The following is a 56,503-nucleotide window of genomic DNA, read 5'->3' on the forward strand; positions in this document are numbered from 1 at the left end:
CGCCACGGGCGCTTTACCTGATGGAAAAAAATCCACGCTATGCAGTACGGTCATGGTTGCTTCCTCCTGAATTCAACATGTCCGAATAGTAATTAAGGGCTATCGGCCTCACCTTAAATTTTTGACGCTAAAGCGCGCAAACATGGTCTTTTTTTCAAGAAAAGGCGGGAAAAAGCGGGAAATGCGGACGACATCACACCGGCCTATTAGTAGAAACTGTGAACGCTATCACGTTCATCTTTGCCTTGTTGCCAGCGGCTCATTTTCCTGTCAGTAACGAGAAGGTAGGTCTTTGAGGGCTTTTTTAGACTGTGCGCAATGACTCTAAGAAGGACCTGATTATGACTTTTCGCCATTGTGTCGCGGTTGATCTCGGCGCATCCAGCGGGCGCGTGATGCTGGCGCGTTACGACAGCAAACACCGTACCCTGACGCTACGTGAAATTCACCGTTTTGTGAACTGCCTACAAAAAACAGACGGGTTTGACACCTGGGACATCGACAGTCTGGAAAAGGATATCCGTCTTGGTCTGAAGAAAGTCTGCAATGAAGGCATTCTTATCGACAGCATCGGCATCGACACCTGGGGCGTCGATTATGTCCTGCTGGATAAACAAGGTCAGCGTGTCGGCCTGCCGGTCTCCTACCGCGATAACCGTACCACGGGCATCATGTCGCAAGCGCTGGTCCAGATCGGCAAAAGCGAAATCTATCGCCGCAGCGGGATTCAGTTTCTGCCGTTTAACACCATCTATCAGCTACGCGCGCTGACGAAACAACAGCCTGAGTTAACAGCGCAGGTCGCTCATGCGCTGCTGATGCCCGATTATTTCAGCTACCGCCTGACCGGTGAAATGAACTGGGAATACACCAACGCCACGACCACCCAGTTGGTCAATATCAATACCGATGACTGGGACGAGACCCTGCTGACATGGACTGGCGCGAAAAAGAGCTGGTTCGGTCGCCCCTCGCACCCTGGCAATGTTATCGGCGACTGGATTTGCCCGCAGAGCAACCGTATTCCGGTGGTAGCCGTCGCCAGCCACGATACCGCCAGCGCCGTTATTGCCTCTCCGCTGGCAAATAAACATAGCGCTTACCTGTCTTCAGGCACCTGGTCGTTGATGGGTTTTGAAAGCAAAATGCCCTACACCACTGACGAGGCGCTGGCTGCCAATATCACCAACGAAGGCGGCGCGGAAGGGCGTTATCGGGTACTGAAAAACATTATGGGTTTGTGGCTGCTCCAGCGTGTGCTGAAAGAACGGCGCATTACCGATCTGCCTGCGCTTATCGCCCAAACAGAAGCGCTGCCGGCCTGCCGTTTCCTGATTAACCCGAATGACGATCGCTTTATCAATCCTGACGATATGAGCGCCGAAATCCAGGCCGCCTGTCGCGAGACCGACCAGCCCGTTCCCGTCAGCGATGCCGAACTGGCGCGCTGCATTTTCGACAGTCTGGCGCTGTTGTATGCCGACATTTTGCACGAACTGGCAAATCTGCGCGGCGAAAAATTTACCCAACTGCATATTGTCGGCGGCGGCTGCCAAAACGCGCTACTCAACCAGTTGTGCGCCGATGCATGTGGTATTCGCGTGATGGCCGAGCCGGTTGAAGCCTCCACCCTTGGCAATATTGGTATTCAGCTTATGACCCTCGACGAATTAAACAACGTCGATGACTTCCGTCAGGTCATCAGCGCTAACTACGACCTGACAACCTATATCCCTAATCCTGATAGTGAAATTGCCCGCCACGTTGCGCAGTTTCAACCCAAACGACAGACAAAGGAGCTTTGCGCATGACCACTCAACTGGAACAAGCCTGGGAACTGGCAAAACAACGTTTCGCCGCAGTAGGTATTGATGTCGAGGAGGCGCTGCGCCAGCTCGATCGCCTGCCGGTTTCCATGCACTGCTGGCAGGGCGACGATGTTGCCGGATTCGAGAACCCGGAAGGTTCGTTGACGGGCGGAATTCAGTCAACCGGCAACTATCCGGGCAAAGCGCGTAACGCCACCGAACTGCGCGCCGATCTGGAACAGGCGCTGCGTCTGATCCCAGGACCAAAACGGCTGAACCTGCACGCCATTTATCTTGAGTCGGATACGCCGGTTGCTCGCGACCAGATCAAACCGGAGCATTTTAAAAACTGGGTGGAGTGGGCGAAAACGAACCGGCTGGGGCTGGATTTCAACCCCACCTGTTTTTCTCATCCACTGAGCGCTGACGGTTTTACCCTCTCTCATCCAGACGCGAAAATTCGCCAGTTCTGGATCGATCACTGCAAAGCCAGCCGCCGCGTCTCGGCATACTTTGGTGAGCAGCTCGGTACGCCGTCGGTGATGAACATCTGGATTCCGGACGGCATGAAAGACATTACCGTCGACCGTTTAGCCCCGCGCCAGCGCCTGCTGGAAGCGCTGGATGAGGTCATTAGCGAGAAATTCGACCCGGCGCACCACATCGACGCCGTCGAAAGCAAACTGTTTGGCATCGGCGCGGAAAGCTACACCGTCGGCTCCAATGAGTTCTACATGGGCTACGCCACCAGCCGTCAGACCGCGCTGTGTCTGGATGCGGGCCACTTCCATCCCACTGAAGTAATTTCCGACAAAATTTCCGCCGCCATGCTCTACGTGCCACGGCTGCTGCTACACGTCAGCCGCCCGGTACGCTGGGATAGCGACCACGTGGTGCTCCTGGACGATGAAACCCAGGCAATTGCCAACGAGATCGTCCGTCATAACCTGTTCGACCGTGTGCATATCGGCCTGGATTTCTTCGACGCCTCTATCAACCGTGTCGCCGCGTGGGTTATCGGTACCCGCAACATGAAAAAAGCGCTGCTGCGCGCTCTGCTGGAACCCACAGATCAACTGCGTCAGCTTGAGGCCAGCGGCGATTACACCGCGCGTCTGGCGCTGCTGGAAGAGCAAAAATCCCTGCCGTGGCAGGCCGTCTGGGAAATGTATTGCCAGCGTCACGACACGCCGGCTGGCAGCCAGTGGCTGGACAGCGTTCGCACCTACGAAAAAGAGATCCTGAGCAAACGTAGCTGACAGCGACACCTGATCTGTAGGCCGGATAAGACGCCCGCGTCGCTACCCGGCAATAAATGAAACACGATTGCCGGATGGCGCTGCGCTTATCCGGCCTACGTAAGACCCGAATAACCTTCGGGCAATAAATGGGAACACGAACATGCAAAATATTACCGATTCCTGGTTTGTCCAGGGCATGATTAAAGCCACGTCTGATGCGTGGCTGAAAGGGTGGGACGAACGTAATGGCGGTAACCTGACGCTGCGTCTGGATGAAGCAGACATCGCGCCTTTTGCGGCTAATTTCCACGAAAAACCACGCTATATCGCGCTAAGTCAACCCATGCCGCTGCTGGCGAATACGCCGTTTATCGTTACCGGTTCCGGCAAATTCTTCCGCAACGTGCAGCTCGATCCGGCAGCTAATTTAGGCGTGGTCAAAATCGACAGCGACGGCGCAGGCTACCACATTCTGTGGGGCTTAACCCACGACGCGGTCCCCACCTCTGAACTCCCGGCGCATTTCCTCTCCCACTGCGAACGCATCAAAGCCACCCACGGCAAAGACCGCGTCATTATGCATTGCCATGCGACTAACCTGATCGCCCTCACCTACGTACTGGAAAACAACACTGCGCTGATCACCCGCAAACTGTGGGAAGGCAGCACCGAATGCCTGGTGGTATTCCCGGACGGTGTCGGCATTCTGCCGTGGATGGTGCCAGGCACCGATGAAATCGGCCAGGCCACCGCGCAAGAAATGCAGAAACATTCGCTGGTGCTGTGGCCGTTCCACGGCGTGTTCGGAAGCGGACCTACGCTGGATGAAACCTTCGGTTTGATAGATACCGCAGAGAAATCCGCTGAGGTATTAGTCAAAATCTATTCGATGGGCGGTATGAAGCAGACCATCACGCGCGAAGAACTGGTCGCCCTCGGCAAACGTTTTGGCGTGACACCGCTGGCCAGCGCCGTAGCGCTGTACTAATACCTCCCAACTCAACGCCGGATGCGGCTTTGCCTTATCCGGCCTACAGGTCGGTGCGCATTTTACCGTAGGCCCGATAAGCGTAGCGCCATCGGGCAACAGGGAATTTTTTTAAGGAGAATAGTGATGAGCTTTATGTTGGCACTGCCAAAAATTAGCCTGCATGGCGCTGGAGCGATTGCCGATATGGTGAACCTCGTGGCGAATAAGCAATGGGGCAAAGCGCTGATCGTTACCGATGGTCAACTGGTAAAGCTGGGCCTGCTGGATAGCCTGTTTAGCGCACTGGATGAACATCAAATGTCTTACCACCTGTTTGATGAGGTGTTCCCAAACCCGACAGAAGAGCTGGTGCAGAAAGGTTTTGCGGCGTATCAGAGCGCAGAATGTGACTACATTATCGCCTTCGGCGGCGGCAGCCCGATCGATACCGCTAAAGCGGTGAAAATTCTGACCGCCAACCCAGGTCCATCTACCGCCTACTCCGGCGTCGGCAAAGTGAAAAACGCCGGCGTACCGCTGGTAGCGATTAATACTACGGCAGGTACCGCGGCCGAGATGACCAGCAACGCGGTGATTATCGACTCTGCCCGTAAGGTCAAAGAGGTGATCATCGACCCGAATATCATCCCGGATATTGCCGTGGATGACGCCAGCGTCATGCTGGAAATCCCGGCGTCTGTGACCGCCGCAACCGGCATGGATGCCCTGACCCATGCGGTGGAAGCCTATGTCTCCGTTGGCGCGCATCCGCTCACCGACGCTAACGCGCTGGAAGCGATTCGCTTAATCAATTTGTGGCTACCGAAAGCGGTTGACGATGGCCATAACCTCGAAGCCCGTGAGCAAATGGCATTCGGCCAGTACCTGGCGGGTATGGCGTTCAACAGCGCTGGTTTGGGGCTGGTTCACGCGCTGGCGCACCAGCCGGGCGCAACCCACAATCTGCCGCACGGCGTCTGCAACGCTATCCTGCTGCCAATTGTCGAGAACTTTAACCGTCCGCACGCCGTCGCGCGTTTTGCCCGCATCGCACAGGCGATGGGCGTGGAGACGCGCGGTATGTCTGACGAAGCCGCAAGTCAGGAAGCGATTAACGCTATCCGTACGCTGAGCAAACGCGTCGGCATTCCAGACGGTTTCAGCACGTTGGGCGTCACAAAAGAAGATATCGAAGGCTGGCTGGATAAAGCCCTCGCCGACCCGTGCGCGCCGTGTAACCCGCGCACCGCCAGCCGCGATGAAGTTCGCGAGCTGTACCTGGAGGCGTTATGATCCGCAAAGCCTTTGTGATGCAGGTAAATGCCGACGCGCACGAGGAGTATCAGCGTCGTCATAACCCAATCTGGCCGGAGCTGGAAGCCGTATTAAAATCTCACGGCGCGCATCACTACGCGATTTATCTCGATCAGGAGCGCAATCTGCTGTTCGCCACCGTTGAGATTGAATCCGAGGAACGCTGGAACGCCGTTGCCAGCACCGACGTTTGCCAGCGTTGGTGGAAACATATGCGTGACGTTATGCCCGCGAATCCGGATAACAGCCCGGTCAGCGCAGAGCTAAAAGAGGTGTTCTATCTGCAGTAAGTCGTGTGCCCGGTGGCGCAAGCTTACCGGGCCTACAGTTTTATTTTTTGTCGGCCGGATAAGGCGGTTACGCCGCCATCCGGCAATTTCAATTCTGCTCCGCTACCAGGATAGCCTGTGTATCCGGTTCCAGCGCTTTAAAGATATGCGCCTGGTCGCCGGGATAACAAATGTAATCGCCCTCCGCCAGCTCTTCCGGCGCCTCGGTTAAGCCGACGAGGGCTTTTCCCTGCGTAACAATAATATGTTCCACCGACCCCGGCGGATGCGGGTGAGAGATCCGGTCGGCCCCCGGCTGCGTCAACAGCAGATAGATATCACGCCGCGCGCCGGGCGGACACGCCGCCAGTAATATCGCCTGATAATGCGCCTGCTCCGCCACCACTTTGGTGCCTTCTCCGCGGCGAATCACCTGCGTTTTTTGTACCTGCGGCTCCAGCAGCCTGGCAAAGGGAATGTCGAGCGCGACGCATAGCGACCATAACGTCTCCAGGCTGGGGTTGCCGTTCCCTGCTTCCAGTTGTGAAAGCGTAGATTTAGCGATGCCTGCGCGCCGCGCAATCTCCGCCAGCGACAGTCCGGTTCGCTGGCGTTCGCGTACCAGACTTCTGGCAATGACGCTAATAGGTTGTGTCATAAAGCATCCAACGTTCACTATAACGAACGAAATGTTCGTCTTGTAAAGCAAATCTGTTCCGTTCATTATAATGAAAATTCGTTCGATATGACTAAAGAAGATGAAACACTATTTTTCCTGTCTCAAAGGAGACACGATAAAAGCGATATTTTTAGTGTGCCTGGCCGTGGGCGTCGTCGGCATGTCCTATGGCTCACTGGCGATGGCCTACGGTTTCCCACTGTGGGTGCCGTTTGTCCTCTCTATTTTTGTACTGGCGGGCGCGTCCGAATTTATGTTTATCGGCATTGTTGCCAGCGGCGGCAATCCGTTAGCGGCGGCGGCGGCAGGACTGCTGGTGAATGCGCGCCACGTGCCGTTTGGCGTAACGGTGCGCGATTTGGTTGGCACCCGCGCCGCCAGCTTTTTCGGCTGCCATATTATGAATGATGAGAGCGTGGTGTTCGGCCTGTCGCAAAAAACCCCCGAACAACGTAAAGCCGCCTACTGGCTATGCGGTCTGGGCGTCGCCCTATTCTGGCCGATTGGCACACTGATTGGCGCGGGTGTCGGCAAACTGCTCCCTGCCCCAGAAACCATCGGTCTGGATGCCGTATTCCCGGCAATCTTACTGGCGCTGGTGATCCCGGCGTTTAAAAACCGCACCACATTGATTCGTGGTTGCAGCGGCGCCGCGCTGTCGCTTGCCGCCGTTCCCTTTGTGGCGGCCGGATTGCCGGTGTTGCTTTCGCTGCTTGGCCTACTGGCGAGGAAAAAATAATGGGCAATATGACGCTATTTATTATCGGTATTGCTCTTTTGTCTGCGGGAACCTATTTGATGCGCCTCGGCGGCGCGAAACTTGGCAGCCGTCTGGCGCTGTCTGAGCGTTCACAGGCGCTGCTCTCGGATGCGGCAACGGTGCTGCTATTCTCCGTCGCGCTGGCGACCACCTTTTACGAAGGCGAACATTTTGCAGGAATGGCGCGCGTTCTTGGGGTTGGCTTCGCCGTATTTTTAGCCTGGCGTAAAATGCCGCTTATTGTGGTGATTATCGCCGCCGCGGTAGTGACCGCGTTATTACGAATGGCGGGTATTAATTAACGTCTTACAGAACAGTTGGACGTGACACCCTATAAGTGATGAAGGCTGGGCCGCCCTATGCTGAAGTGGCTCAGAATTTTCGCATCAGGCGGGATAAATGCTTTCCATATAAATGCCGATCCTCAATGACACTACCAGTACCTTCCAGCGTAACGTCAACATCTTGTGATAGCTTCAGATTACTGGTTTTCCTAATAACTCTCCTTAGTTAATGTTACGTCAGCTATTTTTACGGATATTGCCTGACGAAGAACACATGAACGAAAAAAGCGCCTGATCGGCGCTTTTTATTGGCGTTATAGCGTAATTTTATAGGCGCTTGCGCCAGCCTGCACGCAGTTAATGTGCCGTCACTCAACGCAGGCGATTATAATCATCCACCATCTCGTTATAACTTCTCAACGACGCCGGATAAGAATCCGCAACCATCCATCCTGTTGCAGGGTCCTGCACCCGTTTCTTTTCAAAATCAGAATACTCAACATTGTCCCTGATGCGACGAATATATTTTTTAGCTTTTAGCTGATAATCCGCCGCAGAATTAACGAAAGGAAAATTCCGTCCATCAGTATCCGACTGTTTCAATTGCGCAATCATTGTTTCCAGTTCCGCGACTTTTTTCATCATCGCTTCGGCATCAAAGGTATCGGCAGAAATAACCTTGTTGATCTGCTTTGCCGAAATCATGACAGCCAGAGAATAATAGTTAAATGTTTTACCTTCCGATTCTTCTATTTTCTTCAACTGTGTCAATTGCCGTTTGTCATTTATTTCCTGAATAGCCTCATGATATTTTTCCGAGACGGGTTTAAAATCCTCGATATTCTTCAGTAATGTCTGATGCAGCGCCTTACCTTTAGCAAAGGCATCATCTTTATAGTTTTCCTGGGTATAATATTTTTCCATTTCATTAATGGTATTACCCAGCGCGGCGGCGCTATCAATATAGCTAACGGCAACGCCATCAATAGGCTCAAGTAATGGCGTTAAGGCGGCCACCTGTTTCATCTCTTTCTGGCAATTCGTTATGTAAGACTCCGTAATACCATAAATGCCATAAACCAGACTCTCTTTCCCTGTCGGACCTTTTTTAAAGTCTTTCACCCAATCCGCGTAACGCGCCAGACTGTGCTGAACGGGCAATTGAAGTTTATTAAAACAATCGATATAGACATCCATTTTTTCACTATAAACTTCTTCAGCGTCAACCTCCGGCTGAACTGGCGTTTCTGGCTTCGCCGCCGGGGGCTGAGCTGGACTTTCGCCAGATTGCGTTTCCGGCGTCTGAGAAGGCGCTGGCGTCGCAGGCTGACTGCTGGTGGCCGACGTCGCCTCGGTTTTAACATTATTGTCATCACATCCTGTTGCGCCCAGGGTCATTAGCGCAATGATTATCGCTGAGGATAATAAATTCCTTTTCATTTAATTGCCTTTTGTATATTTACGTTGGGGTTCTCTTATTTTAACGAAAATATGGCCTCGCCACTACACGTCATTCCGTTATTAAGAGAGGCTGTAAAATCCAGAAAATATATATTTCATATACCATCATTCTACATAAAATATATATTAAATTAATAATATATATTTTACGCAAATGTAGAGGGTACTATTTTAGTCTGCGATTAACCGCTGCGGATGGGTATAAATCGTCGCCCGACCCGGCTTACAGAACCCCACCAGCGTAAGATTACACCGTTCAGCGACGTCAACCGCGAGCGTGGTGGCAGCAGAAACCGCAAACAAAATTTCCACACCGCACATCGCAGACTTCTGCACCATTTCGTAACTCGCACGACTGGAAACCAGCGCCGCGCCTTGCCGCCATTCCTCACCCTCCGTGGCGCGGCGACCGAGCAGTTTATCCAGCGCAACGTGGCGTCCGACATCTTCATGGCCCCCCGCCAGTTCACCCGACGGCATGACCCACGCCGCAGCGTGCGTACACCCCGTCAGCTTACCCGTCGGTTGAAAATCATTCAGATGTTTTAACGCGCGATCAAGGTTACCGAGATTAAACGTTTGGCTAAACGGCAGCGGTTGCACCGGCTTACCGATGTCATTGAGCTGTTCCACGCCACATACGCCGCAACCGGTGCGTCCGGCCAGCGCGCGACGACGCGCTTTCAGCCCCATAAATCGACGGCTGGAAAGATCAATCTGCACTTCAAGTCCGTTACAGGACGGTACAACGTCCATGCCATAGATTTCACGCGGGCTGTCAATGATCCCTTCCGACAGAGAAAACCCCATTGCGAAATGCGTCAGATCTTTCGGAGAGGCCATCATAACGACATGCGAAATGCCGTTATACACCAGTGCCACTGGCACTTCCTCGGCAACATCATCAAGTTGGGGGGACTGCAAATCCTCGCGTTTCCAGAGAGTCAACTGGCGTGAGGTTGTGAAATCAGTCACATTTAGGACTTCTTCAGACAGTATATTGTTCACTTTCTTTTAACCATATAAGAACACACACACCAACATTATGGTATTCTGTTACAACTCCTCCCGGATGGAGGAAAATTTATCCAATTCTGAACCTTTGCGGGCCCGTCCGCAAAGAAAAATAACAACCACTCCCTGAGCGTTTCGGATAGAGAAATGTGAAAGAGAAGTGACAATGTCGAAACAAGGAGCAAACCATGCAGGTCAGCAGAAGGCAGTTCTTTAAGATCTGCGCTGGCGGTATGGCAGGCACCACGGCGGCGGCACTGGGCTTCGCGCCCGGCGTAGCGCTAGCGGAAACACGGCAATATAAACTGCTGCGCACCCGCGAAACCCGTAACACCTGCACCTACTGTTCCGTTGGCTGCGGGCTGTTGATGTACAGCCTCGGCGACGGTGCGAAAAACGCCAAAGCATCTATTTTCCATATCGAAGGGGACCCGGATCATCCGGTAAGCCGTGGCGCGCTGTGCCCGAAAGGGGCCGGTCTGGTGGACTTTATCCACTCTGAAAGCCGCCTGAAATTCCCGCAATACCGCGCGCCGGGTTCAGATAAGTGGCAACAAATCAGTTGGGAAGAAGCGTTTGACCGCATCGCTAAACTGATGAAGGAAGATCGCGACGCCAACTATCAGGCGCAGAACGCCGAAGGCGTTACCGTTAACCGCTGGCTCACCACCGGGATGCTGTGCGCTTCCGCATCCAGTAACGAGACGGGTTATTTAACGCAAAAATTCTCCCGCGCGCTGGGTATGCTCGCGGTCGACAACCAGGCGCGTGTCTGACACGGACCAACGGTAGCAAGTCTTGCTCCAACATTTGGTCGCGGTGCGATGACCAACCACTGGGTCGACATCAAGAACGCCAACCTCGTCGTGGTGATGGGCGGTAACGCCGCAGAAGCTCACCCGGTCGGGTTCCGCTGGGCGATGGAAGCCAAAATTCACAACGGCGCGAAGCTGATTGTGATCGATCCGCGCTTTACGCGTACCGCGTCGGTGGCCGATTTCTATGCGCCAATACGCTCTGGTACTGACATTGCCTTCTTGTCAGGCGTGATGCTGTATCTGCTGACCAACGAAAAATACAACCGTGAATACACCGAGGCCTATACCAATGCCAGCCTGATCGTGCGTGAAGATTTTGGCTTCGATGATGGTCTGTTCACCGGCTACGACGCAGACAAGCGGCAGTACGATAAAACCAGTTGGCACTATGAGCTGGACGAAAACGGTTTTGCCAAACGCGATACGACACTGCAACACCCGCGCTGTGTCTGGAATCTGTTGAAACAGCATGTCTCACGCTACACGCCGGACGTGGTAGAAAATATCTGCGGTACGCCGAAAGCGGACTTCCTGAAAGTGTGCGAGTACATTGCAGAAACCAGCGCAAAAGATAAAACCGCGTCGTTCCTGTACGCGCTGGGCTGGACGCAGCATTCCATCGGCGCGCAGAACATCCGTACTATGGCGATGATCCAGCTTCTGCTCGGTAACATGGGGATGGCGGGCGGCGGCGTTAACGCCCTGCGCGGTCACTCCAATATTCAGGGACTGACCGACTTAGGACTGCTGTCGCAAAGTCTGCCGGGCTACCTGACGCTGCCGAGCGAAAAACAGACCGACCTGCAAACCTATCTGGCTGCCAATACGCCGAAGCCATTGTTGAAGGATCAGGTCAACTACTGGGGCAACTATCCGAAATTCTTCGTCTCAATGATGAAGGCCTTCTTTGGTGATAAAGCGACAGCGGAAAATAGCTGGGGCTTCGACTGGCTACCGAAGTGGGATAAAGGCTACGACGTGTTGCAGTACTTCGAGATGATGAAACAGGGTAAGGTCAACGGCTATATCTGCCAGGGCTTTAACCCGGTGGCCTCATTCCCGAACAAAAACAAAGTGGTCGCGTCGCTTTCCAAACTGAAGTACCTGGTGACTATCGATCCGCTCAACACCGAAACGTCCACCTTCTGGCAAAACCACGGTGAGTCGAACGACGTTGATCCCGCAAAAATCCAGACCGAAGTGTTCCGTCTGCCTTCCACCTGTTTTGCCGAGGAAAATGGTTCCATCGTTAACTCCGGTCGCTGGTTACAGTGGCACTGGAAGGGCGCGGACGCCCCGGGAATTGCCATGACCGACGGCGAAATCCTCGCCGGTATCTTCTTACGCCTGCGTAAGATGTACTCTGAACAGGGCGGCGCCAACCCGGAACAGGTTTTGAATATGACCTGGAACTACACCAAACCATACGAACCCGCCTCTGAAGAAGTGGCGATGGAAAGTAATGGTAAAGCGCTGGCCGATCTTATCGACCCGGCAACCGGCGCGGTGGTGGTGAAAAAAGGTCAACAGCTCAGTTCGTTCGCGCAACTGCGCGATGACGGTACGACGTCCAGCGGCTGCTGGATTTTCGCCGGTAGCTGGACGCCGGAAGGCAACATGATGGCGCGTCGTGATAACGCCGACCCGTCTGGTCTCGGCAACACGCTGGGCTGGGCATGGGCATGGCCACTTAACCGCCGCATCCTCTATAACCGCGCCTCCGCCGATCCGCAGGGTAATCCCTGGGACCCGAAACGTCAGCTACTGAAATGGGAAGGCGGAAAATGGGCCGGATGGGATATTCCGGACTACAGCGCCGCCGCGCCCGGCAGCGACGTCGGACCGTTTATCATGCAGCCGGAAGGGATGGGTCGCCTGTTTGCTATCGATAAGATGGCGGAAGGGCCGTTCCCGGAACACTACGAGCCGTTTGAAACGCCGCTGGGCACTAACCCGCTGCACCCGAACGTTATCTCTAACCCTGCCGCCCGTATCTTTAAAGACGATGCCGACGCGCTGGGTAAAGCGGATAAGTTCCCGTATGTCGGAACCACTTACCGTCTGACCGAGCACTTCCACTACTGGACCAAGCACGCGTTGCTTAACGCTATCGCCCAGCCGGAACAGTTTGTGGAAATTGGCGAGAAGCTGGCGAATAAGCTCGGCATCGCGCATGGCGATACCGTGAAGGTCTCCTCGAACCGCGGCTATATCAAAGCCAAAGCGGTGGTGACCAAGCGTATTCGCACGCTGAAAGCGGACGGCAAGGATATCGATACCATCGGTATTCCTATTCACTGGGGCTATGAAGGCGTGGCGAAAAAAGGCTTTATCGCCAATACGTTAACGCCTTTCGTCGGTGATGCGAACACGCAAACGCCGGAGTTTAAATCCTTCCTTGTGAACGTGGAAAAGGTGTAACGGAGACGACCTATGGCTTATCAATCGCAAGACATCATTCGTCGTTCCGCCACTAACGGTTTCACCCCCGCGCCCCAGGCGCGGGACCACCAGGAAGAGGTGGCGAAACTCATCGACGTCACCACCTGTATCGGCTGTAAAGCGTGTCAGGTGGCGTGCTCCGAGTGGAACGACATCCGTGATGAAGTGGGCAATAACGTCGGGGTGTATGACAACCCGGCGGACTTAACCGCGAAATCCTGGACGGTGATGCGCTTCTCGGAAGTGGAACAGAACGACAAACTGGAGTGGCTGATCCGTAAGGATGGCTGTATGCACTGCGCCGATCCCGGCTGCCTGAAGGCCTGTCCGGCGGAAGGGGCGATCATTCAGTATGCTAACGGTATTGTCGACTTCCAGTCCGAGCAGTGTATCGGCTGCGGCTACTGTATCGCTGGCTGCCCGTTCAACGTGCCGCGCCTTAACCCGGAAGACAACCGCGTCTATAAATGTACGCTGTGCGTCGACCGCGTGACCGTGGGGCAAGAACCGGCCTGCGTGAAGACCTGTCCAACCGGCGCCATTCATTTTGGCTCGAAAGAGGATATGAAAACGCTGGCGGGCGAGCGGGTGGCGGAACTAAAAACCCGTGGTTATGACAACGCGGGTCTGTACGATCCGGCGGGCGTAGGCGGTACGCATGTCATGTACGTGCTGCATCATGCCGACAAGCCGAATCTGTATCACGGTCTGCCGGAGAACCCGGAAATCAGCGAAACCGTTAAGTTCTGGAAAGGCGTCTGGAAACCGCTCGCCGCGTTCGGTTTTGCCGCGACCTTTGCCGCCAGCGTCTTCCACTATGTCGGCGTCGGCCCGAACCGTGCGGAAGAGGAAGATGACAACCTGCATGAAGAGAAAGACGAGGTGCGCAAATGAAACGACGTGACACCATCGTGCGCTATACGGCGCCGGAACGCATCAACCACTGGATCGTCGCCTTCTGCTTCGTGCTGGCGGCGGTGAGCGGGCTGGGCTTTTTATTCCCATCCTTCAACTGGTTGATGCATATCCTGGGCACCCCACAACTGGCGCGAATTCTGCACCCGTTTGTGGGCGTGGTTATGTTTGCCTCGTTCATCATCATGTTTTTCCGTTATTGGCACCACAATCTAATCAATCGGGATGATATCTTTTGGGCGAAGAATATTCGTAAGATCGTCGTCAACGAGGAAGTGGGTGACACCGGGCGTTATAACTTCGGTCAGAAATGCGTATTCTGGGCGGCGATTATCTTCCTGGTGCTGCTGCTGGTAAGCGGGGTAATTATCTGGCGTCCGTACTTTGCGCCTGCTTTCTCAATCCCGGTGATCCGATTCGCGTTAATGTTGCATTCTTTTGCCGCAGTAGCGTTAATTGTGGTTATCATGGTGCATATCTACGCCGCCCTTTGGGTGAAAGGCACCATTACCGCGATGGTGGAAGGCTGGGTAACCCGGTCGTGGGCGAAGAAACATCACCCGCGCTGGTACCGAGAAGTCCGCAAGACAACGGAAAAAGAAACTGAATGAGTATTCGCATAATCCCGCAAGATGAGCTGGGGTCGAGCGAGAAACGTACGGCGGATATGATTCCGCCGTTATTGTTCCCCCGACTCAAAAACGTCTACAACCGCCGCGCCGAACGTCTGCGCGAGCTGGCTGAAAATAACCCGCTGGGCGATTACCTGCGCTTTGCCGCGCTTATCGCGCACGCGCAGGAAGTGGTGCTGTACGACCATCCGCTGGAGATGGATCTGACCGCACGTATTAAAGAAGCGAACGACCAGGGCAAGCCGCCGCTGGATATCCACGTGCTGCCGCGTGATAAGCACTGGCAAAAACTGCTGCATTCGTTAATTGCCGAGCTAAAACCCGAGATGAGCGGCCCCGCGCTGGCGGTGATCGAGAACCTGGAGAAAGCCTCAGAGCAGGAGCTGGAGCAGATGGCCAGCGCGCTGTTTGCCTCGGATTTTGCCTCCGTCAGCAGCGATAAAGCCCCGTTTATCTGGGCCGCGCTCTCCCTTTACTGGGCGCAAATGGCCAGCTTGATTCCAGGCAAAGCCCGCGCGGAATACGGTGAAGCGCGCCAGTATTGCCCGGTGTGCGGTTCGATGCCGGTCTCCAGCATGGTGCAGATCGGCACCACGCAGGGGCTGCGTTATCTGCACTGTAACCTGTGCGAAACCGAATGGCATGTCGTGCGCGTAAAATGCAGTAACTGCGAACAGAGCCGTGACTTACACTACTGGTCGCTGGAAAATGAGCAGGCTGCGGTGAAAGCCGAAAGCTGCGGCGATTGCGGGACTTACCTGAAGATTCTCTATCAGGAAAAAGACCCGAAAGTGGAAGCCGTGGCCGACGACCTCGCCTCGCTGGTGCTGGACGCGCGCATGGAACAGGAGGGCTTCGCCCGCAGTTCCATCAACCCGTTCCTGTTCCCGGGGGAAGGGGAATAAGTTCTCTGGTATACCGGCTAGCAATCTACGTTAGCCGGATCATTGCTCAATAACGCAATGCTTGTATAACGTTTCTCGGGTCGTTGGCAATGGCGCGAAGTAACGCTTTGGCTGGCCCTGTCGGTGAACGTCTTCCTTGCTCCCAGTTGCGCAGCGTATCCACGTTGACCGAAATCAGTTCTGCAAACTTAGATTGCGACAACCCAGATGCCTGCCGTATTTCTTTAATCTTCATTGCATCAATATGAAAGGTACGAGAAGGCTCACGGGTCCCTTCAATGATTTCATTCATTTGAGACATACTTTGAGTTAATCGCTCAAATAACACTTTATCCATCTACCACCTCTCATTCAGCATACGAAGCACCGCTTTTTCCTGCGGCGTGAGATCATCTTTAATGCCTTTTTGATAAATCAGAAGCAAGCGAATCTCATACCGTTGACTACGGTGAAAATAGATAATTCGCACGCCACTACGCTTTCCTTTGCCTCGCGCTCCCCAGCGCATTTTTCTCAGGCCGCCCGTTTCCTGAATGACATCACCACAATCTGGATGCTGAGCCATAAAAACCTGAAGCTTATGGTATTCATCATCATCGAGCAGTTTTTTAACATCTTCAGTAAAGAGTTCCGTTTCTATAAATTGCATATTCCATACGCCATTGGCTTATAGTAGTGAAAATAATCTATACGTCAATGGCGTATAGCATCATCATTTCACAGTACAAAAATTAAAAACCCAGCGCCAACCGCATTCCATTTTTTGCGAACCTCTATCCAGAATCATCATCCCCTCGTTTCACCACTTTCCATCCCCAACGAACCAGGTTATAAACTGTACATATATACAGTCAAAGGAGCGTTATATGCCACTGGAAAAAGGAATTGCCGAACTGGTCGCTGGGTTTATCGCCGCGGGCCGCCCCTCTTCACGAGAGCAGAATATTGATGACCGGAGAGCGGGCTATATTGCCAGCACGACGCTGGCGGGTGAGAAAGAAATTCGGGTGAGTTCGGAAGATATCGTGCTGGAAGGGATGACATTTCGCGTCGTTTCGCCGCCAAACGCATCCGGTTCTCTACCCTGTATCCTCTACTATCACGGCGGCTGTTTTGTTAGCGGCGGCTTTCTGACTCATGACCCCCAGCTACGGCAACTGGCCTGGAAAAGCGGCTGTAAGGTGATTGCCATTCAGTATCGCCTTGCGCCAGAGCACACCTTCCCTGCGGCTCATGACGACGCTGAACGCGGGGCCAATATCGTCCATCAATACGCGGAGCAGTTAGGCATCGATCGTGAACGTATCACGCTTGCTGGCGACAGCGCAGGCGGGCACCTGGCATTGGTCAGCGCGCTACGCCTGAAATCCACCGCCCACTGGTCTCCGGCGAAGCTGCTGTTGATCTACCCGATGCTTGACGCTACTGCCAGTTTCCCCAGCTATGCCAGCAACGGGCAAGACTACATCATCACCCGCGATACGCTGTTATCGGGTTTCGAAATGTATCTCCAGGATACCGACCTCCGCCACCCGGAAGCCAGTCCGATATGGCGTGAAGATTTTGCCGGTTTACCGCCGGTGCATATCCTCACCGCAGAGTTCGACCCACTGCGTGATGAAGGCGAAGCGCTATATCACCGTCTGAACGACCAGGGCGTGGCGTGTACTTGCCAGCGCTATCTCGGTGTCATCCATGGCTTTTTCCAGCTCGGAGGCGTGAGCCAGGCGGCACGAAGCGCCATGCGAGATGTGGCCTGGCGTGTTGTAAGTCCATCAACAGGCAAAATGACCTAAAATTCAATTTTGTTTTCAACTTGAAAACTGGATAACGTTGCGCTAAATTGTTTTCAGGTTGAAAACTTTGTAATGGAACTACATTGTGCATGTTATCAGCCGAAAACCGTTCAATGAAGCGATGCTCATGTATCCAAACCATGAGCTTGCTCTCACTGAGTTGCTGAATGTTCTGGAGAAAAAAACATTCACTCAGCCTGAAGAGATGAAGCGGTATATTCCTTCACTGGATAATTTTAAGTACAGAGATAAATGGTGGGTGATTGATGTTTCTGGTAACAGCCTGAGACTCATTTCCTACATAGATTTCAGGTTACATAAGATATTTGTGAAACATATCGTTTCCCATGCCGAATATGACAAACTGACCGCATATTATCGGGGTAATAAAGAATGAGAACTCATCGTCAGATGGATGCAACCAGCGCAAAAAAGATCGTTGATACCTTCAGCGATGCGGTAAAAACCGTCCCACTGATGGGGGAAGACCGAAATGACAATGAGTATCGCAGGGCACTAGCGCTAGTGGAGTTTCTGGTCGACCACGACGATCTTGAAAATCCACTATTTGAATTACTCTGTGCCCGAATCAGTGAATACGAAAAACATGCGCCGGAATTCAAAGCACTCAACCAACACCTGGAGAAAACGCCCCCTGGCGTTTCAGTATTGCGAACGCTCATGGATCAATACGGTCTCAAAGCAGCAGATCTTGCCAACGAACTTGGTTCTAAATCGAACGTCAGCAACATCTTAAATGGCCGCAGAGCACTAACGGTTAATCATATTAAAGCGCTTACACAACGCTTTAAACTACCAGCGGATGCCTTCATCGAGTAGTTGGATATGTCCAGCTACTCCTCCTCATTCCCGCCCTCTTCATACGGGCCGAACGGTTTCGCAGGTAGTACGATATAAATGCCTTCGAAAATTGCCCCAGCGGTCTCGCCGCCCAACAGTTCAACCTGCAACTGGACACGCGCTTTTTTACCCCGCGCCAGCCTGTCCAAATCACCGCTTAGCGACCCCAAATCAGCCACGGCGTTTGGCTTTCCGCTAATCGGTTTACTGTAGCGAATATGGGCGTCAGCAAGAATAATCGTCCCGCCCAGGTGGCGTTCACGGAGCATCAGCCAGATAAGTCCCCATCCGGTCAGCGTCGCCAGGGAGAACAGGCTGCCGGCAAACACCGTGTGATGCGGATTTTGATTACCGGTTTCCGGCATCGTGGTGATAAATTTTTGCCCGGTGTACTGCTGAATGCGCACCCCCATCTTTTCGCTCAATGGAATGTGCTCATACCAGGCCTGCTGAAGCTGCCCGCACCAGTCACCGCGATGCAGGATATCATCCAGCGATGCTACCGGTTTAATCATCAAAAAATGGCGGATTGGCGTGGTTGTGGGCGTAGTAATCTCCCCCTGATTGACAAATCCGAGTTTGGCAAAGAACTCAACCGCATCTTCGCGCGCGCTGCAGGTGACGCGCTTAACGCCTTCCTGGCGGGCGACAGACTCCAGAGTCATCGCCATTAATGTCCCCAGTCCTTTATCCTGTACCGAGGGATGTACAGCCATAAAACGGATAGACGCCTCGTTATCTGCATTGATATACAGGCGGCCCACTGCAACTAAATTTCCTTCTTCGTCCACCACCATTTGATGGTGCGCCAACGCATCCCAGCCATCCCGTTCCGACCCTTTCGGCTGGTGCAGCGGTTTACGCAGCATCTCCCAGCGAAACTGGTAGTAACGTTCTAATTCTTCTTCTGTTTGCGGAACTCGAAGGTGATACATAGCCGTACTCTCTCTTGTTATCCGCGGCCACGCCGGAAGCTGACTCATACCTGGAGCCAGAATGTCACGGGACCGTCATTAACCAGCTCAACCTGCATATCGGCAGCGAAGCGTCCGGTTTGCGTGTTTATCGCCTGCTGGCGGCAGCGTTCGACAAAATATTCATAAAGCGCCTGCGCGCGATCCGGCGCAGCCCCGCCGGAAAAACTTGGTCGCATACCGCGCTCGGTATCTGCCGCCAGCGTAAACTGCGACACCACCAGCACGCTGCCGCCAGCCTGTTGTACATTCAGATTCATCTTGCCGTCAGCATCGCTGAAGATACGGTATCCCAGCACGCGCTCGCACAGACGATTCGCTTTTTGTTCGTCATCTTCTTTTTCGACACCCAATAACACCAAAAGTCCTGGGCCGATTTCACCCGTCACCTCGTCCTCCACGGTGACGCTGGCACGGGTTACGCGTTGAATTAATGCAATCATGGTTGGTCAGCTTCTTCTTGTTCTGCGGCTTGTTTGAGTTTTCGGTATTCCCCGAGAGTGACAGTTATTTCTGCGCCAAGCAAGACTATACACCAGGTCCAGTATACCCAGACAAACAGGATAGGGATCACTGCCAGCACGCCATAAATGAGCTGATATGACGGGAACATGGTGATATAAAGCGCGAAACCTTTCTTTCCGGCCTCGAACAGCAACGCTGCGACAAACGCGCCGACAAGGGCGTCACGGTTCGGTACGCGAGTTGTTGGGACAATACTGTAAAGTAACCAGAATGAGATCCACGAGAGCAGCAGCGGAAGGATGCGCAATACATTGTCGATGACCGTATTCAGATCGCTGGCCCAGCGTAAAGAAAGCAGGTAGGAGCTGATTGCCAGGCTGGCGCCAGCGAGAAGCGGGCCGAGCGTGAGGATCATCCAGTACACCGCAAAAGAGTACACTTTTGGCCGTGTGCGTTTGCTGCGCCAGATAGTGTTTAAGGCGCTATCAATGGCGTACATCAACAGCAATGCCGTCACAATCAGTCCACAGGCGCCCACCGCCGTCATTTTGTTGGAGTTAGCGACAAACTGCTCAATATAGCGCTGAATCACGTCTCCGGTGGCTGGCATAAAGTTAGCAAAAATAAAATGGCGTAACTGAATGCTGACATCAGAAAACATCGGAAAAGCAGCGAAAAGGGCAAAAACGACGGCAATAAGCGGTACTAAGGAGAGTAATGAGACATAGGCGAGATTTCCCGCCAGAGTCGTCATATTATCCTCATCGATACGCTGCCATAATAGCTTGAGCCAGGCCCGAACAGGGCGCGTATGGCGTCCAGCTTTTTGGTGAACGGTTTTTAGCATAACAGCTTCGCGAAGTAGTCAGGGATGGTGGCTTTATCCTTCACCAGAATGCTGGTGATCCCCAACTGGTTGGCCCCTTCTATATTATCGGCATTGTCGTCGAAAAAGACCGCATCGGCAGCGGAAAAACCTTCTTTCTGCAGGACGTGCTGATAAATACGCGCTTCCGGCTTACGCATTCCCAAATCCTGCGATAAATAGATATGGTCGGCGGCAGCGCGCACCTCCGGGTATTCCTCCGGCCAGAAGTGGGTATGCAGTCGGTTAGTATTGGATAACACCACCACGCGATGCCCCTGCTCGCGCAGTTTATGCATGATAGCAATCACTTCGGGCCGTAATCCGACAAATACCGCCTGCCAGCCGTGCGAGAATTGTTCATAACTGAGCGATAACGCCATTTCATGACAGAAAGCTTCAGCAAACGCTTCGTCCGTTATCTCACCGCGTTCATGTTGTTGAAAAGTCTCGCCCATCGTAAATTTTTGCTTCAGCGAAGCCAGCGGTACTCGACTCAGGTCGCTCCACACACCTAATACGCGGTTAAAGTCGATGTCGACAATCACATTACCTAAATCAAAGACGTAGAGCATGTCATTCTCCTTGCTAACCGGGGATGAATAACTGTAGCGGGAAAGGAGAAGTTTGACTATGTATCCCTTTATAAATCAATTAACAGAAAGACAATAGAAACGCAGACGATGTTCAATATCGCCTGCATCACAGCGCCGTTTTATTGGCCGGATAAAGCGCTGACGCGACCATCCGGCGCAAGGGCGCTTGTCACGCTGAAACGGCGTCGTCCAGCGAAGGACTCACCTGAACCACTTCGATTTGCTGGGATTGGAGTAAATTCTGTAATGCCGGACCGGGATACTCGTCCGTAAACAGAGCGGTAATCTGTGACACATTGCCGATCTCAACCGCCGCAGAAGCATGGTATTTCGTATGATCGGCGGCCAGCAGAATATGTCGCGAGTGGGCCATCATGGTTTTCACTACGCTGGCTTCGTTGACATCAAACTCCAGTAACGCGCCATCGCTCTCTATCGCGCCTACGCTGGTGACGAGATAGTCCGCCCGGAACCCCGCCACAAACGCCGCCGCGGATGGCCCGATAATGCCGCTATTATGCGGGCGCAGCGTGCCACCAGGCACCATCACTTCAAAACGAGGGTTATTATAAAGAATGTGCGCGACGCGCAGGCTATTGGTGATAATGCGCAGATGATTATGGTTGAGCAGCGCGCGCGCCACCTGCTCAACCGTCGTTCCAATCGTGATAAATATCGTGGAGCCATCCGGAATATAGTCAGCCACGGCTTCCGCAATGGCTTTTTTCTCTTGCGTCCAGGAGACCTCTCGCTGCTCAAAGGCGGTATTGACCACACTGGACGCTCTGCCGGCGCCGCCGTGATGACGCGTAATCAGCCCCTGCTCGCTTAATTTACGAATATCGCGGCGAACCGTCTGGGTAGAGACCTCCAACAAACTGGCTAACTCATCGATATTCATATAGCCGCGCTCATCAATAAGCATTAACAGCCGATCGTGTCGCGGATTACCGGTCAGTTCGGTAAGACTCATGAGCATTCCTCTAAAAGCTTCCTACTGCTCATATTATACAAAAAGTGACAAGAAAGATCGGGTTTGCTCACAATCAGGGATACCCGCCCGGCCACCCGGGCGCGTACACTTCAGCGCGGCAACGCCGCTGGCGAATCTGACAGCCTCTTCGATGGCGTATCCGCTTGCCAGGCCAAATGCCAGTGCGCCATGAAAAACATCGCCCGCGCCGGTAGTATCCACCACCTCCACGGTAAAACCCGGTTGGTGGCGTACCGCCGCTTTTTCCAACCAGTTGCAGCCTTCACTGCCTCGCGTGACATAGACATGTCCATTTGTGAGCATTTGTGCTTTTTTTAGCGCATCAATGGCTTCGCTCATCCCCGTCAGGCGTGCCAGCCCCGGCTCGGAGAAGGCGGCGTGGTCGCTTAACGCCACCAGCTCGCTAATATCCTGCGGCGTAATATCGCCATCAAGAACAGTCATGACGCCAGCCTGACGCGCCAGCGTAAACGCCTGTTTTGCGCCGTCATGCCAGCGCACATCCGCCAACACCACATCCCACTGCGAAAAATCGATGTCGTTAAGCCAGTCGGCGTCAGGCAATAAATCCGGGCTGGGATAATTAACGATAATCCGCTCTCCTTTGGCATCCACCATAATCGCTGACTGCGACGACATGGCCTGCGTGTAGCGGCGGGTATAGCGGGTATTTACCCCCAGGGATTCCAGTTCCGCCAGCAGGCTGTTTCCGGTGTCGTCATCGCCCACACGGCCAATAAAGTCCACCTGCGCGCCCAATTTCGCCGCAGCCACGGCAGCGGTCGCCGCAGGCCCGCCGCCCACTTCCGTATAACGCTTCGCCACATATTTACCCCCTTCTGTCGGTAATCCTTCCACGTAATAGATGCGATCCATCACGGTAATACCTACACAAGCAATACGAACCATGGTCATTCCTCAAGCATTTTCGATGTGCTCATTTTAATTTCACGAAATGTTTAAAAAGTGACGGCTGTCAATTTTTTGACTATAAATTACAAATACGATCACAAACAGACAGAAAAAGGCTCATTAATGACAAAAAATGACACCACCGTGTTCAGGAGAACGATATGGCAGTTATAGCATTTATCGGGTTGGGACAGATGGGCTCCCCTATGGCGAGCAATCTGCTAAAGCAGGGCCATCAACTCAGCGTCTTCGATGTTAATCCCGACGCCGTACAGCGTCTGGTAGACAAAGGCGCGCAACCTGCAAGCAGCCCGGCTCAGGCAACCATCGGCGCTGAATTTGTTATCACCATGCTCCCGAACGACGATCTGGTTCGTTCCGTTTTGTTTGGCGAGCAAGGCGTTTGTGAAACTCTTTCCCGTGAAGCGCTGGTCATTGATATGTCCACTATTCATCCGTTGCAAACCGATAAGCTGATTGCCGACATGCAGAGCAAAGGGTTCAGCATGATGGATGTGCCGGTAGGCCGGACATCCGACAACGCGATTACCGGCACATTGTTGCTGCTGGCAGGCGGTACGACGGAGCAAGTAGAGCGCGCTACCCCTGTTCTGATGGCGATGGGTAATGAGCTGGTCAACACCGGCGGCCCGGGAATGGGTATTCGCGTAAAACTGATCAACAACTACATGAGTATTGCGCTAAATGCGCTCTCCGCCGAAGCCGCCGTGCTGTGTGAAGCGCTGGGGCTTTCCTTCGACGTGGCTTTAAAAGTGATGAGCGGCACTGCCGCAGGCAAAGGGCATTTCACCACCACCTGGCCGAATAAAGTGATGAAAGGGGATCTGTCTCCCGCCTTCATGATCGATCTGGCGCACAAAGATCTTGGCATCGCGTTGGATGTCGCCAATCAACTGCACGTACCGATGCCGCTCGGCGCCGCCTCCCGTGAAGTTTATAACCTGGCGCGGGCCGCAGGCCGCGGTCGGGAAGACTGGAGCGCCATCCTGGAACAGGTGCGCATCAGCGCCGGGCTGACCGCCAACGTAAAAAAGTAACGACTGTATAAAGGAAAATTGAATGAACAACTACACCATCAAAGACATTACGCGAGCGTCCGGCGGGTTTGCCATGCTGGCTGTCGATCAGCGCGAGGCGATGCGTTTAATGTTTGCTGCTGCTGGTGCGAAAACACCCGTTGCCGATAGCGTGCTGACGGATTTCAAAGTGAATGCGGCGAAAATTCTTTCCCCGTATGCCTCTGCCGTTCTGCTGGATCAGCAGTTCTGTTATCGCCAGGCCGTAGAACAAAACGCGGTCGCTAAAAGCTGCGCCATGATCGTCGCGGCGGATGATTTCATCCCGGGCAACGGTATTCCCGTTGATAACGTGGTCATTGATAAAAAAATTAATGCGCAGGCGGTAAAACGGGATGGCGCGAAAGCCTTAAAACTGTTGGTGCTGTGGCGCAGCGACGAAGACGCGCAGCAGCGTCTGGATATGGTCAAAGAATTCAATGAATTATGTCACTCCAATGGTTTGCTGAGCATTATCGAACCGGTTGTACGTCCGCCGCGCTGCGGCGACAAGTTCGATCGCGAGCAGGCGATTATCGATGCGGCCAAAGAGCTGGGCGACAGCGGCGCCGATCTTTACAAAGTTGAAATGCCGCTCTACGGCAAAGGCGCGCGTTCCGATCTTCTTACCGCCTCACAACGCCTGAATGGGCATATCAATATGCCGTGGGTCATCCTCTCTTCCGGTGTGGACGAAAAACTGTTCCCTCGCGCGGTCAGGGTCGCCATGGAAGCTGGCGCATCCGGGTTCCTGGCGGGACGCGCGGTCTGGTCATCAGTGATTGGTCTACCGGATACCGAGCTGATGCTACGTGATGTTTCCGCGCCTAAGTTGCAACGTCTGGGCGAGATCGTCGATGAAATGATGGCGAAACGTCGTTAATACGAGGATGAAAGAATGAAATGGTTTAACACGTTGAGCCACAACCGCTGGCTGGAGCAGGAAACCGACCGCATCTTTAATTTCGGTAAAAACGCCGTGGTGCCGACAGGCTTCGGCTGGCTGGGAAATAAAGGGCAAATTAAAGAAGAGATGGGCACCCATCTTTGGATCACGGCGCGTATGTTGCACGTTTATTCCGTGGCGGCGTCGATGGGCCGACCGGGCGCTTATGATCTGGTCGATCATGGCATCAAAGCCATGAACGGCGCGCTGCGCGACAAAAAATACGGCGGCTGGTATGCCTGCGTTAACGATCAGGGCGTGGTAGATGCCTCTAAACAGGGTTATCAACACTTCTTCGCCTTGCTGGGCGCGGCCAGCGCCGTCACGACCGGGCACCCTGAAGCCAGAAAATTGCTGGATTACACCATAGAAGTGATTGAGAAATACTTCTGGAGTGAAGAAGAGCAGATGTGCCTGGAGTCCTGGGATGAAGCCTTCAGCAAAACCGAAGACTACCGTGGCGGCAACGCCAATATGCACGCCGTCGAAGCGTTCCTGATTGTTTATGACGTTACCCATGACAAAAAATGGCTGGATCGCGCGCTGCGTATCGCGTCGGTAATTATTCATGATGTGGCGCGCAACGGTGATTACCGCGTCAATGAACACTTCGATTCACAGTGGAACCCTATCCGCGACTACAACAAAGATAATCCTGCCCACCGTTTCCGCGCCTACGGCGGTACGCCAGGTCACTGGATTGAGTGGGGCCGTCTGATGCTCCATCTCCATGCTGCGCTGGAGGCCCGCTTCGAAACGCCGCCCGCCTGGCTGTTGGAGGATGCGAAAGGTCTGTTCCATGCCACTATCCGCGACGCCTGGGCGCCAGATGGCGCAGACGGCTTTGTCTACTCAGTCGACTGGGACGGTAAACCTATCGTACGTGAACGCGTGCGCTGGCCGATTGTGGAAGCGATGGGGACAGCCTACGCCCTCTACACCCTGACGGGCGATAGCCAGTATGAAGAGTGGTATCAGAAATGGTGGGACTACTGCATTAAGTATCTGATGGACTATGAAAATGGTTCCTGGTGGCAAGAGCTGGACGCCGATAACAAAGTGACCACCAAAGTGTGGGACGGCAAGCAAGATATTTACCATCTGCTGCACTGTCTGGTCATTCCTCGTCTGCCACTGGCGCCGGGCCTGGCTCCAGCGGTCGCGGCGGGTCTCCTGGATATCAACGCGAAATAGGTCATGAGGATGACAGCCATGCACAGCGGTGGAAAAACTATTCAGCTTAATGCGGGCCATTACCAGGCGAAAATCGTCACGGTTGGCGCAGGTCTGGCGGAACTGACCCATCATGGACGCCATGTGGTCATCCCGCATAAACCGGAAGAAATACCCATGGCGCATCTGGGGAAAGTATTGATTCCCTGGCCCAATCGCGTGACAAATGGCTGCTACTCCTATAACGGCAAGGTTTTCCAGCTTGCCGTTAACGACCCGGTTTCGCAGACCGCCATTCACGGTCTGTTAGCCTGGCGAGACTGGCAGATTAATTATCAGTCGGCGACGGAAGCGTCGCTAACGATTTTTCTGCCGCCCTCTTACGGCTATCCCTTTGCGTTGATATCGGAAGTGATTTATCGGTTAGATGCCGCCAGTGGGCTGCACGTATTGATTCGTACGCAAAACATTGGCGATAAATCAGCCCCTTATGGCGCGGGCGCACATCCTTATTTGACTTGTAATCTGCAAAGCATCGATAGCTGTGTATTAACACTGCCTGCAAGCGAAGAATTGCCCGCAGGCAGGGATTTTTCCGCATCATGCCTGCTCGGCGAAACGCGCCTTGATCATGCGGTTAAGACCGCGACTACCCCGGCTGAGTGGGAGGTCAGACTTACCAGCCCAACGCAGAACATGTCTACATTTTTACGCAGCAATCAACCCTGGCTACAGATCTATACCGGCGAAAAACTCAGCCGAAAAGGTCTCGCGGTAGAGCCTATGAGCTGCCCGCCCGATGCATTTAATTCCGGGATCGCGCTGATTCATCTTGCCCCAAAAGCGATCCATCAACTGCATTTTTCCATCGGCTGTGACTAGCCCAAATGGATTATCGAATTACCCTACATTCACGGAGATTACAATGAATTCTCTACCACAACGGTCAACCGATTTTGAACTGACAACATCACAGGATGGTTTTGCGCTTAACTGGCAGCAGCGCCTGATTTTACGCCACAGCACCGAAAATCCCTGTCTGTGGATTGGCACGGGCGTTGCCGACATTGACATGTTTCGCGGCAACTTCAGCATCAAAGACAAACTTAACGAAAAGATTGCATTAACGGAGGCTACGGTCAGCGAGCTACCCGACGGCTGGCTGGTACAATTCAGCCGTGGCGCAACAATTAGCGCCACCCTTCGCATCTCCGCCGATGAGGCGGGACGCCTGACGTTGGATCTGCAAAACGACGACCTGCACCATAACCGTATCTGGTTACGCCTCGCAGCTAATCCAGACGACCATATCTACGGCTGCGGCGAACAGTTCTCTTATTTCGATTTGCGCGGCAAGCCGTTCCCGCTGTGGACCAGCGAACAGGGCGTTGGCCGTAATAAAACCAGCTATGTCACCTGGCAGGCAGACTGTAAAGAGAATGCCGGCGGCGACTATTACTGGACCTTCTTCCCGCAACCGACCTTTGTCAGCACGCAGAAGTATTACTGCCACGTCGATAATAGCTGCTATATGAATTTCGACTTCAGCGCGCCGGAGTATCACGAACTGGCGCTGTGGGAAGATAAAACTACGCTGCGTTTTGAGTGTGCCGACACCTACATCGCCCTGCTGGAAAAACTGACTGCGCTGTTAGGCCGCCAGCCGGAGCTGCCGGACTGGGTTTACGACGGCGTCACGCTAGGCATTCAGGGCGGTACGGAAGTTTGCCAGCAAAAACTGGATACCATGCGCAACGCAGGCGTAAAAGTGAACGGTATTTGGGCGCAGGACTGGTCCGGTATCCGCATGACCTCCTTTGGCAAGCGCGTGATGTGGAACTGGAAGTGGAATAGCGACAACTATCCGCAACTGGATAGCCGGATCAAACAGTGGAAAGAAGAAGGCGTCCAGTTCCTCTCTTATATCAACCCATACGTCGCCAGTGATAAAGACCTCTGCGCTGAGGCGGCGAAACACGGCTATCTGGCGAAAGACGCCACGGGCGGCGACTATCTGGTCGAGTTTGGCGAATTCTATGGCGGCGTGGTCGATCTGACCAATCCTGAAGCTTACGACTGGTTCAAAGACGTCATCAAAAAGAACATGATCGCGCTCGGCTGCAGCGGCTGGATGGCGGATTTCGGCGAATATCTGCCGACCGACACGTATCTGCACAACGGCGTCAGCGCCGAGATCATGCATAACGCCTGGCCTGCGCTGTGGGCGAAATGTAACTACGAAGCGCTACAGGAGACCGGCAAACTCGGCGAGATCCTGTTCTTTATGCGTGCGGGTTACACCGGCAGTCAGAAATATTCCACCATGATGTGGGCAGGTGACCAGAACGTTGACTGGAGCCTTGATGATGGTCTGGCCTCTGTAGTGCCTGCGGCATTGTCGCTGGCGATGACCGGCCATGGTCTGCATCACAGCGATATCGGCGGCTACACCACCCTGTTTGACATGAAACGCAGCAAAGAGTTGCTGCTGCGCTGGTGCGATTTCAGCGCCTTTACGCCGATGATGCGCCCCCATGAAGGCAACCGCCCCGGCGATAACTGGCAGTTCGACGGCGACGCGGAAACTATTGCCCACTTTGCCCGCATGACCACCGTCTTTACCACGCTGAAACCGTATCTCAAGCAGGCGGTGGCGCAAAACGCGGCTACCGGTCTGCCGGTCATGCGTCCGCTATTCCTGCACTACGAGAACGATGCCGCAACCTACACCCTGAAATACCAATATCTGCTCGGTCAGGATCTGCTGGTCGCGCCGGTTCACGAGCAGGGGTGTTGCGACTGGACGCTGTACCTGCCGGAAGATCACTGGGTGAATATCTGGACCGGCGAAGTTCACCACGGCGGTGAAATTACCGTGGATGCGCCCATTGGCAAACCGCCGGTCTTCTATCGCGCGAAGAGCGAGTGGGCTTCACTTTTTGCTTCTTTACGGAATATCTAATACGGCTCGCCCGCAGGGAAACCTGCGGGCAGATGGAGAAGAATAATGAGTCAAACATCATCGAATCCGGCAACCCTACGCTTGCCGTTTAAAGAAAAACTTGCCTATGGACTGGGGGATTTAGGTTCCAATATCCTGTTAGATATCGGGACCCTCTATTTACTCAAATTTTATACCGATGTGCTGGGTTTACCAGGGACTTACGGCGGGATCATTTTCCTGATCGCCAAATTTTTTACCGCATTTACCGATATGGGTACCGGCATTATGCTCGACTCGCGGCGTAAAATTGGTCCGAAGGGCAAATTCCGCCCGTTCGTGCTTTACGCGGCATTTCCGGTAACGCTACTGGCGATTGCTAACTTTGTCGGCACACCGTTTGAGGTGACGGGAAAAACCGTCGTCGCAACGATACTGTTTATGCTGTACGGACTGGTTTTCAGCATGATGAACTGCTCGTATGGCGCGATGGTGCCAGCGATTACCAAGAACCCGGATGAACGCGCCTCGCTTGCTGCCTGGCGCCAGGGCGGCGCCACTCTCGGCCTGCTGCTGTGTACCGTTGGCTTTGTGCCGGTCATGAACCTGATCGAAGGCAATGCCCAACTCAGCTATATTTTCGCCGCCACGCTATTTTCATTGTTTGGCCTGCTATTTATGTGGCTGTGCTACGCCGGCGTTAAAGAGCGCTACGTCGAAGTGAAACCTGTCGATAACGCGCAAAAGCCCGGATTATTGCAGTCGTTCCGCGCCATCGCCGGTAACCGTCCGCTGTTTATTCTGTGTATCGCCAACCTTTGTACTCTTGGCGCCTTCAACGTCAAACTGGCGATTCAGGTTTATTACACCCAGTACGTTCTTAACGACCCGATCCTCCTCTCCTGGATGGGCTTCTTTAGCATGGGCTGTATTTTTATCGGCGTCTTTTTGATGCCCGGCGCAGTAAGGCGTTTTGGCAAGAAGAAAGTCTATATCGGCGGGCTGTTAATATGGGTGGCGGGCGATCTGCTCAACTACTTCTTTGGCGGCGGCTCGGTCAGTTTTGTCGCCTTCTCCTGCCTGGCGTTCTTCGGTTCCGCCTTCGTCAACAGCCTGAACTGGGCGCTGGTTTCCGACACGGTGGAGTACGGTGAATGGCGCACCGGCGTCCGCTCGGAAGGGACGGTTTACACCGGCTTCACGTTCTTCCGTAAGGTCTCCCAGGCGCTGGCAGGGTTCTTCCCCGGCTGGATGCTGACGCAAATCGGTTATATCCCGAATGTGGTGCAATCGGCAGGCACCGTCGAAGGCCTACGCCAGTTGATCTTTATATATCCTTGCGTGCTGGCGGTCATCACCATTATTGCGATGGGCTGTTTCTACAACCTCAACGAGAAGATGTACGTGCGAATTGTGGAAGAGATTGAGGCCCGGAAACATACGGTTTAACAACAATAAAATATAACGCCCTGCGGGGCGTTTTGAGAGGCGATTATGTCTAATCATGATCCGCTAACGCTAAAGTTGAGCCTGCGGGAAAAATGCGCCTATGGCGTGGGCGATTTCGGCTCAAATCTGATGCTGTGTATCGGTACGCTGTATCTACTGAAGTTTTATACCGATGAACTCGGGATGCCTGCATATTACGGTGGAATTATCTTTCTGGTGGCGAAATTCTTCACTGCTTTTACCGATATGCTCACCGGCGTATTGCTGGATTCACGCCGTAATATTGGCGCAAAAGGAAAGTTTCGGCCTTTTATTCTGTATGCGTCATTTCCGGTGGCTCTGGTTGCTACTGCGCAATTCTTTGCCACTCACTTTACTTTACCCGTTAAAACAGCCTTCGCGACGGTGCTGTTTATGTTGTTCGGTCTGTTCTACAGCCTGATGAACTGCTCATACGGCGCGATGGTACCCGCTATTACCAAAAATCCGCATGAGCGGGCCCAGCTCGCCGCATGGCGACAAGGCGGCGCTACCATTGGCCTTCTTCTTTGTACCGTAGGTTTTATGCCCATTCAGGCGCTGTTTACCCGTTCCCCTTCGCTGGGTTATCTGATTGCAGCAGTCATTTTTTCGGTCTGCGGGCTGTTCAGCATGTGGTGGTGCTTTAGCGGGGTGAAAGAACGGTATATCGAAACCGTACCTGACACGCATAAACCCAGCATATTGAAGTCCTTCTGCGCGATTTTTCGTAATCCGCCGCTGCTGGTGCTCTGCGTTGCCAATTTGTGCACGCTGGCCGCCTTTAATATCAAGCTGGCCATTCAGGTTTATTACACTCAGTACGTGCTGAACGATATTCATTTGTTGTCATGGATGGGTTTTTTCAGCATGGGCTGTATCCTGATTGGTGTTTTATTAGTACCTGCTGTGGTAAAACGCTTCGGGAAAAAACAGGTTTATCTTGGTGGTCTGATATTGTGGGCCGTTGGCGATATCCTGAATTTTATCTGGGGCGGAACGTCATTCCTGTTTGTTATTTTCTCTTGTATCGCCTTCTTCGGTACCGCTTTCGTCAACAGCCTGAACTGGGCACTGGTTCCGGATACGGTTGACTACGGTGAATGGAAAACGGGTATTCGCGCTGAAGGCTCGGTGTATACGGGTTATACCTTTTCCCGCAAAATTTCCGCTGCGCTTGCTGGCTTTTTGCCAGGTATTATGCTGACGCAAATCGGTTATATCCCCAACATAGCTCAAAGTGACACCACGTTGCTTGGTTTGCGTCAGCTCATTTTTTTATGGCCTTGCGGTCTTGCCATTATCGCAGCACTAACGATGGGCTTTTTTTATAAGCTCAATGAACAACGTTTCGCTTTTATTATCGAGGAAATTGCCCAACGAAAGAAAACAGGTAATCAAATTGTCGCGACTAATAATAAACAAAGTATTTCTACTGTAAATAATTAAACGACGCTTGCCGCTTTATCCATCCCGATGGATGGCGGCTTCCCTATATTTGAAAAATGGATTTATTATGAAATCTCTGAATACTCTAGTGATATTAACTTCAGTAATATCCACCTCTGTTTTTGCTGGCGCTTATGTAGAAAACCGTGAGGCCTATAACCTAGCGTCTGACCAAATGGAGTTTATGCTGCGCGTCGGCTATAACTCCGATATGGGGGCCGGAATTATGTTGACCAATACCTATACGCTACAGCGTGATGATGAATTAAAGCACGGTTATAATGAGATTGAGGACTGGTATCCATTATTTAAACCTACAGATAAATTAACCATCCAGCCTGGCGGGTTAATAAACGACAAAAGCATTGGTTCCGGCGGCGCCGTCTATCTGGATGTTAACTATAAATTTACCCCGTGGTTTAATCTTACGGTACGTAACCGATATAATCACAATAATTATAGTTCAACCGATTTGAATGGCGAACTGGATAATAATGACAGCTATGAAATCGGTAACTATTGGAATTTTATCATTACCGATAAATTTTCTTATACCTTTGAACCACACTATTTTTATAACGTTAATGATTTTAATAGTAGTAATGGTACGAAGCATCATTGGGAAATCACCAATACCTTCCGTTATCGTATCAATGAACACTGGTTGCCCTATTTTGAATTACGCTGGTTAGATCGTAACGTGGGCCCCTACCATAGAGAGCAAAACCAGATTCGTATCGGGGCGAAGTATTTCTTCTGATATTATCGCCTCTATTTTCCGAATCTGCATCACAGCGGGTAGTTGTTCTGCCCGCTCATTCATCCTGAATCAGACTCCCGATATCCCTCCTCTAAGCGCCATGATAATATTCGCAAAGCGTTTTACCATATTCATGCTTATAGAGAAGGGAAACAAATGAATAAGCGATTTAATATTGATTGGGACAATGAATTAACCCAGGAACAGCTCATTAATTTGATTTTAACCGATGAAGATCTGCCAAAGCTTCGCTCACTGACCATTGGTAACTGGGGTGATTGTTGGGAAGACGAAACCTGCCAGCCTATTATTGATATGATTGTGGAGAACGCCTCCCGCTTTACTCACCTGGAATCACTGTTTATCGGTGATATGGAGAGCGAAGACTGCGAGATCTCCTGGATTAAACAAGGTGACTATTCCAGGCTCTATGCGGCGTTACCCAATCTGAAAGAACTGATTATTAAAGGCGCGTCGGATCTGCGACTGGGCGCTATACATCATGAGAAACTGGAGCACCTGGAAATCATTTCCGGCGGCATCCCTTCTAACGTACTTGCCGAACTACAAAATGCGCAGCTCCCTGCATTAAAAACGCTGAAACTCTTCCTGGGCGTAGAGGGATACGGTTTTGACGGTTCGCTGGATGACGTGATGGCGCTGGCATCGAAAGATCTTTTCCCTCAGCTCACCCATCTGGGGTTGATGAACAGCGAAGAGCAGGATGATATCGCCCGCCGGGTGCTGGAAAGTAATATCCTGCCGCAGCTTAACGTGCTGGAACTCTCATGCGGTACCTTAACGGACAACGGCGCAGAGGCGCTGCTGGAGCATAAAGACCGAATTGCGCATCTGGAAACACTCGATCTCCACCACCACTATTTGACGCCGGAGATGCAGGAAAAGCTAAAAGCCGCACTGCCGATAAACCTGAATCTTTCAGAAGCTCTGGAGCCTGATGATTACGATGGCGATATTTATATGAATGCGATGTACACCGAGTGATTGTGTAGGGGAATGTGCACATTCCCCTACACAACGATAAAGGGATTTATTGTGATTACGCTCATTGGCCCCCGTCAGAACAAGCGCACGCATTATTTTATGCAGGCTGCCGCCGTACTTGGGGAACCCGTCACGGCGCTGACTCATCCGCAAGCGCTGGACGCTTCGCTGACCTCTGGCATCGTTAAAATCGACCCGCCAGTACACAGTGAAACAGACATCCGCAAAATAAACGCGATCGGTCTGGACTATATCCATTTTTTGCAGAACATGGCGGCGCGTCCTGGCGTCACCTGGCTTAACCATCCGGCGGGCCTCATTCACCTGTTGGATAAAAAACGCTGCAAGCGGCGCTTACTGGAACACGGCATCCCCACGCCGCCGTTGGTAGCGGAAGACGTAAAAAGTTTTGCACAGCTCACCGCCATCATGGAGGAAAAAAGGGTCGCCAGCGTGTTCATTAAGCCCTCGCTGGGTTCTGGCGCGGCGGGCGTTATCGCTTTGCGCCGCCAGCCTGATGGCATAAAGCAGGTGCTTTACAGCGCGATTGCCATATCAGGACAACAGCTATTTAACAGCAAAAAAATCCAACAGTATCGTCAGAAAGAAGATATCCAGCTCATTATTGATGGCGTTCTTCAGCAGGAAAACCTCGTCGAACAGTGGCTGCCCAAAGCCAGCGTAAAGCATAAAACCTATGATTTACGCATCGTCTGCCTGGATGGCGAAATTATCTGGCGAGTGGTCAGAACCTCCTCGCAGCCCATTACTAACTTACATCTGCAAAACCAGGCTTACTGCTTCGAAAGTCTGGAGTTATCTGCCGCAAAAGTGACTGAGATCGATACGCTCTGTCAAAATGCCATGCGACTTTTCCCTGGCATTCGCTTAGCGGGTATTGATGTTTTACTTACCACCAGCCTGACGCCGTATATTATTGAAATTAATGGCCAGGGTGATTTGATTTATCAGGATGCGCAGCAGAATAATCTAATTTATCAGACGCAAATCCGGGCCATGAGGAAGCAAAATGTATAATTCAATGGATGAAGTCCCCGTCTCGCTGCACGCGTCGATTGACACAGGCGATGGCGAATTCGATATGAATGCGCTAATTAGTAATAACGCTCATATTCTTTTTATTGTGCTGGACTCGTTACGCTACGACATTGCGCTTCAGGAACAAACCGCCGGAAATACGCCCAACCTTAATCATTATGGACAATGGACGAAATGCGAAGCGGCCGGTAATTTTACCTGGCCTTCGCATCACGCCATGTTTTCAGGTTTTATGCCAAAACCTATTGATGATACCGTTAATCAGACCATGCTGTTTTTCCCAAAAGATATCGGACTTGGTCGTAAAGGGCCGAAAAATGCATTTGCCTTTGATGACGCAACATGGATAAAAAGTCTGGAAAATAAAGGCTACCAGACCATCTGTATTGGCGGCGTCTCTTTCTTTAATAACCGCTCCGGCATGGGAAAAGTGTTCCCGTCGATGTTTAAAGAGAGTTACTGGCATCCACGCTTTGCCTGTACGGTTAAAGAGAGTATGGATAACCAGATCCATTATATCCAGAAAATCATGGCCGAACGTGCTGGCAGCCAACCGGTCATGATGTATATCAATATCGACACGATTCATTACCCTAACCATTTTTACGTGGAGGGCGCGGCCCCTGGCGATACCGTTGAGACTCATGCCGCCGCGCTACGCTATATCGACGCCCGCATCGACGGATTACTAAACATTTTCCGCCAAACCGGCGGCGAAACGTTCGTTATTGTCTGTTCCGATCACGGTACCTGCTATGGCGAAGACGGGAAATATTTCCATAGTTTTAATCATCCGATCGTTAATACCGTTCCCTATATGCATTTCTTGCTGAGCTGTAATCATTAATATGAATAACAATGATATTTATCGTCAGTATATGTACAGTTATCCGCATAAGACGGCTTATCGGGAGCTGGAGAACGTCAGTTTTAGCGAAGTAAAACAGCGCATTTACGAGCACGACACACATCTGTATGTTCATATGCCGTTTTGTCAAAGTCGCTGCGGGTTCTGTAATTTATTTACCTGTACAGGCGCAGATAATACGTTCATTGATAGCTATATCGACGCGATTATTACCCAGGGCCGACAAATGGCGCTGGCGCCCGTCCACTGGGCAAGCTTTACCGTAGGCGGCGGCACACCTCTGCTATTAAACATTGCGCAATTAGAGAAGTTATTTTTTTTCGTCTTTGATGTGCTCAATGTTGACTGGAATATTTATAAAACAATTGAAACTTCCCCTACGGATACCACAGCAGAAAAAGTAGCGCTATTAAACGCCTTTTCCGTTAATCGCGTCAGTATTGGCGTACAAAGTTTTCATGACAGCGAGTTACATACGCTGCACCGCCGCCACAATGCCGCCAGCGCGCACCAGGCGCTGGAATGGCTAAAGGCGGGTCATTTTCCATCACTCAATATTGATATTATTTACGGCATTCCCGGACAGACTCACGCAAGCCTGACGGAATCGTTACATCAGGCGCTCGTTTATCAACCGGAAGAGCTGTTTCTTTATCCGCTTTATAATATGCCTCGCCAGGAAAATATGCATGGCTACTACGTTTTAGCCCGCGATCTTTTACGCAACGCGGGCTACACCCAAACGTCCATGCGCCGTTTCGTCCTTAATCCAGCGCCATCCGCCGCGGCGGAAAGCTGCGGATTTGAAAACTCACTGGCGCTCGGCGCGGGCGGCAGAAGTTATCTTGGCAATCTGCATTACTGTTCGCCGTGGTCGTCGAACCTGCAGACATCACGAAAAATCATTCAGGCGTTTATCGACAGCCCGGATAAAACCGTCATTAATCACGGTTATCTGCTCCCCCCTGATGAAATGAAACGCCGCTTTATCATTAAAAATCTATTTTTCTGGCAGGGACTTTCTCTTAGCGATTATCAGCAATATTTTGCCAGCGATGCGCTAAGGGATTTCCCCGACCTGGAACGCTTTATACAGCAAGGCTACTGTTATCAGAATAGCAGTCGCCTCCGGCTAACGGAGACCGGTATGGCATTATCCGATTGCCTTGCTCCTGTGTTCGTTTCGCCTGAGGTGATGCTACGGGAGAATCGGCAGAGATGAGCGCCCCCGCCCTGCGCGATATTCACACGCTGTTTTATCGCGGCTATCTTAAATCGTGTAATTATCATTGCGGCTATTGCCCGTTCCATAAACACGCCCGTAACGATAAAAAACGCGACGAAGCCGCGCTATGGCGCATGGTTGACCATTTGCCTCTTTTAGGTACGCCGTTGAATGTGATGATTACGCCTTATGGCGAGGCGCTACGCTTGCGTTATTACATGGCGGCGCTGGCAGAAATTAGCCGCTATCCTCATGTTCAGGCGGTCGGCATACAAACTAACGCCTCTTTTTCGTTAATGTCATTGCTGGAGGCATTTCGTGCTGGCGGCGGAGATATCTCAAAGCTTCGGTTATGGTGTTCTTTTCATCCCTCACAAATTACCGCTGAGCGCTTTCTCCAGCAGTGTTTAGCGCTCTCTGCCGCCGGAATAACCTGGTGCGCGGGGGCTGTCGCCAGTATGAAAGATATCGACCAGTTTCGTTGGCTCCGCCAGCAGTTGCCTGACCAGAATTATTTTTGGTTTAACGCCAACGAGTGTGCCAATACCCGGCATATCGTTGAGGAAACCATCGCCTTCGGCGAACTCGATCCGCTGTATGTGATTGAAACGCAGCAGTGGCCAGCGCAGCTGGATATCTGTACCGCAGGAAGAAAAAGTATTTTTATGAATGCAGAAGGCGATCTTTTTGCTTGTCATATCAGCAAAATTAAAATGGGTAATTTATATCAGCAACGGCTTAATTCTCCCGCCTGCCAGGCAAAACAATGCCACTGTTTTCTCGCTTATCAGCACCGTCTCGATATTCCATTGCTGAATCACCTGGATGCCTCACGCTGTTTTAGGATCGGGCGCTCATGCGATATCGTTTAATCGCTTTTGATCTTGATGGAACGCTGCTAAACCGTAATAAACAAATTCTGCCAGAGTCGCTAACCGCTATCCGTCAGATGCAGGACATGGGCTGCCGAATAATGCTTGTCACCGGCCGCTCTCATCGTGAAGCCTATGCGTATTATCAAACGCTGGCGCTCACCGAACCGATGATCTGTTGTAACGGAAGTTATATTTATCAACCGGCTCAACAGCAGGTCCTTCACCCGCTGCCGCTGACGCACTTACAAACGGAAAAAATACTGGCGCGGGTATATCCGCTTAAACCGACAATTCGTGCTGATGATAAAATAATCTTTCAGGCTGATGAGCTAAGCAGTAGGGAGAATATTTGGCAAATCAGCGTCGTTCATCGGCACATAAAACAACTACAAAATATTGCTGAGTTTATACAGCATGAATTACAGCTAAGCTGTACCTGGTCCTGGCATCATCAACTGGATATTCTCCAGAAGGGGTGCAGCAAAGGGCAAAGCCTCGCCAGATATGCACAGCAACAGCATATCGCAATGCGCGAAGTGATGGCGTTTGGCGATAATGATAACGATGCGGAAATGCTACGTTTAGCCGGATTGGGCGTCGCGATGGGGAATGCCAGCGCTCGGGCAAAGGTGTATGCGGATAGCGTCATTGGTCGGCATAATACGCCAGCGATTGCTGATTTTTTGGCAACCTTATCCCTTTCTCAACGTGAATAAAAAAACCCCGCCGAGCTTTCATTTCGGCAGGGTTTTTATCCGTAAGAGCGTTAATTACTCTTCTTTCTGACCACGGTTCGCACGGCGGCGATCGTTTTCCGTCAGGTGACGTTTACGGATACGGATAGAGGTTGGGGTAACTTCTACCAGTTCGTCGTCATCAATGAACTCCAGCGCTTGCTCAAGGCTCATTTTAATTGGCGGAACCAGAATCACCGCTTCATCCGTACCAGACGCACGCATGTTGGTCAGTTTCTTACCGGTCAGGCAGTTTACCGTCAGGTCGTTGGAGCGACTGTGAATACCAATAATCTGGCCTTCGTAAACTTCCGCGCCGTGACCCAGGAACAGCTTACCGCGATCCTGCAAACCGAACAGCGCAAACGCCACCGCTTTACCCTGACCGTTGGAGATCAGTACGCCGTTCTGACGCTGGCCCACTTCACCCGGACGAATATCGTCGTAATGGCTGAAGGTGGAGTACAGCAGACCCGTACCGGAAGTCATGGTCATGAATTCTGAACGGAAACCAATCAGCCCACGGCTTGGGATCACGTAGTCGAGACGTACGCGGCCTTTACCGTCCGGATTCATGTTTTTCAGGTCGCCTTTACGCTCGCCCAGCGCCTGCATGACAGACCCCTGGTGCTGCTCTTCGACGTCCAGCGTCACGTTTTCGTACGGCTCTTGTTTACGACCGTCGATTTCACGGAAGATAACTTTCGGACGGGAAACCGCCAGTTCGAAACCTTCACGACGCATATTTTCAATCAACACGGACAGGTGCAGTTCGCCACGACCGGATACACGGAACGCATCCGCATCTTCGGTTTCTTCAACGCGCAGCGCCACGTTATGCACCAGCTCTTTGTTCAGACGGTCAAGAATCTGACGAGAAGTCACAAACTTACCTTCTTTACCGCAGAACGGCGAGGTGTTAACGCAGAAGAACATAGACACGGTCGGCTCATCAACGGACAGCGCCGGCAGCGCTTCAACGTTCTGCGGGTCGCAGATGGTGTCGGAAATGTTCAGCTCGCCCAGACCGGTGATCGCAATGATATCGCCCGCTTCGGCGATATCGCTGTCGATACGCTCCAGACCCAGATGCGTCAGCACTTTACCTACTTTCGCGTTACGGGTTTTCCCTTCACTATCGATGATAGTGACCTGCTGGTTCGGCTTCACTTTGCCGCGTTTGATACGGCCAATGCCGATAACACCAACGTAGTTGTTGTAGTCCAGCTGGGAGATCTGCATCTGCAACGGACCATCGAGGTCAACGTCCGGCGCCGGAACATGATCAACGATCGCCTGATACAGCGGGGTCATGTCTTCCGCCATATCTTCATGGTCCAGACCCGCGATACCGTTCAGCGCCGAAGCGTAGATGATCGGGAAGTCCAGCTGTTCGTCGGTCGCGTCAAGGTTAACAAACAGGTCGAAGACCTGGTCAACAACCCAGTCAGGGCGCGCGCCAGGACGGTCAACCTTGTTGATAACCACAATAGGTTTCAGGCCATGAGCAAAGGCTTTTTTGGTCACGAAGCGCGTTTGCGGCATCGGGCCGTCAAATGCGTCAACCACCAGCAGCACAGAGTCAACCATGGACATGACGCGCTCTACTTCACCACCGAAGTCAGCGTGCCCGGGAGTATCAACGATGTTGATACGGTAATCATTCCATTTAATAGCGGTGTTTTTAGCGAGGATAGTAATACCACGCTCTTTCTCCAAATCGTTGGAGTCCATCACTCGCTCTTGAGTTTCGGCACGCGCGTCGAACGTACCGGATTGCTGGAGCAGCTTATCAACCAGGGTAGTTTTACCATGGTCAACGTGCGCGATGATGGCGATGTTACGCAAATTTTCGATCACAACTTTGCCTCAGGCATTAGAAATAGCGCGTTATTGTACACGGATTAATCGCACTACAAAACAGGATCACAAACATCCTCCGCAAACAAGTATTGCAGAGTCTCTTTGTGATCGCTTTCACGGAGCGTTAAAAGGGTGGCTTGCGTTCTATTGCACCAATGTGGTGCTTAATGTTCACATTAAAGCACTATTTTGGTGCAACATAGTCACCGTGGTGCAGCCCTTTTGCACGATGGTGCGCATGATAACGCCTTTTGGGGGCAATGTGAAAGTTGGCACAGATTTCGCTTTATATTTTTACGGCGACACGGCCAGCAGAATTGAAGATCTCGTTACCACGACGACCGACCATGACCAATCCGGGAGAGTACAAGTATGTCCGCTGAACACGTTTTGACGATGCTGAACGAGCACGAAGTGAAGTTTGTCGATCTGCGCTTCACCGATACCAAAGGCAAAGAACAGCACGTCACGATTCCTGCTCATCAGGTAAATGCCGAATTCTTTGAAGAAGGCAAAATGTTTGACGGCTCCTCTATCGGCGGCTGGAAAGGCATTAACGAATCCGACATGGTGCTGATGCCCGATGCGTCCACTGCGGTTATCGACCCGTTCTTCGCGGACTCTACCCTGATTATCCGTTGCGACATCCTGGAGCCTGGCACTCTGCAAGGTTATGACCGTGACCCACGTTCCATCGCAAAACGTGCGGAAGACTACCTGCGCGCGACCGGTATCGCCGATACCGTCCTGTTTGGGCCGGAACCTGAATTCTTCCTGTTCGACGACATCCGCTTCGGCGCATCTATCTCCGGCTCACATGTGGCGATTGACGATATTGAAGGCGCCTGGAACTCCTCTACCAAATATGAAGGCGGCAACAAAGGCCATCGTCCGGGCGTGAAAGGCGGTTATTTCCCGGTTCCGCCAGTTGACTCCGCGCAGGATATCCGTTCTGAAATGTGTCTGGTCATGGAGCAGATGGGCCTGGTCGTTGAAGCGCACCACCACGAAGTAGCGACCGCAGGTCAGAACGAAGTGGCGACCCGCTTTAACACCATGACCAAAAAAGCCGACGAAATTCAGATTTACAAATATGTCGTGCATAACGTGGCTCACCGCTTCGGTAAGACCGCGACCTTTATGCCAAAACCGATGTTCGGCGATAACGGTTCCGGTATGCACTGCCACATGTCGCTGGCGAAGAACGGCACCAACCTGTTCTCTGGCGACAAATATGCCGGTCTGTCTGAACAAGCGCTGTACTACATCGGCGGCGTCATCAAACACGCCAAAGCCATCAACGCCCTGGCGAACCCGACCACCAACTCCTACAAGCGTCTGGTCCCGGGTTACGAAGCGCCGGTGATGCTGGCCTACTCCGCCCGTAACCGTTCCGCCTCCATCCGTATTCCGGTGGTGGCGTCTCCGAAAGCGCGCCGTATCGAAGTTCGCTTCCCGGACCCGGCGGCTAACCCGTATCTGTGCTTTGCCGCCCTGCTGATGGCCGGTCTGGACGGGATTAAGAATAAGATTCACCCGGGCGAAGCCATGGACAAAAACCTGTATGACCTGCCGCCGGAAGAAGCGAAAGAGATCCCACAGGTAGCGGGTTCTCTGGAAGAAGCGCTGAACGCGCTTGATCTGGACCGCGAGTTCCTGAAAGCAGGCGGCGTGTTCACTGATGAAGCGATCGATGCGTATATTGCGCTGCGTCGCGAAGAAGATGACCGCGTGCGTATGACCCCGCACCCGGTAGAGTTTGAGCTGTACTACAGCGTTTAATCGTATATTAAAAATCCGACGAATTTCGCGTTGCTGCAAGGCAGCAACTGAGCACATCCCCAGGAGCATAGATAGCGATGTGACTGGGGTAAGCGAAGGCAGCCAACGCAGCAGCAGCGTGAAAGGCGTCAGGAGTTTTTGAGTTGCCGTAGAAACTTTCAGCCCATCCCAGGATGGGCTTTTTTCTCCACCAACAATCTGATCTCACGCGCTTTTTAGTGGTAAAAAGCTATAATGCACTAAAATGGTGCAACCTTTTCCAGGAGACTGCTGAATGGCAAGCGGCATACAGCCCGATGCTGGGCAGATCCTCAATTCGTTAATCAACAGCGTGCTGGTGGTCGACGACGCGCTGGCAATCCATTACGCCAACCCTGCCGCGCAGCAGTTGCTCGCGCAAAGCTCACGCAAACTGTTCGGGACGCCGTTACCTGAACTGTTGAGCTATTTTTCGTTAAACATTGACCTGATGCGCGAAAGTTTAGCGGCAGGGCAAGGCTTTACCGATAACGAAGTGACGCTGGTGATTGATAGTCGCTCGCATATTCTCTCTTTGACCGCCCAACGTCTGCCCGACGATTTTATACTGCTCGAAATGGCACCGATGGATAACCAGCGTCGTCTGAGTCAGGAGCAGTTGCAGCACGCGCAGCAAATCGCCGCCCGCGATCTGGTGCGCGGTCTGGCGCACGAAATCAAAAATCCGCTCGGCGGCCTGCGCGGCGCGGCGCAGCTACTCAGCAAGGCGCTGCCCGACCCGGCGCTAACGGAATATACCAAAGTCATCATTGAACAGGCCGACAGGCTACGCAACCTTGTCGATCGTTTGCTGGGGCCGCAGCACCCGGGAATGCACATTACCGAGAGCATACATAAAGTCGCGGAGCGCGTAGTGGCGCTGGTGTCGATGGAACTGCCGGATAATGTCCGGCTTATCCGCGATTACGACCCCAGTCTGCCAGAACTGCCGCATGACCCGGAACAAATTGAGCAAGTACTGCTGAATATTGTCCGCAATGCCTTGCAGGCGCTGGGGCCGGAAGGCGGCGAAATTACGCTGCGTACCCGTACCGCCTTCCAGTTAACGCTGCATGGCGAACGCTATCGCCTGGCGGCGCGTATAGACGTTGAAGACAATGGGCCGGGCATTCCTCCCCATTTACAGGATACGCTGTTCTACCCGATGGTCAGCGGTCGCGAAGGCGGCACCGGGCTTGGGTTATCTATCGCCCGCAATCTTATCGATCAACACGCCGGCAAAATTGAATTTACCAGTTGGCCGGGGCATACCGAGTTTTCGGTTTACCTGCCGATTCGGAAATAGAGGTGTTTATGCAACGAGGAATAGTCTGGGTCGTCGATGATGATAGTTCCATCCGTTGGGTGCTTGAACGTGCTCTCGCCGGGGCAGGGTTGACCTGTATCACCTTTGAGAATGGTAATGAAGTACTGGCTGCGCTGGCCAGTAAAACGCCGGACGTCTTGCTGTCGGATATCCGAATGCCAGGAATGGACGGGCTGGCGCTATTAAAGCAGATTAAACAACGTCATCCGATGCTTCCGGTCATCATTATGACCGCGCATTCCGATTTAGATGCCGCCGTGAGCGCTTATCAACAGGGGGCGTTTGATTATCTGCCTAAACCGTTTGACATTGATGAAGCCGTCGCTCTGGTCGAGCGCGCGATTAGCCACTATCAGGAGCAGCAGCAGCCGCGTAATATCGAGGTTAACGGCCCGACAACAGACATGATAGGCGAAGCGCCCGCCATGCAGGATGTGTTTCGCATTATTGGTCGACTGTCGCGTTCTTCGATTAGCGTGCTGATTAACGGCGAATCAGGGACCGGTAAAGAACTGGTCGCCCATGCGCTTCACCGCCATAGCCCACGCGCCAAAGCGCCGTTTATCGCGCTCAATATGGCGGCCATCCCGAAAGATTTGATTGAATCCGAACTGTTTGGCCATGAGAAAGGCGCTTTTACCGGGGCGAATACCATCCGGCAGGGCCGTTTCGAGCAGGCTGACGGCGGCACGCTGTTTCTGGACGAAATTGGCGATATGCCGCTGGATGTCCAGACTCGTCTGTTACGCGTGCTGGCTGACGGACAGTTCTACCGCGTGGGCGGGTACGCGCCGGTAAAAGTGGATGTGCGCATTATCGCCGCCACCCACCAGAACCTCGAACGACGCGTTCAGGAAGGGAAATTCCGCGAAGACCTGTTCCACCGCCTGAACGTGATTCGTATCCATCTTCCGCCGTTGCGCGAGCGCCGTGAGGATATTCCGCGCCTGGCGCGCCATTTTTTGCAGGTCGCCGCCCGTGAATTAGGCGTGGAAGCCAAATTATTACATCCGGAAACCGAAACGGCGTTAACGCGCCTGGCATGGCCTGGTAACGTGCGTCAGTTAGAAAATACCTGCCGCTGGCTCACCGTCATGGCCGCCGGACAGGAAGTATTGATCCAGGATTTACCGGGCGAACTGTTTGAAGCCTCGGCGCCGGATAGCCCGTCCCACCTGCCGCCGGATAGCTGGGCTACATTACTGGCGCAATGGGCGGACCGCGCCTTGCGATCCGGTCATCAAAACCTGCTTTCTGAAGCGCAGCCAGAACTGGAAAGAACGCTACTGACCACGGCGTTACGCCATACGCAGGGTCATAAACAGGAAGCCGCCAGGCTGCTCGGTTGGGGGCGAAACACCCTAACGCGGAAGTTGAAAGAGCTGGGAATGGAGTAAACATTACCCGCGAGTGTAAAGATTAATAATTGAGCGCAAAACGCTGCTATTTTGCGCTTTACTGTTCCGATGAGTTCAGTATGATCATGCCCGGCAAACGGGGGGATTCATTATGTTAGAATCTATTATTAATCTGGTATCGAGTGGAGCGGTCGACAGCCACACGCCACAAACTGCGCTAGCCGCCGTGTTGTGTGCCGCGCTGGTGGGACTGTTCAGCTGACAATGTGCCGGATGGCGCTAATGCTTATCCGGCCTACAGGTTATCGCAACGTGTAGGCCCGGTAAGCGCAGCGCCACCGGGCAACCCGGCTAAATGACGCGCGAGAACTGCTGCATCCGCGCTTTCTGGCGCAGATACGCGTCAAAGCACATGCAGATATTGCGGATCAGCAAACGACCTTTCGCCGTCACCTGAATTCCCTTCTCGCTAATATCCACCAGCCCATCTTTCGCCAGCGGCGACAGTAACTGCAAATCTTCGGCAAAATACTCAGCGAAATGCAAACCCCACTGCTGTTCGACAGCGTTAAAATCCAGGCGGAAGTTACAAATCAGCGCCTTGATAACATCGCGACGAATGCAATCATCACGGGTCAGCGTAATACCACGCCATAGCGCATTGCCCCGCTCATCCACTTGCTGGTAATAACGCTTCAGCTCTTTCTGGCTCTGCATGTAGCCATCGCCAATCATGCTGATAGCAGAAACCCCCATCCCCAGCAGATCGGTATCGCCCTGGGTCGTATAGCCCTGAAAATTACGGTGCAGCACGCCTTCGCGCTGCGCGACGGCCAGTTCGTCGTCCGGACGGGCAAAATGGTCCATCCCGATAAACTGATAACCGGCCTGAGTAAGCGATACGATTGTCTCCTGCAAAATATCCAGTTTCTGCTGCGCGCTGGGTAAATCGGCATCTTTAATTTTACGCTGGGCGGCAAAAAGCGTTGGCAGATGCGCATAGTTAAAGACGCTCAAACGATCGGGGTTCAGTTCCGTCACACGCTTCAGCGTGAAAGCGAAGCTTTCCGGCGTCTGTTTCGGTAGACCGTAGATCAAATCGATATTGGTCGAGGTAAAGCCGATATCGCGGGCGTGATTAAGCAACGCAAAGATGAATTCTTCATCCTGCTCGCGGTTAACCAGGCGCTGCACCTCTTTATTAAAGTCCTGCACGCCCATACTCAGGCGGTTAAAACCTTCCGCACGTAAATGATCGAGCACATCCAGCTCAATTTCACGGGGATCGACTTCGATCGAGATTTCCGCGTCGGTATTAAAGTGGAAATTTTCACGCAACAGCGTCATTAAGCGGCTGATTTGCGCTTTATTCAGGTAAGTAGGCGTACCGCCGCCCCAGTGAAGCTGGCTGACATGACGGTCTGCAAACAGCGGCGCGCGATGGCGAATTTCCTGCTCAAGCGCGTCAAGATACTGGTCAGCTTTATGCTGTTGGCGGGTGACAATCTTGTTGCAGCCGCAGAAATAACACAACTTGTGACAAAACGGGATATGCACATACAGCGAGAGCGGACGTTCAGGATAACGCACCACAGCCTGCAAGAATGCGGCGTCCTCGAAGTCTTCAGAAAACTCCAGCGCGGTTGGGTACGAGGTATATCGTGGCCCGGAATAGTTATATTTCTGGATCAGGGCCAGATCCCAGTCTATTTGCTGTTCAGACATGCTCACTCCTTCCGATGGCGTCTCTGGCGGGTACGGCGTACCGGCTTCACGCCATGACGGGCGGCAAGCCGGCTGCGCAGCCATTTCTGTCGCCGCGACAATCGCTGTAGTTTAACGAATAACCACACCAGATAACATATAACCGGAAGGGTTATAAGCAGGACGGGCAAGCCCACGGTGTAAACCCGTTAGTTGCCGCCTCTTAGCAGGCGCATCATATCTTCCTGCTTCTCGTCCTCTTCGTCGTCTTCTTCGTCGTCATCGTAAGACAGACCAAGCTTCTGCATCAGTTCATCAATACGATCCAGTTTGGCATCTACCCAGGCTTGATCTTCCGCACTCAGGGTTTCGCCCGCTTCCAAACGTTCTAACAGCGCATCCAGGCGCTCATCCGTTTCCAGTAAATCCAACTCCGCCTGCGGTGAAAGCATAGGTTTCTCACTTTTCGGTTTATGCTGTTGGGTCACTTTTTCAGTCACGCCCAATGGAACAGGTGTTTTACTGCCAATACGTGGATCTTTTTGTTGATTCTGATTGCCGCCGCCCGAAGCGGAATTGCCGCCCGCCGCGCGACTTCCCGGCGCATGACCGCGATGTTTTTTCAGGCGTTTACGGTCGCGCGCCTCCTGGTTTAACTCTTCACGCGTTTTACGACGCTGTTTGCCAAAGGCTTTACTGCGCGGTGCAGAGGTTGGTTTTTTCATGATGTCAGATCTTTAAGCCGTTTTATTCAGTATAGAATTGAGGCGGAATCTAGCAGAAAGCAAGCAAAGAAAAAAGGCGACAGAGTAATCTGCCGCCTTTTTTCTTGACTCACGACCCTTAACGGGTTCCACCATCCCTGTTGGCTATCAACACGCCCTGTTTTTCCCTTAGCCTGGAACATTCCATGTTGTTTCCATTTCCTTTTACTAACGTCTCCGGACGTTTGTCTTCCTGACAATCCTGTGTCTTCGCCTCCTGGCGCTCCTGACCCTCATCCTGAGTCGTTGATCCTGTTAGCGTCCTCGCTATGTGCATTACTTTACTCTTTTGGGGTAAACTCACAAGATACCGACACGGCAAATCCCTTTTTTCAGACAATTACCTTTCTATAAATTCATGATTTAACTATATTAACTGGCTTTGAGCCTGACAACGACTCTGTCATGTCGCATAAGTGTAATGGACAATGTCTCACAAAGCGTAGGGCTTTTACTTACAGCACCGCCGCGCCGAAAAATCCGTCTTTTGCTGGCGTTCAGGTATAATCGCCACAATGCTTTGACTGACGGAGACGACCGCTTTGACTAACCTGAATTATCAACAGACGCATTTTGTGATGAGTGCGCCTGATATTCGCCATTTACCTTCCGATTGCGGAATTGAAGTGGCTTTTGCTGGCCGTTCCAATGCAGGCAAATCCAGCGCCCTGAACACGTTGACCAACCAAAAAAGCCTGGCGCGCACCTCTAAAACGCCGGGCCGTACCCAACTGATTAACCTGTTTGAAGTCGTAGATGGCAAACGGTTGGTCGACCTGCCGGGCTATGGCTACGCGGAAGTCCCGGAAGAGATGAAACGCAAGTGGCAACGCGCGCTGGGGGAATATCTGGAGAAACGTCAAAGCCTACAGGGCTTAGTCGTTTTAATGGATATCCGCCATCCGTTGAAAGACCTCGACCAACAGATGATCCAGTGGGCTGTAGAGAGCAATATCCAGGTTCTGGTTCTGCTGACCAAAGCGGACAAACTGGCCAGCGGCGCGCGCAAGGCGCAGTTGAATATGGTACGTGAAGCCGTGCTGGCCTTTAATGGCGATGTGCAGGTAGAAGCGTTTTCCTCGCTGAAAAAGCAGGGAGTGGATAAGTTACGTCAGAAGCTGGATAGCTGGTTTAGCGAACTGGCACCGGTCGAAGAGATTCAGGACGGGGAATAATCATCCGCTATGCCGGATGGCGCCGCTGCGCGTCTTATCCGGCCTACGGTGCGAGCGAAACTTTTCTTACGCCCAATAAAAAACGCCCCAGTCATAAACTGACTGGGGCGGCTAAAATATTCAGCCAAATCCGATTACGTGAAGTAAAAGGTCTGAAAGATAGAACATCTTACCTCTGTACCCTACGTGAATAACTTTACTCTTTTTTGAGCAACACAGAAAGACCTTTTCGTAATTTTTTTTCATTCTTTACATAGGGAATTCTAATACCCATCACAAAACCCCCGTGCTTATGTTGCTTAATTACGAAAAAAGCGCGTTATTCCTTAAATGCTTAGTGCGCTTGATCCCAATTTTCTCCGCTACCGACTTCCACCAGCAACGGCACATCAATACGCGTGCAGTTTTCCATCAACTGATGGATACGTTTTGCTACCGCATCTAAGTCGTCTTTATGCACCTCGAACACTAATTCATCGTGTACCTGCATAATCATCCGCACGCGCGGCTGCTCGGCCTGTAGCCAGGCATCGACGGCAATCATGGCGCGCTTGATGATATCGGCAGCCGTTCCTTGCATGGGAGCATTGATCGCCGCGCGTTCCGCCCCCGCGCGCCGCGCCGCGTTGCTGGATTTAATATCCGGCAGGTAAAGGCGGCGTCCCTCCAGCGTTTCCACATAGCCTTGTTCTTTTGCCTGAGCGCGGGTGCGCTCCATATATTCCAGCACGCCAGGATAGCGTTCGAAGTAGAGATCCATATACTTCTGCGCCTCTTTACGCGGAATATTAAGCTGGCGAGAAAGACCGAAGGCGCTCATCCCGTAAATCAGGCCAAAGTTAATGGCTTTCGCACTTCGGCGTTGCTCCCCGGTCACGCTATCCAGCGGCAAGCCAAAGACTTCCGCCGCCGTTGCGCGGTGAATATCCTTCCCTTCGGCGAACGCCGTAAGCAGTCCTTTATCACGGGAAAGATGCGCCATAATACGCAGCTCAATCTGTGAATAGTCCGCAGATACGATGAGATAATCCTCAGGCGCAATAAATGCCTGACGAATGCGGCGGCCTTCTTCATTGCGCACCGGAATATTTTGCAGGTTCGGATCGGTGGACGATAAACGTCCCGTCGCCGTTACCGCCTGATGATAGGAGGTGTGGACGCGCCCGGTTTTCGGGTTAATCATCAGCGGCAGCTTATCGGTATAGGTGGATTTTAGCTTCGCCAGACCACGATACTCCAGAATCACTTTCGGCAGCGGATAGTCCAGCGCCAGCTCTTCCAGCACCTCTTCCGACGTTGACGGCGCGCCGCCAGGCGTTTTCTTCAGCGGCTTAATACCCTGCTTTTCAAACAGGATGGTCTGCAACTGCTTCGTTGAGGACAGGTTGAACGCCTCGCCCGCAATGTCATGCGCTTTCTTTTCCAGTTCCGCCAGACGTAGCGTGATTTCTTCCGAATGTTTGTGCAGGACGGCAGGATCGATTTTTACGCCATTGCGCTCAACGCGTGACAGTACCGGCACCAGCGGCATTTCGATGTTTTCGAAAACATTCAGCGGGCCTTTGTGCTGCTGGAGCTCAGGCCACATTTTGAGATGCAACTGTAACGTGACATCCGCATCTTCTGCCGCATAGCGCCCCGCCTCCTCCAGTGCGATCTGGTTAAAGGTGAGCTGGTTTTTACCTTTACCGGCAATGTCTTCAAAGGTGATAGTTTTGTGCTTCAGCCAACGATCGGACAAGCTGTCCATATCATGGCGTCCGGCGACGCTGTTCAGAATGTAAGACTCAAGCATGGTATCGAAGGCGATACCGCGCAGCTCAATACCGTAATTTTGCAAGACGCCGCGATCGTACTTGAGGTTTTGCCCCACTTTGCGCACTTTTTCATCTTCCAGCAGCGGCTTCAGCAGTTCCAGAGCACGCTGGCGGGAGATTTGATCCGGAGCGTCCAGATAATCATGCGCGACAGGTACATACGCGGCAACGCCAGGTTCGATGGCAAACGAGAGGCCCACCAGGTTGGCGGCGATATTATCCAGACTGTCGGTCTCCGTGTCGAAAGCAAAAACTGGCGCTTTTTTCAGCTTTTCAATCCAGCTTTCCAGCGTAACGTCGTCCAGAATCGTGACATAATTTTCATAAGAGAGCGCCGCTGCCGGTTCGCTGGGCGATTCATCAATAACGACCGTTTCCTGCGGTTTGGCCGCCGGTTTCGCGCCCTTTGCCTGTAGCCATTTGCCGGACTCAACGTCCGCCGTCCAGCGCTTAAACTCATATTTTTTAAACAGGCCCAGCAGTTCATCCGCAATCGGCTGCTGTACTTCAAGCTGTTCGCAGGTCAGCTCCAGTTCAACATCCGTTTTAATGGTGGCAAGTTTATAAGACAGGTACGCTACGTCTTTATTCTGCGCTAATTTAGCGGCCATCGTTTTGGCGCCGCGGAAAGTGAGACCGGCAATTTTTTCCGGCTCAGCGTACAGCGTATCCAGGCCGCCCAATCCCTGAAGCAAGGCTTGCGCCGTCTTCTCACCCACGCCAGGTACGCCTGGAATATTATCCGAGGAGTCCCCCATCAGCGCCAGAAAGTCGATAATCAGCTCAGGCGGCACGCCGTACTTATTAACGACTTCATCCGGGCCGAGGATGGTGTTAGTCATGGTGTTGATCAGCGTAATATTCGGCGTCACCAACTGTGCCATATCTTTATCACCGGTGCTGATTAATACCGGACGCCCCACCTTCTCCGCTTCTCGCGCCAGTGTACCGATAACGTCATCCGCTTCTACGCCAGAGACCGCCAGCAGAGGTAACCCCATGGCTTTAACCATGGCATGTAACGGCTCTATTTGCGCACGCAGATCATCCGGCATCGGAGGGCGATGCGATTTGTAATGTTCAAAGAGCTCATCACGGAAGGTTTTTCCTTTGGCGTCAAACACCACCGCAGCATGCGTCGGCTGATACTGCATGATCAGGCTGCGCAACATGTTGAGGACACCATACATTGCACCCGTAGGTTCTCCCGCGCTGTTGGTTAACGGCGGAAACGCATGATAGGCGCGATAGAGATAGGATGAGCCATCTACGAGAATAAGTGGGTTTTCTGGGATCTGAACCATAATGTCCGTGCCTGTTTAACAGATTATGGTTAAAGGATGCCACATACAGGAGGAAAACTTGAGTTTTTCGCCGCATTTGCGGAAAAGTTTTGTCGATCTTCAGGATCGCTCGCAAAACAACCTGTGGATAACTTTGTGTGTAAATTCTTACCATTACTTTAAAATCAGCGCGATAGCCTTCTCGCCTTAATAATTACCCATTATTTTCAATGAGTTGTTAACATCACGTTTTTCTGATTATCTGATTCATGCCGTTATCATAATGTGGATAGTTGTTACGAGTGTTTCTATTTCACTCAGCGCCATCATTAGCATCGTTTTCTGATAGAATCAGCCTCTTGCGCCCTTTTCGCGCACCGTTTATGGCTAACTTTTGAATAATTTATTATGACGAGAATACTCGCGGCTATCACGCTCCCATTGAGTATCGTATTGACCATCCTGGTCACTATTGTTTGCTCAGTACCGATCATCGTTGCCGGTATGGTAAAGCTCCTTTTGCCTGTTCCCTGTATCTGGCGCAAGGTCTCCATTTTCTGCAATTTCATGATGTATTGCTGGTGTGCTGGTCTTGCAGCGCTGTTACGCCTTAATCCGCATTTGCAATGGGATGTAGAAGGGTTAGAAGGACTGAGCAAGAAAAATTGGTATTTACTGATTTGTAATCATCGCAGCTGGGCCGATATCGTTGTGCTTTGCGTTCTGTTCCGCAAGCATATCCCAATGAATAAGTACTTTCTTAAACAGCAATTGGCCTGGGTGCCGTTCATTGGCCTGGCGTGCTGGGCATTAGATATGCCGTTTATGAAGCGCTACTCCCGTAGCTACCTACTCCGCCACCCCGATCGACGCGGCAAAGATGTTGAAACAACTCGTCGCTCTTGCGAAAAGTTTCGTCGGTATCCCACCACTATCGTTAACTTTGTTGAAGGCTCGCGATTTACGCATAAGAAACGCCAGCAAACGCATTCCCCCTATCAACATCTGTTGCCGCCAAAAGCAGCCGGTATTGCAATGGCGATTAATGTTTTAGGCTCACAGTTCGATAAGCTGCTTAATATTACGTTGTGTTACCCAAACAACGATCGTCACCCCTTCTACGATATGCTAAGCGGTAGGCTGACGCGTATTGTTGTTCGGGTGCAACTGGAACCCATAAATGAAGAACTGCACGGCGATTACGTGAACGACAAAACATTCAAACGCCGTTTTCAACGTTGGCTTAATACGCTGTGGGATAAGAAAGATATACAGATAGAAGAGATTAAAACATCTTATAAAAACGCCGGTCAGTGACCGGCGTTCTTTTTATTTTTTATCAACCAAATATTTCACGGTATCAGCATACTGCTGAACAAAAACATCCATGCTGCTGGTATCCATGCCTTGTGGGTTAATCTGGTATTTGCCATTGACGAACATCGCCGGAACACCCTGCAGTTGCAGGTCAGCCGCGGCTTTCTCCTGTTGCGCAACCAGTGATTTCACCACGAAGCTGTTCCATGCCGCATCGTAATCTTCGCCTTTGACGCCCGCATCAACGAACACTTTACGGATATCCGCAGCAGATTGTACTGTCTGGGTTTTCTGTACGGCTTCAAACAGCGGGACCGTGACTTTATCTTCTACACCCAACGCCATCGCCACCGCCCATGCCTGGGTGAGCTCCTTGCCCAACGGCCCCAGGAACTCAACGTGGTACTTGGTCATTTTGGTGCCTTCCGGCAGCTTTTTCTTCACATTGTCAGACACATGAAGCACTTCTTCAAACTGATAACAATGTGGGCAGTAGAAGGAGAAAAACTCCAGTACCTGGGGTTCGCCAGCGACCGGTTTATCCAGCGTGATATACTGTTTACCGTCGCTGATCTGTGCTGCCGAGGCGCTAAAAGCTAAAACCATACCAGCCAGCGCCAGCCAAATCTTTTTCATGATCAACTCTCTCCGATTAATACATTGGCGTTAATTGTAAAGGGGGTTCGTGCAAAATTTTAGTCTGCTCAATAAAAGTCGTTGTCTGTCGCTGCCAGTAATCTTCCCCTGTTAACCAGGGAAAGTTTTTTGGAAACGCAGGATCGCCCCAACGACGAATCAACCAGGCAAGATAATAAACTAAACGCATGGCGCGTAAAGGTTCAATGAGACCAATTTCAGCCGTATCGAACTCACTAACTTCTTCATAAGCTTCAATAATGGTTTCAAGCTGCATTCGCTGTTCGGCTTTGTCGCCGTTCAGCAGCATCCATAAATCCTGTATCGCCGGGCCGTTACGGGCATCATCTAAATCGACAAACAGCGGTCCATCACGCCATAGAATGTTGCCGGCATGACAATCGCCGTGCAATCGCAGCGTGGCGAAATCGGTGCGCCAGCATTCGGTAACTGCAGACAGTAGAGTATCAGTGGCTTTCAGGAAAGCCGCTTTTTGCCCGGAGGGAATCAGTGCGGCATCTTCGAATATCTGGCGAGGTTCAAAAAGATACTCTGCAAGCCCAATGTCAGGCCGGGAAGTGAAAGGACATTTTCGCCCCGTCTGATGCAATCGACCAAGATAACGCCCTACCGCCTCCATCTGATCGATATTGTCTGCTTCAAACTGACGACCGCCTACGCTGGGGAAAATGGCATAATGATAGCCCTGATGTGCTAACAGCGTCTGGCCATTAAACGCGAGCGGAGCAGCAACCGGAACCTCATCCTTCACCAGTTCAAGCGCGAATTGGTGTTCTTCCCGAATTTGATCAACAGACCAGCGCTCAGGACGATAAAACTTAACGACAAAACGTCGACGGTCTTCATCCTGAAACTGATAGACGCGGTTTTCATAACTGTTTAGTGGAGTCAGCCCGGAATCCACCCTGATCCCCTGTTCAAACAGCGCATCCATGATGGTTTCCGGGTGTAGCGTCTGGAAAGTAAAAGCGTTGTCGTTCATCCCATCATCCGGAAAATACTACGAATGATTCAGGATATCATTTCGTGGCGATTTCGGTGGCGCCGCTTACAAGGTTTTACTCTTTAATAACGCCGCGGGCGCGTAAAAGCGCCGTTTTAAAGTCCTCTTCATAGTCTTTTTGAATCCCTGGAATGGCGGCGTCTTTGGCGGAATCGCGCATTTTCAGATGGTAGATCAGGATATCATCAGTTAAATCTTCCAGTTTGCCGTCAAAACCTGACTCTTTCGCCAGTTTCTGCAAAAATTGCGTCAGATTAAGATCAGGCTCTTTCTGCCAGGCTGGCTGGAGGAGTTCAATGACTTCATTCAGGCGTTTACATTTCATAGCTGTGCTCCTTATTCTTGATACAGACACGGTAGCAGGGTCAATCCCACAATAAAAGAGGCGATATCGGTGAATCTGGATGAAGTAATAACCGGCGTGGTGCTGGCAGGCGGTAAAGCCAGGCGGATGGGAGGTGCGGATAAAGGTCTGCTTGAACTGAACGGTAAACCGCTCTGGCGACACGTTGCCGACGCGCTCGGGCCACAACTTGCTACGGTCGTCATTAGTGCTAATCGCCATCTGGATATCTACCAGGCCAGCGGCCTGAAAGTCATTCCGGATTCAATCGCTGACTTTCCCGGTCCGCTGGCGGGTATGCTTTCCGTTTTTCAGCAGGTAACAGGCGACTGGTTTCTGTTTTGTCCCTGTGACAATCCCTGTATCCCCCATAACCTGGTCGAGCGTTTAGCAGCGCAGCGTCATGGCGCACCCGTGGTTTGGGTTCATGATGGAGAACGCGATCATCCAACGATCGCGTTGATTAATCGTGCCGTTGAGCCCCAGTTGACAGCTTATTTGCAAGCAGGCGAGCGGCGGGTAATGATTTTTATGCGCCAGGTAGGCGGACACGCCGTTGATTTCAGCGATTGTAAGGAGGCATTTGTGAACGTCAACACGCCGGAGGAACTCGCGAAATGGCAAAAGAGACCATGATACCGCTACTCGCCATTGCCGCGTGGAGCGGCACGGGAAAAACAACACTGCTGAAAAAACTGATCCCAGCACTTTGTGCGCACGGTATTCGGCCAGGGCTGATTAAGCATACCCATCATGATATGGATGTCGATAAACCGGGTAAAGATAGCTACGAATTACGTAAGGCCGGGGCGGCACAGACGCTGGTTGCCAGTCAGCAGCGCTGGGCGTTAATGACTGAAACGCCGGGGCAAGAAGAGTTGGATCTGGCATGGCTGGTGAGCCGGATGGATGCATCAAAGCTAGATATGGTGCTGGTAGAAGGGTTTAAACACGAAGCAGTTGCGAAGATCTTACTTTTTCGTCAGGGATGTGGGCACAACGAGGAAGAATTAATTCTTGATGAGCATGTTATTGCGGTTGCCAGTGATATTCCACTTGCCGTAGCGGTACCCGTTTTGGATCTTAATGATGTATCGCAGATTTCTGTCTTCATTTTGCGGTGGTTAGAGAAAGCACGTTCCTTGTAGGCCGGATAAGGCGGAGCCGCCATCCGGCGGTGCATCCCCCTGTCAGAACGCAAAAAAGCCCATCCGTCAGGATGGGCTTCTTCACTTGTCTGATGCCTGGCAGTTTATGGCGGTCTTGGGAAACCGTATCCATTGTTGAATTTAATTTATCAGTGAGTAGTGGCGCTGCCTGATAAGTGCATGCAGGCCGGATAAGGCGAAGCTGCCATCCGGCGGTGCAGGTTGCCTGATGGCGCTGCGCTTATCAGGCCTACATTTTTACAGTTACCACACACGCAAAAAAGCCCGTCCTGACGGACGGGCTTCTTCACTTGTTTGATGCCTGGCAGTTCCCTACTCTCGCATGGGGAGACCCCACACTACCATCGGCGCTACGGCGTTTCACTTCTGA

57 protein-coding genes (1 of these 57 only partly in view) are annotated in these 56,503 nt (G+C 52.2%); 36 read left to right on the top strand and 21 right to left on the bottom strand.

Translation table 11 applies throughout. From position 1 onward, the window contains the following. A protein-coding gene (rhaS, locus tag NAZ64_RS18930; RefSeq protein ID WP_001636299.1) for an HTH-type transcriptional activator RhaS crosses the window boundary here: on the bottom strand, nt 1–54 show its 5' portion. The gene continues 783 nt to the left of window position 1, outside the view; the window shows 54 of its 837 coding nt (coding positions 1–54); its start codon is at nt 52–54; the stop codon falls past the left edge of the window. Nucleotides 55–341: 287 nt separating this feature from the next. On the opposite strand from rhaS, the gene rhaB reads away from it, so the two are divergent. The 5 genes from rhaB to rhaM all read left to right on the top strand — a co-directional run bounded on the left by rhaB (nt 342) and on the right by rhaM (nt 5,623). Continuing rightward, nucleotides 342–1,811: a rhamnulokinase gene (gene rhaB / locus NAZ64_RS18935; RefSeq protein ID WP_220569507.1), complete on the top strand. Its 1,470-nt coding sequence runs from the start codon at nt 342–344 to the stop codon at nt 1,809–1,811. Continuing rightward, nucleotides 1,808–3,067: an L-rhamnose isomerase gene (locus NAZ64_RS18940; protein WP_220569508.1), complete on the top strand. Its 1,260-nt coding sequence runs from the start codon at nt 1,808–1,810 to the stop codon at nt 3,065–3,067. The genes rhaB and NAZ64_RS18940 overlap by 4 nt, the downstream gene beginning before the upstream one ends. Nucleotides 3,068–3,209: 142 nt before the next feature. Continuing rightward, entirely contained in the window at nt 3,210–4,037 is an 828-nt protein-coding gene (rhaD, locus tag NAZ64_RS18945) for a rhamnulose-1-phosphate aldolase (protein ID WP_001179685.1), read from the top strand. 126 nt (nt 4,038–4,163) lie between these two features. Further along, the gene (fucO, locus tag NAZ64_RS18950; RefSeq protein WP_023217882.1) at nt 4,164–5,312 is read left to right on the top strand and encodes a lactaldehyde reductase; all 1,149 of its coding nucleotides are present in this window, start codon (nt 4,164–4,166) and stop codon (nt 5,310–5,312) included. After that, nucleotides 5,309–5,623 carry an L-rhamnose mutarotase gene (gene rhaM, locus NAZ64_RS18955; RefSeq protein ID WP_000619478.1) on the top strand — a complete coding sequence of 105 codons (315 nt, stop codon included), beginning with the start codon at nt 5,309–5,311 and terminating at the stop codon, nt 5,621–5,623. The genes fucO and rhaM overlap by 4 nt, the downstream gene beginning before the upstream one ends. Before the next feature lie 88 nt (nt 5,624–5,711). On the opposite strand, the gene NAZ64_RS18960 is transcribed toward rhaM, so the two are convergent. Further along, nucleotides 5,712–6,260: a helix-turn-helix domain-containing protein gene (locus NAZ64_RS18960; protein ID WP_001517951.1), complete on the bottom strand. Its 549-nt coding sequence runs from the start codon at nt 6,258–6,260 to the stop codon at nt 5,712–5,714. A 100-nt stretch (nt 6,261–6,360) separates the two neighbouring features. Between NAZ64_RS18960 and NAZ64_RS18965 the strand changes: the two genes are divergently transcribed. Both NAZ64_RS18965 and NAZ64_RS18970 read left to right on the top strand, forming a co-directional pair. Further along, on the top strand, nt 6,361–7,020 hold the full coding sequence (locus NAZ64_RS18965) for an AzlC family ABC transporter permease (RefSeq protein ID WP_000683586.1): 660 nt from the start codon (nt 6,361–6,363) through the stop codon (nt 7,018–7,020). Next, complete coding sequence (locus tag NAZ64_RS18970) at nt 7,020–7,343, top strand: AzlD domain-containing protein (RefSeq protein WP_000527677.1); 324 nt, start codon at nt 7,020–7,022, stop codon at nt 7,341–7,343. The genes NAZ64_RS18965 and NAZ64_RS18970 overlap by 1 nt, the downstream gene beginning before the upstream one ends. A gap of 354 nt (nt 7,344–7,697) precedes the next feature. Here NAZ64_RS18970 and NAZ64_RS18975 read toward each other — a convergent pair whose 3' ends face one another. Beyond that, entirely contained in the window at nt 7,698–8,765 is a 1,068-nt protein-coding gene (locus tag NAZ64_RS18975) for a YiiG family protein (RefSeq protein WP_220569509.1), read from the bottom strand. Nucleotides 8,766–8,957: 192 nt separating this feature from the next. Beyond that, nucleotides 8,958–9,794, bottom strand: coding sequence for a formate dehydrogenase accessory sulfurtransferase FdhD (gene fdhD, locus NAZ64_RS18980; protein WP_001059743.1), 837 nt, complete (start codon nt 9,792–9,794; stop codon nt 8,958–8,960). A gap of 194 nt (nt 9,795–9,988) precedes the next feature. On the opposite strand from fdhD, the gene fdnG reads away from it, so the two are divergent. From fdnG to fdhE, 4 genes are read left to right on the top strand one after another with little or no spacing between them, the layout of a single operon-like run. Beyond that, nucleotides 9,989–13,039, top strand: a complete 3,051-nt coding sequence (gene fdnG / locus NAZ64_RS18985) for a formate dehydrogenase-N subunit alpha (RefSeq protein ID WP_077248424.1) — start codon at nt 9,989–9,991, stop codon at nt 13,037–13,039. Between the two features lie 12 nt (nt 13,040–13,051). Next, nucleotides 13,052–13,954, top strand: a complete 903-nt coding sequence (gene fdxH / locus NAZ64_RS18990) for a formate dehydrogenase subunit beta (protein WP_000331361.1) — start codon at nt 13,052–13,054, stop codon at nt 13,952–13,954. Beyond that, entirely contained in the window at nt 13,951–14,586 is a 636-nt protein-coding gene (fdoI, locus tag NAZ64_RS18995; RefSeq protein WP_000829025.1) for a formate dehydrogenase cytochrome b556 subunit, read from the top strand. Before fdxH ends, fdoI begins: the two co-directional genes overlap by 4 nt. Then, nucleotides 14,583–15,512, top strand: a complete 930-nt coding sequence (gene fdhE, locus NAZ64_RS19000; RefSeq protein WP_000027730.1) for a formate dehydrogenase accessory protein FdhE — start codon at nt 14,583–14,585, stop codon at nt 15,510–15,512. The genes fdoI and fdhE overlap by 4 nt, the downstream gene beginning before the upstream one ends. A gap of 46 nt (nt 15,513–15,558) precedes the next feature. Here fdhE and NAZ64_RS19005 read toward each other — a convergent pair whose 3' ends face one another. After that, nucleotides 15,559–15,849, bottom strand: a complete 291-nt coding sequence (locus tag NAZ64_RS19005) for a helix-turn-helix domain-containing protein (RefSeq protein ID WP_000362050.1) — start codon at nt 15,847–15,849, stop codon at nt 15,559–15,561. Continuing rightward, complete coding sequence (locus NAZ64_RS19010; RefSeq protein WP_001159630.1) at nt 15,850–16,161, bottom strand: cytotoxic translational repressor of toxin-antitoxin stability system; 312 nt, start codon at nt 16,159–16,161, stop codon at nt 15,850–15,852. A gap of 217 nt (nt 16,162–16,378) precedes the next feature. On the opposite strand from NAZ64_RS19010, the gene NAZ64_RS19015 reads away from it, so the two are divergent. The 3 genes from NAZ64_RS19015 (at nt 16,379) to NAZ64_RS19025 (ending at nt 18,148) form a co-directional block, all read left to right on the top strand. Next, on the top strand, nt 16,379–17,308 hold the full coding sequence (locus NAZ64_RS19015; RefSeq protein ID WP_023181423.1) for an alpha/beta hydrolase: 930 nt from the start codon (nt 16,379–16,381) through the stop codon (nt 17,306–17,308). A gap of 85 nt (nt 17,309–17,393) precedes the next feature. Further along, nucleotides 17,394–17,705, top strand: coding sequence for a type II toxin-antitoxin system HigB family toxin (locus tag NAZ64_RS19020; protein ID WP_000558166.1), 312 nt, complete (start codon nt 17,394–17,396; stop codon nt 17,703–17,705). After that, nucleotides 17,702–18,148, top strand: a complete 447-nt coding sequence (locus NAZ64_RS19025) for a helix-turn-helix domain-containing protein (RefSeq protein ID WP_001259011.1) — start codon at nt 17,702–17,704, stop codon at nt 18,146–18,148. The genes NAZ64_RS19020 and NAZ64_RS19025 overlap by 4 nt, the downstream gene beginning before the upstream one ends. A gap of 14 nt (nt 18,149–18,162) precedes the next feature. Here NAZ64_RS19025 and fabY read toward each other — a convergent pair whose 3' ends face one another. From fabY to NAZ64_RS19055, 6 genes are all read right to left on the bottom strand, one after another. Further along, a complete protein-coding gene (fabY, locus tag NAZ64_RS19030; protein ID WP_001518251.1) occupies nt 18,163–19,104 on the bottom strand; it encodes a fatty acid biosynthesis protein FabY in 942 nt (313 codons plus the stop codon). A gap of 44 nt (nt 19,105–19,148) precedes the next feature. Continuing rightward, nucleotides 19,149–19,586, bottom strand: coding sequence for a D-aminoacyl-tRNA deacylase (gene dtd / locus NAZ64_RS19035; protein ID WP_000560969.1), 438 nt, complete (start codon nt 19,584–19,586; stop codon nt 19,149–19,151). Beyond that, complete coding sequence (locus NAZ64_RS19040) at nt 19,583–20,455, bottom strand: virulence factor BrkB family protein (protein WP_000921423.1); 873 nt, start codon at nt 20,453–20,455, stop codon at nt 19,583–19,585. Before NAZ64_RS19040 ends, dtd begins: the two co-directional genes overlap by 4 nt. Continuing rightward, a complete protein-coding gene (gene yihX / locus NAZ64_RS19045; RefSeq protein ID WP_115286667.1) occupies nt 20,449–21,048 on the bottom strand; it encodes a glucose-1-phosphatase in 600 nt (199 codons plus the stop codon). Before yihX ends, NAZ64_RS19040 begins: the two co-directional genes overlap by 7 nt. 190 nt (nt 21,049–21,238) lie before the next feature. After that, entirely contained in the window at nt 21,239–22,042 is an 804-nt protein-coding gene (locus NAZ64_RS19050) for a DeoR/GlpR family DNA-binding transcription regulator (RefSeq protein WP_000059693.1), read from the bottom strand. 33 nt (nt 22,043–22,075) lie between these two features. Next, nucleotides 22,076–22,972, bottom strand: coding sequence for a sugar kinase (locus tag NAZ64_RS19055; protein WP_001520529.1), 897 nt, complete (start codon nt 22,970–22,972; stop codon nt 22,076–22,078). Between the two features lie 164 nt (nt 22,973–23,136). Here NAZ64_RS19055 and yihU point away from each other — a divergent pair, with 164 nt between their 5' ends. The 14 genes from yihU (at nt 23,137) to NAZ64_RS19125 (ending at nt 38,535) form a co-directional block, all read left to right on the top strand. Further along, nucleotides 23,137–24,033, top strand: a complete 897-nt coding sequence (yihU, locus tag NAZ64_RS19060) for a sulfolactaldehyde 3-reductase (protein ID WP_220569510.1) — start codon at nt 23,137–23,139, stop codon at nt 24,031–24,033. A gap of 22 nt (nt 24,034–24,055) precedes the next feature. After that, on the top strand, nt 24,056–24,934 hold the full coding sequence (yihT, locus tag NAZ64_RS19065) for a sulfofructosephosphate aldolase (protein ID WP_001067413.1): 879 nt from the start codon (nt 24,056–24,058) through the stop codon (nt 24,932–24,934). A gap of 15 nt (nt 24,935–24,949) precedes the next feature. Then, nucleotides 24,950–26,191 (top strand): sulfoquinovose isomerase, encoded by a 1,242-nt coding sequence (yihS, locus tag NAZ64_RS19070; protein WP_000870942.1) that lies wholly within the window; start codon nt 24,950–24,952, stop codon nt 26,189–26,191. A gap of 3 nt (nt 26,192–26,194) precedes the next feature. After that, the gene (locus tag NAZ64_RS19075) at nt 26,195–27,052 is read left to right on the top strand and encodes an aldose-1-epimerase (protein WP_220569511.1); all 858 of its coding nucleotides are present in this window, start codon (nt 26,195–26,197) and stop codon (nt 27,050–27,052) included. Nucleotides 27,053–27,095: 43 nt separating this feature from the next. Next, nucleotides 27,096–29,132 carry an alpha-glucosidase gene (locus NAZ64_RS19080; RefSeq protein WP_483641013.1) on the top strand — a complete coding sequence of 679 codons (2,037 nt, stop codon included), beginning with the start codon at nt 27,096–27,098 and terminating at the stop codon, nt 29,130–29,132. Nucleotides 29,133–29,177: 45 nt separating this feature from the next. Beyond that, nucleotides 29,178–30,560: an MFS transporter gene (locus NAZ64_RS19085; protein ID WP_000084245.1), complete on the top strand. Its 1,383-nt coding sequence runs from the start codon at nt 29,178–29,180 to the stop codon at nt 30,558–30,560. 45 nt (nt 30,561–30,605) lie between these two features. Further along, nucleotides 30,606–32,027: an MFS transporter gene (locus NAZ64_RS19090; protein ID WP_000064891.1), complete on the top strand. Its 1,422-nt coding sequence runs from the start codon at nt 30,606–30,608 to the stop codon at nt 32,025–32,027. A 67-nt stretch (nt 32,028–32,094) separates the two neighbouring features. Further along, on the top strand, nt 32,095–32,787 hold the full coding sequence (gene ompL / locus NAZ64_RS19095) for a porin OmpL (protein ID WP_063814052.1): 693 nt from the start codon (nt 32,095–32,097) through the stop codon (nt 32,785–32,787). 156 nt (nt 32,788–32,943) lie between these two features. Continuing rightward, complete coding sequence (locus NAZ64_RS19100; protein WP_001042091.1) at nt 32,944–33,792, top strand: STM4015 family protein; 849 nt, start codon at nt 32,944–32,946, stop codon at nt 33,790–33,792. A 12-nt stretch (nt 33,793–33,804) separates the two neighbouring features. Then, the gene (locus NAZ64_RS19105) at nt 33,805–34,830 is read left to right on the top strand and encodes an STM4014 family protein (RefSeq protein ID WP_483641014.1); all 1,026 of its coding nucleotides are present in this window, start codon (nt 33,805–33,807) and stop codon (nt 34,828–34,830) included. After that, nucleotides 34,823–35,698 carry an STM4013/SEN3800 family hydrolase gene (locus NAZ64_RS19110; RefSeq protein ID WP_000282794.1) on the top strand — a complete coding sequence of 292 codons (876 nt, stop codon included), beginning with the start codon at nt 34,823–34,825 and terminating at the stop codon, nt 35,696–35,698. The genes NAZ64_RS19105 and NAZ64_RS19110 overlap by 8 nt, the downstream gene beginning before the upstream one ends. A gap of 1 nt (nt 35,699) precedes the next feature. Further along, nucleotides 35,700–36,941, top strand: coding sequence for an STM4012 family radical SAM protein (locus NAZ64_RS19115; protein WP_483641015.1), 1,242 nt, complete (start codon nt 35,700–35,702; stop codon nt 36,939–36,941). Then, nucleotides 36,938–37,816: an STM4011 family radical SAM protein gene (locus tag NAZ64_RS19120; protein WP_001518639.1), complete on the top strand. Its 879-nt coding sequence runs from the start codon at nt 36,938–36,940 to the stop codon at nt 37,814–37,816. The genes NAZ64_RS19115 and NAZ64_RS19120 overlap by 4 nt, the downstream gene beginning before the upstream one ends. Further along, complete coding sequence (locus tag NAZ64_RS19125; protein ID WP_023250031.1) at nt 37,801–38,535, top strand: Cof-type HAD-IIB family hydrolase; 735 nt, start codon at nt 37,801–37,803, stop codon at nt 38,533–38,535. The genes NAZ64_RS19120 and NAZ64_RS19125 overlap by 16 nt, the downstream gene beginning before the upstream one ends. Before the next feature lie 54 nt (nt 38,536–38,589). On the opposite strand, the gene typA is transcribed toward NAZ64_RS19125, so the two are convergent. Beyond that, nucleotides 38,590–40,413: a ribosome-dependent GTPase TypA gene (gene typA, locus NAZ64_RS19130; RefSeq protein ID WP_000572064.1), complete on the bottom strand. Its 1,824-nt coding sequence runs from the start codon at nt 40,411–40,413 to the stop codon at nt 38,590–38,592. A 375-nt stretch (nt 40,414–40,788) separates the two neighbouring features. On the opposite strand from typA, the gene glnA reads away from it, so the two are divergent. From glnA to NAZ64_RS19150, 4 genes are all read left to right on the top strand, one after another. After that, a complete protein-coding gene (gene glnA, locus NAZ64_RS19135) occupies nt 40,789–42,198 on the top strand; it encodes a glutamate--ammonia ligase (protein WP_001271699.1) in 1,410 nt (469 codons plus the stop codon). A 274-nt stretch (nt 42,199–42,472) separates the two neighbouring features. Continuing rightward, entirely contained in the window at nt 42,473–43,522 is a 1,050-nt protein-coding gene (gene glnL / locus NAZ64_RS19140; RefSeq protein WP_000146194.1) for a nitrogen regulation protein NR(II), read from the top strand. An 8-nt stretch (nt 43,523–43,530) separates the two neighbouring features. Then, nucleotides 43,531–44,940, top strand: a complete 1,410-nt coding sequence (gene glnG / locus NAZ64_RS19145) for a nitrogen regulation protein NR(I) (protein WP_001188773.1) — start codon at nt 43,531–43,533, stop codon at nt 44,938–44,940. Nucleotides 44,941–45,052: 112 nt separating this feature from the next. Further along, on the top strand, nt 45,053–45,163 hold the full coding sequence (locus NAZ64_RS19150) for a YshB family small membrane protein (protein WP_001578131.1): 111 nt from the start codon (nt 45,053–45,055) through the stop codon (nt 45,161–45,163). Nucleotides 45,164–45,252: 89 nt separating this feature from the next. Here the strand turns inward: NAZ64_RS19150 and hemN are convergent, their stop codons facing one another. The 3 genes from hemN to NAZ64_RS19165 all read right to left on the bottom strand — a co-directional run bounded on the left by hemN (nt 45,253) and on the right by NAZ64_RS19165 (nt 47,673). After that, the gene (hemN, locus tag NAZ64_RS19155; protein ID WP_220569514.1) at nt 45,253–46,626 is read right to left on the bottom strand and encodes an oxygen-independent coproporphyrinogen III oxidase; all 1,374 of its coding nucleotides are present in this window, start codon (nt 46,624–46,626) and stop codon (nt 45,253–45,255) included. 188 nt (nt 46,627–46,814) lie between these two features. After that, nucleotides 46,815–47,330, bottom strand: coding sequence for a Der GTPase-activating protein YihI (yihI, locus tag NAZ64_RS19160; RefSeq protein ID WP_000743292.1), 516 nt, complete (start codon nt 47,328–47,330; stop codon nt 46,815–46,817). Nucleotides 47,331–47,448: 118 nt separating this feature from the next. Next, nucleotides 47,449–47,673: a hypothetical protein gene (locus tag NAZ64_RS19165; protein ID WP_001541209.1), complete on the bottom strand. Its 225-nt coding sequence runs from the start codon at nt 47,671–47,673 to the stop codon at nt 47,449–47,451. 238 nt (nt 47,674–47,911) lie between these two features. On the opposite strand from NAZ64_RS19165, the gene yihA reads away from it, so the two are divergent. Next, a complete protein-coding gene (yihA, locus tag NAZ64_RS19170) occupies nt 47,912–48,544 on the top strand; it encodes a ribosome biogenesis GTP-binding protein YihA/YsxC (protein ID WP_000183327.1) in 633 nt (210 codons plus the stop codon). Nucleotides 48,545–48,664: 120 nt separating this feature from the next. Here the strand turns inward: yihA and spfP are convergent, their stop codons facing one another. Continuing rightward, the gene (spfP, locus tag NAZ64_RS19175; protein WP_071892919.1) at nt 48,665–48,712 is read right to left on the bottom strand and encodes a small protein SpfP; all 48 of its coding nucleotides are present in this window, start codon (nt 48,710–48,712) and stop codon (nt 48,665–48,667) included. 166 nt (nt 48,713–48,878) lie between these two features. Next, nucleotides 48,879–51,665, bottom strand: coding sequence for a DNA polymerase I (gene polA, locus NAZ64_RS19180; protein WP_000249960.1), 2,787 nt, complete (start codon nt 51,663–51,665; stop codon nt 48,879–48,881). Nucleotides 51,666–52,052: 387 nt separating this feature from the next. Between polA and NAZ64_RS19185 the strand changes: the two genes are divergently transcribed. Further along, nucleotides 52,053–52,961 carry an acyltransferase gene (locus NAZ64_RS19185; protein WP_220569515.1) on the top strand — a complete coding sequence of 303 codons (909 nt, stop codon included), beginning with the start codon at nt 52,053–52,055 and terminating at the stop codon, nt 52,959–52,961. A 12-nt stretch (nt 52,962–52,973) separates the two neighbouring features. On the opposite strand, the gene dsbA is transcribed toward NAZ64_RS19185, so the two are convergent. The 3 genes from dsbA to NAZ64_RS19200 form a co-directional block, all read right to left on the bottom strand. Then, entirely contained in the window at nt 52,974–53,597 is a 624-nt protein-coding gene (dsbA, locus tag NAZ64_RS19190) for a thiol:disulfide interchange protein DsbA (RefSeq protein WP_000725364.1), read from the bottom strand. Nucleotides 53,598–53,613: 16 nt separating this feature from the next. Continuing rightward, complete coding sequence (locus NAZ64_RS19195; RefSeq protein WP_076935999.1) at nt 53,614–54,600, bottom strand: serine/threonine protein kinase; 987 nt, start codon at nt 54,598–54,600, stop codon at nt 53,614–53,616. 76 nt (nt 54,601–54,676) lie between these two features. Beyond that, nucleotides 54,677–54,946 carry a YihD family protein gene (locus NAZ64_RS19200; protein ID WP_000649858.1) on the bottom strand — a complete coding sequence of 90 codons (270 nt, stop codon included), beginning with the start codon at nt 54,944–54,946 and terminating at the stop codon, nt 54,677–54,679. A gap of 69 nt (nt 54,947–55,015) precedes the next feature. Between NAZ64_RS19200 and mobA the strand changes: the two genes are divergently transcribed. Further along, nucleotides 55,016–55,600, top strand: a complete 585-nt coding sequence (gene mobA, locus NAZ64_RS19205) for a molybdenum cofactor guanylyltransferase MobA (RefSeq protein WP_483641016.1) — start codon at nt 55,016–55,018, stop codon at nt 55,598–55,600. Further along, the gene (mobB, locus tag NAZ64_RS19210) at nt 55,597–56,112 is read left to right on the top strand and encodes a molybdopterin-guanine dinucleotide biosynthesis protein MobB (RefSeq protein WP_072275063.1); all 516 of its coding nucleotides are present in this window, start codon (nt 55,597–55,599) and stop codon (nt 56,110–56,112) included. The genes mobA and mobB overlap by 4 nt, the downstream gene beginning before the upstream one ends. The last annotated feature ends 391 nt before the right edge of the window (nt 56,113–56,503 follow it).

The organism is Salmonella sp. A1325, from assembly GCF_056991255.1.

Coding starts and splice junctions, on each gene's coding strand:
- rhaB (WP_220569507.1), top strand. CDS start 342: ATGACTTTTCGCCATTGTGTCGCGGTTGATCTCGGCGCATCCAGCGGG.
- NAZ64_RS18940 (WP_220569508.1), top strand. CDS start 1,808: ATGACCACTCAACTGGAACAAGCCTGGGAACTGGCAAAACAACGTTTC.
- rhaD (WP_001179685.1), top strand. CDS start 3,210: ATGCAAAATATTACCGATTCCTGGTTTGTCCAGGGCATGATTAAAGCC.
- fucO (WP_023217882.1), top strand. CDS start 4,164: ATGAGCTTTATGTTGGCACTGCCAAAAATTAGCCTGCATGGCGCTGGA.
- rhaM (WP_000619478.1), top strand. CDS start 5,309: ATGATCCGCAAAGCCTTTGTGATGCAGGTAAATGCCGACGCGCACGAG.
- NAZ64_RS18960 (WP_001517951.1), bottom strand. CDS start 6,260: ATGACACAACCTATTAGCGTCATTGCCAGAAGTCTGGTACGCGAACGC.
- NAZ64_RS18965 (WP_000683586.1), top strand. CDS start 6,361: ATGAAACACTATTTTTCCTGTCTCAAAGGAGACACGATAAAAGCGATA.
- NAZ64_RS18970 (WP_000527677.1), top strand. CDS start 7,020: ATGGGCAATATGACGCTATTTATTATCGGTATTGCTCTTTTGTCTGCG.
- NAZ64_RS18975 (WP_220569509.1), bottom strand. CDS start 8,765: ATGAAAAGGAATTTATTATCCTCAGCGATAATCATTGCGCTAATGACC.
- fdxH (WP_000331361.1), top strand. CDS start 13,052: ATGGCTTATCAATCGCAAGACATCATTCGTCGTTCCGCCACTAACGGT.
- fdoI (WP_000829025.1), top strand. CDS start 13,951: ATGAAACGACGTGACACCATCGTGCGCTATACGGCGCCGGAACGCATC.
- fdhE (WP_000027730.1), top strand. CDS start 14,583: ATGAGTATTCGCATAATCCCGCAAGATGAGCTGGGGTCGAGCGAGAAA.
- NAZ64_RS19005 (WP_000362050.1), bottom strand. CDS start 15,849: ATGGATAAAGTGTTATTTGAGCGATTAACTCAAAGTATGTCTCAAATG.
- NAZ64_RS19010 (WP_001159630.1), bottom strand. CDS start 16,161: ATGCAATTTATAGAAACGGAACTCTTTACTGAAGATGTTAAAAAACTG.
- NAZ64_RS19015 (WP_023181423.1), top strand. CDS start 16,379: ATGCCACTGGAAAAAGGAATTGCCGAACTGGTCGCTGGGTTTATCGCC.
- NAZ64_RS19025 (WP_001259011.1), top strand. CDS start 17,702: ATGAGAACTCATCGTCAGATGGATGCAACCAGCGCAAAAAAGATCGTT.
- fabY (WP_001518251.1), bottom strand. CDS start 19,104: ATGTATCACCTTCGAGTTCCGCAAACAGAAGAAGAATTAGAACGTTAC.
- dtd (WP_000560969.1), bottom strand. CDS start 19,586: ATGATTGCATTAATTCAACGCGTAACCCGTGCCAGCGTCACCGTGGAG.
- NAZ64_RS19040 (WP_000921423.1), bottom strand. CDS start 20,455: ATGCTAAAAACCGTTCACCAAAAAGCTGGACGCCATACGCGCCCTGTT.
- yihX (WP_115286667.1), bottom strand. CDS start 21,048: ATGCTCTACGTCTTTGATTTAGGTAATGTGATTGTCGACATCGACTTT.
- NAZ64_RS19050 (WP_000059693.1), bottom strand. CDS start 22,042: ATGAGTCTTACCGAACTGACCGGTAATCCGCGACACGATCGGCTGTTA.
- NAZ64_RS19055 (WP_001520529.1), bottom strand. CDS start 22,972: ATGGTTCGTATTGCTTGTGTAGGTATTACCGTGATGGATCGCATCTAT.
- yihU (WP_220569510.1), top strand. CDS start 23,137: ATGGCAGTTATAGCATTTATCGGGTTGGGACAGATGGGCTCCCCTATG.
- yihT (WP_001067413.1), top strand. CDS start 24,056: ATGAACAACTACACCATCAAAGACATTACGCGAGCGTCCGGCGGGTTT.
- yihS (WP_000870942.1), top strand. CDS start 24,950: ATGAAATGGTTTAACACGTTGAGCCACAACCGCTGGCTGGAGCAGGAA.
- NAZ64_RS19075 (WP_220569511.1), top strand. CDS start 26,195: ATGAGGATGACAGCCATGCACAGCGGTGGAAAAACTATTCAGCTTAAT.
- NAZ64_RS19080 (WP_483641013.1), top strand. CDS start 27,096: ATGAATTCTCTACCACAACGGTCAACCGATTTTGAACTGACAACATCA.
- NAZ64_RS19085 (WP_000084245.1), top strand. CDS start 29,178: ATGAGTCAAACATCATCGAATCCGGCAACCCTACGCTTGCCGTTTAAA.
- NAZ64_RS19090 (WP_000064891.1), top strand. CDS start 30,606: ATGTCTAATCATGATCCGCTAACGCTAAAGTTGAGCCTGCGGGAAAAA.
- ompL (WP_063814052.1), top strand. CDS start 32,095: ATGAAATCTCTGAATACTCTAGTGATATTAACTTCAGTAATATCCACC.
- NAZ64_RS19100 (WP_001042091.1), top strand. CDS start 32,944: ATGAATAAGCGATTTAATATTGATTGGGACAATGAATTAACCCAGGAA.
- NAZ64_RS19105 (WP_483641014.1), top strand. CDS start 33,805: ATGTGCACATTCCCCTACACAACGATAAAGGGATTTATTGTGATTACG.
- NAZ64_RS19110 (WP_000282794.1), top strand. CDS start 34,823: ATGTATAATTCAATGGATGAAGTCCCCGTCTCGCTGCACGCGTCGATT.
- NAZ64_RS19115 (WP_483641015.1), top strand. CDS start 35,700: ATGAATAACAATGATATTTATCGTCAGTATATGTACAGTTATCCGCAT.
- NAZ64_RS19120 (WP_001518639.1), top strand. CDS start 36,938: ATGAGCGCCCCCGCCCTGCGCGATATTCACACGCTGTTTTATCGCGGC.
- NAZ64_RS19125 (WP_023250031.1), top strand. CDS start 37,801: ATGCGATATCGTTTAATCGCTTTTGATCTTGATGGAACGCTGCTAAAC.
- glnA (WP_001271699.1), top strand. CDS start 40,789: ATGTCCGCTGAACACGTTTTGACGATGCTGAACGAGCACGAAGTGAAG.
- glnL (WP_000146194.1), top strand. CDS start 42,473: ATGGCAAGCGGCATACAGCCCGATGCTGGGCAGATCCTCAATTCGTTA.
- glnG (WP_001188773.1), top strand. CDS start 43,531: ATGCAACGAGGAATAGTCTGGGTCGTCGATGATGATAGTTCCATCCGT.
- NAZ64_RS19150 (WP_001578131.1), top strand. CDS start 45,053: ATGTTAGAATCTATTATTAATCTGGTATCGAGTGGAGCGGTCGACAGC.
- hemN (WP_220569514.1), bottom strand. CDS start 46,626: ATGTCTGAACAGCAAATAGACTGGGATCTGGCCCTGATCCAGAAATAT.
- yihI (WP_000743292.1), bottom strand. CDS start 47,330: ATGAAAAAACCAACCTCTGCACCGCGCAGTAAAGCCTTTGGCAAACAG.
- polA (WP_000249960.1), bottom strand. CDS start 51,665: ATGGTTCAGATCCCAGAAAACCCACTTATTCTCGTAGATGGCTCATCC.
- NAZ64_RS19185 (WP_220569515.1), top strand. CDS start 52,053: ATGACGAGAATACTCGCGGCTATCACGCTCCCATTGAGTATCGTATTG.
- dsbA (WP_000725364.1), bottom strand. CDS start 53,597: ATGAAAAAGATTTGGCTGGCGCTGGCTGGTATGGTTTTAGCTTTTAGC.
- NAZ64_RS19195 (WP_076935999.1), bottom strand. CDS start 54,600: ATGAACGACAACGCTTTTACTTTCCAGACGCTACACCCGGAAACCATC.
- NAZ64_RS19200 (WP_000649858.1), bottom strand. CDS start 54,946: ATGAAATGTAAACGCCTGAATGAAGTCATTGAACTCCTCCAGCCAGCC.
- mobB (WP_072275063.1), top strand. CDS start 55,597: ATGATACCGCTACTCGCCATTGCCGCGTGGAGCGGCACGGGAAAAACA.